The sequence below is a fragment of the uncultured Chitinophaga sp. genome, from assembly GCF_937898475.1.
In the GTDB taxonomy this organism is placed as follows: domain Bacteria; phylum Bacteroidota; class Bacteroidia; order Chitinophagales; family Chitinophagaceae; genus Chitinophaga.
In genome coordinates, this window is sequence record NZ_CALEJS010000016.1 from 113,105 (window position 1) to 170,775 (window position 57,671).

Sequence of the window (57,671 nt, forward strand, 5' to 3'; positions counted from 1 at the left end):
AAACAAATGATCCGCGGGTAAGCAGGTGAGATACGGGCGCATGAAATATAAAGCCGCCCCTGGTAAGCGATACCTCTTCATCCGCCAGCAGGGAACCAAGGGAGGCCATGCAAAGGTTATGCGGGTTTTCTTCCAGCTCTTTCTCGATCACCTCATAGCCTTCATTGGGATAGAAGATCTCTTTCAGGCGCTGGTAGTTCAATCCTGTTACACCGGCGTTCGCTTCAAATACAAAGCGGCCCTGCGCAATATCGCGACTGGTCCAGGTACGTTCTTCCTCATCCAGTGTATAGGTGTCTGTTAGCTTAACGATGGGGGTGGTAGTACCGGATACGATCACCATATCATTCACGGCAGGACGCGTACTCCTGATGGCCAGCTGTGTATCGCCGCCGCCAACAATGATCTTTGTATCTGCAGGAATGCCCAGCTGCTGTGCTACCGGGGGAAGAATATCGCCCAGCACTGTGGCGGATGCCGCGAGTGCAGGGAGAATGGCCGTATCTACGCCAAATACTTTACAGAGGGCGGGCGACCATTGCTGTTGGGACACGTTATACAATAAAGTCTCTGAAGCCTGGGAATGCTCATAGCGTGCAAGGCCGCTGAGCTTATACTCTACCCAGTTGCTGATGCTGAGAAAAGTGCTCAGCTGCTCCCAGATCTCCGGCCTGCGTTCGCGGATGCCCACCAGCTTCAGTGCTGAGAATAATGATGTGGGATAGCGGCCCGTGCTTTGGTACATGCTGCTCTTATCCGTGATGATCGCTTCCCATTCCCGTCCGCGGTGATCAATATTCGGCAAACCGATCAGCGATCCGCCTTTGGCATCGATCAGCACAATACCTTCGCGCTGGCTGGTGGCGGTAATAGCCTTTACAGTGTCAGCGGGCACCTGTGACAGCACCGACTTTGCCAGGCCCAATACCTGCTGCCATAGCTGATCCGGATCAAAGTACAGCGCATCAGGATAGCGCGGGTCTTTTACGTAGCTGATGTCTTCACGGGCAACAGCAAGTACCTTACCATCTGCTGATACGGCGGCTACCCGTACGTTGCCGGTGCCAATATCTACAATAATATAGGTGGCGGATACGCTCATTGAATAGGTGCTTTAAGAATTTCTTTATTGGCCAGTTCGGCAATCTGCTTATTGCCTTTGGCGTACCATTGTAACAATGCCCTGTTCATGATCTCCACGTGATGGTCTTCTACTTCGAAGGTGGCGCCCGCAATGTGCGGCGTGGCAATAACGTGGGGGAGATCAATGATGCGGTAGTCCAGCGCATCCGGCGGTTCATTGTCGAACACATCCAGCACGGCCCCGCGGATAGCGCGACTCTCCAGCACTTCCAGCAGGTCTTCCCGCTTTACAACGGAAGCCCGGGCAGTATTAACAAAAATGGCATCTTTTTTCATCTTTTTCAATAAAGCTCCGTTGATCATGCCTTTGGTCTCTGCGGTTACGGGCAGGTGGATGGAAACTATGTCTGCGCCGGAGAACACTTCTTCCAGGCTGCATTGCTGATAGCCCTTATCATAGTCTGCCACATATGGATCGTAAAACAGGATATTGCAGGGGTAAGGTTTGAGCAGGCGGGCTATCAGCTGACCGATAGCGCCAAAGCCTACCATACCGATAGTTTTACCTGCCAGCTCATTGCCTTTGAAATGCAGGTAAGAATCATGGGCGCCTTCCTGCCACTGGCGGCCTTTGAGCCAGCCGATACCGGGAATGGTGTTGCGCAGCAGCATGATCACATTAGAAATGAACATCTCGGCTACCGCCTGCGCATTACGGGCAGGCGTAAAAAATACCGGGATGCCCAGTTCCGTGGCTACAGGCACCGCCACATTGGAAGGAGTGCCGCGACATACACCGATGAATTGCAATCCCGGTACGGCGCGTATAACGTTGGCCGTTACATGGTCGTGCTCAGTGATCAGGGCATCTGCATGGGAAGACTGCAGCAGCTGCAGTATTTCCTGTTCGTTGTACGCCCTGCCATTAGGTTTCCAGGACCGATAAATAATTGTTCCGAATTGCTGCTCTAACGCTTTCAGACCGCTCTCATGATACGGCGCTGTGATCAATACTCGCATGTGATAGATTTATGTTTGTCTTTGCATTATCAGGCAGGGTAATGAAGCGCGTAAGAAACGCGCTGATGGCGTAAAGGATGGCCAAAATCCAGATCACACCGGCTTCTCCCACCATACCAATAAAGAGGCCTACAATAGCAGGGCCCACAAATACAGGCAGCCCTGCACCCAGGTTCAGGATGGCCATCGCAGCGCCTTTATCTTTCTTCACCAGCGAAGGCACCAGCGCAGACAAGGGTACATAGCCCGCCAGGAAAGCACCCCAGAGTACCCCGGCCGTCATCGTCATCCAGAAACTGTTTTCCCAGATCTGTGGCGCGTAATAAAAGAGCAGCGTAGTAACTGCACATCCCATACCGCCAAACCACATCACGGTGTTGCGCCATCCCAGCCGGTCGCCTACAAAACCGAAGATGAGGTTGAAGGCGATATTGGCCGTAAAGATGGTGCCCCAGATCTGCAGCCACTGCGAAGTATCAAAACCATGACGGGCCATATACATGGGCAGGAATACCGGGAAGGCAAATTGCGCAGTGGTGTTGATGATCCGCACAATACCACCCAGTAATACCTTGGGTTCTTCTTTTACGATGGTGAGCCCTTTAATGAGCTCTTCCACCTTTGATTGTGCGGGCGCTGTTCCTTTAACAGATCCCTTGTTCAATACCAGTGCAAAGAATGCGCCCAGCAGGGCCCAGAAGAGCGATGTCCACAGCGTATTGAGATGACCAAAACGCTGTATGGCCCAGCTGGAATAGTAAGCGCCCAATACATTCAGTCCGCCCGTGAACACAAACCAGAACCACCCTACGGCACGGCCCAGCTGATGTTTGGGACTGCTGTAGGCAATCCATACCAGGAAGGAATACGCAAACAGCGGATAACCGAAACCGCGCAATGCATACGTAAGCAACATTACCGGGAAATTCAGCTCAGGCATACCAAAGCCCACAAAGCCGATGGTACCTGCTATGTATAGCAGCAGACCGCCCAGCATCGTGCGTTTTACGCCGTAGCCTTCTGCCAGCACGCCTGAAAACCAGGCGGAGATAGCGATGGTGATCCCATAGGCAGTGAACAGCGTAGCTGACTGCTGTACGCTCATACCGTGATCTACCAGGTAGGGACTCAGCCAGCCCTGTTCAATGCCATCGCCCATCATGAAGATCATGATACCGATGTATCCCCACAGCAGCTGCTGCGGGATGCCCGCTTTATCAAAGATGGCGGGCGTAAACGTGGAGGTGTTGGTACTTGACATGAATGTATCAGTTGTTTGTTATCATGTATCTTAATTAGCCCAGCCCGGATTCTGTTCCAGGTTGCTATTCAGGATGATCTCGTTATAAGGAATGGGGTAGAAATACTTATAGTCTTCATACTTACGCTGCAGGTTGCTGAACAGTATTAGATTACCGCTGGTACCGCCGCTCAGTTTATACTGCACATTATCGATCAGGAAGTAGTATACACCCGGCACTTTGGTAGCGGGAATACTTTCCACAAAAGACACATCCATCTTACCGTCTTCATTCAGGTCTATCAGCGTATTGAGCGCAGGTACATACATGCCGTCGTACTGGTTTTCCAGCAGCTTGCCCGCACGCCAGCGTTTAAGGTCATCATAGCGGAAGCCTTCGAGCGACAGCTCTACGCCCCTTTCGCGGCGGATCTCCAGCAGTACCGGGTTGGTAATATCAGGATAATAGTTCTGCTGCAGATAGGTATCTGCCGTTACAGGGTAAGGCGTGTTGGTAATGCCCGCGCGTTTGCGCAGTAATGCAATGGTAGCGTCCCAGTCTGCAGGGGTGAAAGTACCTCTTTCTGCTTTTGCTTCTGCAAAGTTCAGCAGCACTTCTGCATAGCGGATGATGGGCAGTGAGTTAAAGTTCTCTGCAACGCCGTCGGTAGCTTTGGAGTCTACGGTAAGCTTGATAGGCATATAACCACTGTAGGTGTAGGTAAAGTCTGGCGGGGCGATGGCGCCATCCCTTGTATAGTTGCCCATACGGATGGATTGCTTCAGGCGCAGATCGCGGTCTTTTACTTCTTCATTGAAAGGTATATTGTTATAGCCCGCTTGTGCGGTGAACGGTGTACCATCTGTTTTCAGGTAGGTGTTGATGAACTTCTTGATGAAGCTGAAACGGCCGCCATAGGTGGCGCTGGTCCAGTACCAGTTGGCATCGTTGAATACGCGGAGGCTTTTACTGTTTACGGCAGCCAGCAGCACTTCTGTGGTGTTGGGCACTTCCAGCGTGAAGAGATCACGGTAGTTCTTATCAGCCGCGCCGGTTGTCAGCAATTTATACTGGTTGCTTTTTATCAGGTCGTCTGCCGCCTTGATGGATTCATCCAGCCATTTATCGGCAGTAGCGCCCAGGCCCAGTTGCGTTTGGTATTTGCGGAAAGTGCCTTCAAACAGGCAAACACGGGATTTGAAAGCGAGGGCTACCCAGCGGGTTACGGTGGAAGCGTCTTTGTCTTTAACGCTGCGGAGATTGGCGCAGGCAAAGTCAAGATCTGCCAGTACGCTGTCCATCACCAGGGTGCGCGGATCGCGGGGCTTGAATAATTCCGGATCGTTTACATCGAGGGCTTTGTTGTACCAGGGCACATCGCCAAAGCGCTTTATTTTGTCGAAGTAGAACCAGGCGCGAAAAAAACGCGCCAAGCCAAGGTAGTGGTTCATAGCTTCTGCTGTTATCTTTGCCTGGGTGGCATGCTCCAGGAAATAGTTCACTTTTCGCAGGGCGCCCCAGCTCCAGCCCGTGGCCTGGGTGGCGCCGAAGCTGCCGTAGATGTAGGTAGAAGGCGTTCTGCCCACCAGGTAATCGCTAAGATCATCTCCCCGCACGATATCGTTACCATCGGGTAGGTCCAGGTAGAAGGAATTGGCGTACAGTTGCAGGTCCTTCTCGGTGTTGAAGGCATTCTCTGGCGATAGCTTATCCACCGGCTTCAGGTCCAGGTTATGATCACAGGCCGTGAGCATAACTGTTGCGATGAGTATATATAAAAGACGTTGCATGTTCATTTTATTTAAATGTGACATTGATCCCAAACGTATATGTTTTCAGCATGGGGTAGCTCATACCATTTCCTGCGCCGGAAGCCAGTTCAGGGTCGGCGCCTTCAATCACTTCAGGGTCCATTGTTTTAATATGCTTATACATAGGGCTCCATACCCAGAGGTTCTGCCCGCTGAGGTAGATACGCATGTTAGACATACCAGCCCTTGAGATCAGGCGTGCAGGCAGGTTGTAACCCAGGCTCAGGTTTTTGAGCCGGATATAGGCCACATTCTGCAGGTATTTGGTTTGCGGCACGGTGAGCTCTGCGCGGGAGTTGAGCGCCGTATAGCCACGCAGGCGGGGGAAGTAGGCATCCGGGTTCTGTTCAGACCACATATTGCTGATCACGTCTTCCGGCTGCCAGCTGTAAGGGCGGTTATAGGGTCCCCAGATCAGGGAGTTATCTGTACCGGGCCAGAAGTCACGTTTGCCCACACCCTGCAGGAAGAGAGACAGAAACAAACCTTTCCACTCCATGTTGGAATTGAAGCCGTAGGTATAGCGCGGTGAGGTGTTACCGATCACCCGGCGGTCGCCGGGGTTAGACAAAGAGCCTGCGCCTTCATCGATCTTACCATCGCCATTGAGGTCTGCGAATTTAATATCGCCGGGCAGCGGTTTGTTAAGGGCCGATACGCGGACAAAGCTCTGATCGATGCCGCGGGTATCTATTTCATGCTGGTCTTTATAATATCCTTCCGTTACAAAGCCCCAGATGTCGCCCACCTTCATACCGGCGTAATAGGTATTGATGAGGCCCAGCGGGTTGTTATACCGGGTGATGGTGCTTTGGTTGTCTGACAGCACAAAGCGGAGATCGTAGCTGAAAGCGTTGCGACCCTGCGGTTTGTTGCGCCACCCGATAGAGAGCTCCCAGCCTTTTGTATCAAGGTCTGCATAGTTGCCTTTAGGTTCTGACGCACCAAATACGCCGGGTAGTGGCAACCCTTCGGTGAACATGTCTTTGGTTTTGCGGGTGTACCAGTCGAATGTAGTAGTGAGGCGATCATCCAGGAACACCATGTCTGCACCCAGGTTCAGGGTAGTAGCCTTTTCCCAGGTGAGACCGGCGGGAATTACGTTGGGATGTTGTGTATAGTCAGGACGAATACCGTTAATGATGCGGGCTGCCTGGCTCACGCCCATCGACTCCAGGAACTGGTAAGGATTGACATTACCATTACCCAGCGTACCGTAGGATGCGCGCAGCTTCAGATCAGAGAATACCTTGTAGGGCAGTGTCCAGAACTTTTCTTTAGACACCCGCCAGCCTGCGGAGGCGGAGGGGAAGAAACCCCATTGCTGGTGCTGGGGGAACTTGGAAGTACCGTCATAACGGCCATTCACCTCCAGCAGGTAGCGTTCATCAAATACATAGTTGAGGCGGAAGAAGCCGCCGATGGTCCGCCACTCATTACCGCCGCCACGTAAGGTAAAGTTAAGGCCGTTGGTGAGCGAGAAATCAGGCAGTTCATTGTTGATGATGCCATCGCGCTGTATATACCTGCTGGTGAGTTTAGAGTTCTCGTAGTTATAACCCACCATCCCTTTAAAGTAATGTTTGCCGATGGTTTGCTCGTAGTCTGCATAGAGGTTGGCGGCCAGGTAATTGGTCTTATCATCATCCTCATTCAGCTTACTTTCGCCGCGTTCCAGCATAGCCCCCGGCTTTTTACTGTAGGGAACGGGTGTGTATATACGTTTTTCCACATCATTAAGGCGCCAGAAGGTAAAGTCGCCATTCAGGTGGATCCTGTTCTTAAACAGGCCTGCGGTAAAGCGGGATGTATTGCGGATCTGCATCCTGCTCAGTTCTGACTGGTTATTACCGCTGATGAAGCTACCGAATACGATGGATGCATTCTCTGTGAGTGTGCCATCAGGATTGCGCAGCATGGCGATGGGAAAAGCTTCGTCTGATATCCTTCTCCACACAGGCGTGTTGCCGGGATGGTTAAGGATAGGATAGAAATAATTGGATTGTGTAAAGCTCAGGTCATTTTCGATCTTTAACCAGGGGAAGGCCTGTACAGAGCCACGTGCCCGCAGGTTATACGTTTTAAAGTTATCAGGATTGTAACGGAAGATACCTTGCTGCGACATATACCTGCCGGAGAGATAGTAGCCTACATTTTTACTGCTGCCGGACACGCTGAGGTTATGCTCCATGGAAGGGTTGTTGTCTGCATAGAGTTCTTTCAGCCAGTCGGTATTGCCGTAGTATACATAATCGCCGGTAGCGGGATTGATGTCTGTTTTAGGTAAGCTGGGATCATCATTGCGGCGTTTCAGCTCATCCAGGTAATCGAGCGAGAAGGGGAACACGGAGTTCACTTTCTGCGCGTGTGAGGTGTAGTCGTTCCAGGAGGCGAAAGCGTCGTCAAAGGTTTTAGCCCACTGGTAACCGTTGGTGACCATCTTTGGTTTGATGGTGCGCTCATTCAGGGAGAAGTTGCCCGAGTAGTTGACCACTGTTTTATCCTTTGCAGGACTTTTGGTAGTGATCAGGATCACGCCAAAGGTACCGCGGGCGCCGTAGATAGCGGCAGCAGCGGCATCTTTCAGTACGGTAACACTGGCAATATCGTTCGGGTTCACCAGGTTGGGATCACCGGGAACGCCATCTATTAATATGAGGGCACTGCCGCCTGCACCGATAGACGTTGTACCGCGTACGTTATACTCAGCTCCCCTGGTGGGCTTACCATCTGTCATACGGATATTCAGGTTGGGTATAACACCCTGGAGGCCGCGGGTAACATTGGTAAGTGGGCGGTTCTCAAACACCTCGCCGCCTACCTGGTCTACCGCGCCTGTAAGGTTTACTTTTTTCTGGGTACCGTAGCCTACTACTACGATATCGTCCAGGTTACGGGCGCTGGATTTCAGCTGCATGTTAATGGTACTGCGTTCGCCTACGGGCGTTTCTGCTTCGGCGAAGCCTACAAAAGAAAATACAAGGATGGCATCGTTACCGGATACGGTAAGCTGGTATTGTCCATTTGTGCCGGTGACGGTACCGCTGGAAGTGCCTTTCACCCTGATGTTCACGCCAATGAGTTGTTCCCCCTTATCATTGGTTACCAATCCCCGCACGGTGCGCTGCGTTTGTCCGAACAATGCGGACGGCAGTATAAGCAGCAGTAGTCCCAGCACGTGCCTGAGGCACATGTTAGTGCAGCTATGATTGTTCATGTTTTACTGGTTTGTTGTGTGTGTTTTTCTGATCGTATTTAAGGTATGATAGAACTTCAGTCAGGGCCTGTGTACATCAGGGCCTCCGGCTGTTATTCATATCAGTCGTGGAATCCATACAGTACTAATTGAACTACTTTAAAGCGTCAGTGCAAACGTAGAATTTTAAGTTTATTAAAGTTAATTAAATTAAAGTTAAGTAATTGTTTTAATAAAAGTAAAGTTTTTTAAATAATTTTTCTTTCACATTGACAACCTGGCTGCACTCCGCTTTTAAAGGTTTTTCACCGCTACGACAAGCTGGCTGGTGGGGACTTGCGTAGAATACTTCCCTTTTCTGCCTATAAAAGTTTTATATTTGATGAAAGTTTTTTTAACAAAAATAAGACCCGGGTTTGCTTTATGAATATTACAGACAGGCATCAGCTTATTTTACAGAAGCTGCAGGAGAACGGAAGAGTAGATATACAGGAGTTGAGTGACTCTTTGCAGGTATCGGGCGTAACCATCCGGAAAGACCTGAAGCTGCTGGAGGAAAAGAAACTGCTGTTCCGTACCAAAGGGGGCGGCTCTACTCAAAACCCATATACGATTGAAAAGCCGATCAATGAAAAGGAGTCCGTTAAAACGGAGGAAAAGAAGAAGATAGCGAAAGCGGCAATGAACCTGATCGGCATGAATGACTCTATTATCATCGGCTCGGGCACTACCACCTTTGAGCTGGCGCGCGCCTTATATCCTTCCAAACATATTACAGTGATCACCCCTGCCCTGAAAGTGGCGCTGGAACTCTGCAACCGCCCGCATGTGGATGTATTGCAGATAGGCGGGCTCATTCACCAGAACTCTTCTTCTGCGGCGGGTTCTTTTGCAGAAAGACTGCTGGATGATATTTCCTGCGGGGTATTATTTATCGGGGTGGATGGAATTGATCCTGAATTCGGGTTATCTATTTCCAACCTGGCGGAGGCCAGTCTGATCATGAAAATGATCACCCTTGCACAAACGGTGGTGGTAATGGCCGACAGTTCCAAGTTTGACCGCAGGGGCATTGGCCGTATCTGCAGCCTGGAACAGGTGGATTATATCATTACAGACAACCTGGTATCGCTAGACACTGTAAAAATGGTAACCGACCGTGGTGTAAAGGTGATCATTTCTGAATAGCTATTAAAAGTACCATCTTACTCCTGCAGAGACATCGAGCCTGGTAAGGTTCTCCCGCTGGTTGTTATCCAGCTCTACATCCCTTTCGCCATTAGCATCTCTATACTTCACATTACTGATTGAACCGCCGATGAGGCCCAGGTTGGCACCGATGCCAAAATGCGGGGTGATCATATAATCCAGGCCTACGTCAAATCCCGCGCCTGCTGTTCCACCGGTAATCTGCGCCTCGTCTACCAACACTGCATTATCCACATAACGCAGGTAACCAATAGAAGCGCCGGCCAGCAGTACAAGTTTGTTATCAGCGAAGGGGAACCTGGCGTAAAACTCCGGGGCAAAGTAGTGAATGTTGATCTTGTCTCTCATTAAGCCGGTCTTCGTTTCCCCGTCAATGGTAGTAACGGTTACATTGGCTATCTCATTCCTAGTATTAAAATAGGCATACTTCAGTCCGGCGCCATAGTTCTTCGTAAAGAAGAAAGCGCCGTCTGCACCTGCATGAAAGCCTGACCTCAGGCCATTGATATAATCCTTCAGGAAAGCATCTCCCACGTCTGCCGTTTTTGCGATACGGTAGCTCCATCCACCCTGGAGGGAGACCCGGAACCGGGGAAGATCATCATTTTTGTGCTGGGCATACACAGAGGTAACACTGCTGAGCAGGATAAAGGCGGCGATACAAATTTGTTTCATGTTATTATTGGTTTTATAGGGACATACGCTTGTGCTGTACTTATCTTGCGCGCAGCCACGGGGCCGGGTTTCAACAATTTACCTGCTACGGCCGCCAAAGATAGATAATTAAGTTTTACCCGCAACCCGACGTTTATCCAGGCTGGCTGCTTTACTATGTTATAACATAGTACGCAGCAATTCGGCAAACTATATTTATTTTAGATGCCGGATCTCTTTAAATTCCACAATTACAAAACCAGAATATTTATGCAATACAGAACATTTGGCAGAACCGGCTGGAAAGTAAGTGAAGTAGGCTATGGTATGTGGGGAATGGCCGGCTGGACAGGCTCGGAAGAAAAGGAAGTGAACGATGCGCTGGACAGGTCCATCGAATTAGGCTGCAACTTTTTTGACACCGCCTGGGGATACGGCAAAGGCCTTAGTGAGCAGATACTGAATAACACTATTAAACGGCACCCCGGTAAACGCTTATACGTAGCTACCAAAATACCGCCCAGGAACTTTACCTGGCCTTCTAAACCGCATTTCAAGCTGGAAGAGGTATTCCCGGCCGCACATATCGTGGAATACACGGAAAAGAGCCTGAAAAACCTGGGACTTGAAACAATTGACCTACAGCAGTTCCATGTGTGGGAAGACAGCTGGGCCCAGCTGGATGAATGGAAGGAAGCCATTACCAAATTAACGAAAGAAGGCAAGGTACAGTCCTGGGGTATCAGCGTGAACCGCTGGGAACCGGATAACTGCCTGGAAACCTTAAAGACCGGCCTGATAGACGGCGTACAGGTGATCTACAACATCTTTGACCAGAATCCGGAAGACCGCCTGCTGCCGCTGTGCCGTGAAAAGAACATCGGGGTGATAGCCCGGGTACCTTTTGATGAAGGCACACTAACGGGTACGTTAACAAAGGAAACCACCTTCCCTAAAGATGACTGGAGAGCTACTTACTTTGTTCCGGAAAACCTCAACGCCAGCGTGGATCATGCAGATGCGCTGAAACCGCTGATCCCTGCAGGAATGACCATGGCAGAAATGGCCATACGTTTCATCCTCAGCAATCCTGACATTACCACTACCATACCCGGCATGAGGCGGATAAAAAATGTGGAGTCAAATATGCACTGCAGCGATGGTAAAGGCCTGTCTGCTGCGCTGCTGAAAGAACTGAAAGGACATCGCTGGGACAGAACACCTACTAAATGGTCGCAATAAGAAAACAGCATTAAACAGAAAAGCCGCAAATGATCTTCGCGGCTTTTTTATTTCCTACCTGCTATTGTTTCAGCATTTCGCGTGTTAACACCTGCACTACCAGTGTATCGTGACGGTTAATGCCACCATCAGCGTCCAGTTCGGAGATCACTGCGCTGTTTAACTGCATGATGCCCTGTGTAGAACTGTAAGTGGAAGAATTAACCATTCCAAGGGGACCAGCCACCATTTCGTCTACCGATACATAGGCCACCACGTAGGGAATGAAATATTTTCCATCCGTTACCATTATGGGAGTTAGTTCACGGTACTTACAGGGTGTGCTGTAAAAATCAGGGCACACCGTTCTGGGACTATGCTGCGGTATAAGACTGATCAGGCGTTTGGCTTTGCCGTCACCAACGGGCTGGCTTACTGCAGAATCCATTTCAGCGATCAGCAGCCCGGAGGCAGACCTTTCTATGATCTCTGCATCCCGGAAACCCAGTTGGATCTTATTGCCTTCCTTGAAAAGCATGGAGAAGGCACTGAAATTATCGCCCTGTATGGGAGACACAAAGCTAAACATGTCTTCGATGTTCCTGCGTTTCAGGTATTCGCTGATCCTGTGCTGATCCCTGATGGTGTCCGTTCCCGTATACATCACCGGTCGCAATGCCCTGAGCGTGGTCGCGGGGGAATAGTGCCCAGTGCCGTCGTCGCCACTAGGTTGTTGACCGTCATGATCCTTTTTACAGGACAGGGTAAACAAACAAAAAAAGGCGGCCACAAACAAAGCGGGCATGGCGGGTGTTGTTCTCATATATTTTTTATAGGTTTATTGGATAAAGGAAGCGCGAAGATATATTTTCTTCGCGCTCTTTATTATCGTATACTTATCGTATTTGCGGTGAGGGGGGTTAGTAGGTGTATTGCCGTTCAAAGCGCCTTTCACGTTTCTTCCTGGGTTTAGCGGCGCCTTTGGTCTCTACCTTGTAGATCACTTCATCTGTACAGTTGCCAGCAGCATCGTATACATATTCTGTTTCGTAAACATCCCTGGCTCCATTGGATGGTTTACCGGTCCATTTTACCACATCGCCATGATCATTATAAACAACGCCTTCTTCCGGATAAGAGCGGGCATTCTTCAGGCTTATCTTCATGGTATCTGTTGAAAGCCGGTTGCCATCATTATCAAAAGCAGCTATCACAACACTGTTGCGGTCATATAAATAAGTGGCCGTCTCTTTTCCGATTACATTCTTTTGTCCGTCTGTTAAAGATAGTGCAACAGGATGCCCTTTTTCATTATTCGTGATCTTAGAGATCAGCATGGTGGCTCCATTAGCGTCCATGTCTGTTACACCGGTCAGAAAATGGCTGGCATCATAGCTGTAGATAGTTGTTTCCCTGCCATACCCCGTTTTGCCCCATCTTTCAAAGGTCCTTTCCAGGCAGCGGCGGTGAACAGTATCATTTTTGTGTGTTAACCTGGCGGTACGGTTGCCATTTTCATCAAAACGTTCTTCTGTCAGCAACATGCCTGCATCATCAAAAATCCTGATGGATTTTTCTGTTCGCTGATCTGTTGCACTGTAGAAGGTTTTTGTTTCAACAATCTTTTTAGGCCGTTTTGCATGGTATCCGGTTTCTTCGTTTAATTGCAGGGCACTGTAAATGTTCTGCCCATGGGCTGCACCTGCTGCGCATACGAGCAGGAATAATGGAATAGTTTTATTCATAGGTAATTAGAAAATGGGCCGCAAGGTACGGAAAAAACCCACTATCTCCTTATTACCGGAAATTGTGATATTCTTAAGTTACTGCATCCGTAGGGTATCAGTACAATTTCCTCTTCCTCTTTTGCCGCTTCCAGCTGGTAAGTGTAGCTGAAAGGGATAGGTCCGGCCATCTCGTTATACAGCCCCCAGGAAGGGATACGTTTAGCTTTTGTTCTGATAATCAACGGTGCATTTTCCGGGGTCCATGGATAAGCGGCTACCGCATCTTTCTTTTCCACCTGGAAATTTTCTGTCAGTTTACTTTCCGGCATTTCCATCAGGCCGTAATTCCAGGGTGTGGTGGGATATATTTCCTGGTAACTATCGCCATAGTCAACGGGATCCTTATCATTCTTCACCAGTTTTGAGTGCTCTCCTATCTTCAGGGCATAGGTAAGCGGTCCGCGCTCCACCGATACGGAGTTTTCATACCAGCTGTTACGGAAGATGTGCATGGGCAAAGTGAGCTCCACTACATCGCCGGACTGCCACTCACGGCTGATTTTAATGATGGCGCCGCCCGCTGCCTCCTGCGTTACTTTACCGTTCACTTTTACAGTACCCTTTTTACACCAGGCGGGAATGCGGAGATGAAACGGGAAAGCAGCCTTTTTATCTGCGCTGAGTGTGAAGCGGATGCTTTCTTCAAAGGGATAATTGGTCTCTTCTTTTAAAGAAACGGCAACGCCGTTGGCAACCGTTGCTTTTACTTCGCTGGGAGCATACACCAGGGCTGCCAGTCCTTTATCTGCCGTGGTATACCAGAGGTTCTGCGTGAATTTAGGCCAACCCTGGTGCATGTTGGAAGTACAGCAGGGATAGCCGGTAAGCAGGCCGTAACATACATCTGTACCGTGATGATTCACATCGAAATTGCGCATATGCCTGGTCAGCATTACCTGGTTGGCCTGCTGAAAATACTGCCGGGCGGTAAAATCATCATTGGCCTGTGTGGGGAGCGCGTTAAAAGCGATCTTCTCCAGCTGATCTGCATAGGCAACATCGCCGGTGATCTCCAGTATACTTTCCAGGCTGTACATCATTTCAACAGCAGAGCAGAATTCTGAACCCTGGGTAGGATTGTTACCGTGCAAGGCTTCATCGCCGCCATAAAGGCCGTGGGCCATGCCGTTGAATTTCCGCAGGTCTGCGAAACCTTTTTTAAGCGCATCCAGGTACTTCTTTTCAGGGTGATGCTGATAATAGACAGCCGGCTCTTTCATGCCCTGTGCCAGGTTGACGCAGTGAATACTGCCTGGTGATGCAAGCAGGTCTGTATTTAAGAAAGCGTTGGTAAAATCAAAGGATTGCTGGTGCAACAGATCACCCAGCTGTAACAGGAAAGGTTCACGGGTAATGTTGTACAGCCAGTACACCACCAGCAGGTTATCGCCTGCACGGTAGCGCGCCCAGAATGTCCAGTGATCCAGGGGTTTGGCAGGCAGCGTTTTCAGCTGGTAACGGAAATAGTTGCTCATGAGGGTGATGACCCGTTTGTCACTGGTAGCGGAATAATATTGCTGCAGCACTTTCAGCATCACCATCTTGGGCCACCAGTCGCGGCTGTTATCGCGCTGCAGGCCCGGTTCAGGACCATAATCCTCAGAAGGGCCAAAATAACCGTCGGGTTGCTGGCTGTTGATGGACCACTCTACCCAGGGCTTTACCTTGGCAATCAGGGCTTCATCCTGCAGGATATAGGCCAGTGGCAGCAAGCCGTCTATCCAGTAAGGGCCACGCTCCCATTGATCTCCATCGCCGCCTAACCAGCCATTACGGTGGTTCATAACCAGGGGGTATAGTTCATCGAGGTGGCCGGTGGCGCCGTTCTTCTGGCGGATGAGCATTTCGCGCAACCAGCCCTGTGGCTGAATGGCGCCTAAGGCAAGCTGGCTATAAGGGTTCTGATGCTGCGATGGAAGCGCAGCTGTTTTATTTCTTTGAGCGGTAAGATGAATGGCAAAGCAGAGCAGGAGCGCCGTGAGCACAGATAGTTTCTTCATGGAATTTTAACATAATGATGAGACAAGATAGTGAATGATATTATTTTGACGCAATTAGTTAATGGAGCGGCAAAAAACATTAAAGGGAGGAATGTGGAGGGTATAAGAAGGGTATGACGATTTTTAGGTGTAATTTTTATAGGGTTAACGTCTGATTAACCTATGCATTATTAACCTAAAATCAATGTTTTATGACCATCAAGACCTTAAGAGGCCTCCCTCATCCCTTAAAAAAACTGCAGCACGACTACCAATTACTTCAGAAAGTTGGGTTCAGCAGCTCTATTATCCGGCTGATTGACGACCGGCGCAATCCCCTGCATCATTACTGTCAGCCTTTCCAGCCCCACCCCGCCAGTAAAGCCATTATTCAGGCGGCCCGGCAGTTTTGCATTGAGCACGGCATCTGGCTGGATAATGCCCAGCATTATATTACCTGCCAGCTGTTCCTCTACCCCACCGCCAGCTATGAACGAATGCTGGTAATGACCAAAAACAATGCGATTGACTACTACCTGAACGACACCTATGGCCGCGATCTCTTCAAATCGCTCAGCGAAGAACAACAGGCGGTTGCCACCGCTGTTATTGAACGCATGTCTCACCTGGACGAACATATGCAGCTGACAGCTGATGCGCTGCCGGTTGAAAGGGCTAACGCCCGCATGCTGGCTGAGATACGCGACAGTGCTCCTAAGGCATGGTTCGCGGAATTTCTCCGGTTGTATAACTATCATCTTGCAGTTACGCATCGTAACTGCAACACTGCGGCATTGGGTTATGTTCCGGATGTGGCGCAATATGTAGATATGCGTTATCATACCAGCGGTATGCCGCACATTGTATTGCTGCTGGAGTATGCAGAAAATAATTTCCTTGACTGGGGCTGGCTGCAGGACACATGCCTGGCGCCCGCGTTGCAGCGGCTCCACTGGCTGATCGCTGCATTTGGTTGCCTGTCTAACGATCTTTTCTCTTTTGAAAAAGAAGTGATCGATAACGGGGCAGATGCCAACCTGCTGGCGGCCATTGCACTTAACGAGCCTTCCTGGCAGCTTACAGAAGTGATCTATCATGCGGCAACAATGGTGAAGGATATTCTCAGGGAATACTTTGACCTGCTGAGCAGCATCCGGGAACAGGTGAAGGCTCTTTGCGCAGCATTTCCCGCAGAGAGTGCAGGAATGACCCGGCATCTTGACTGTGTTGAAAGATGTGTGCAGGCCAGCTGGATGTGGCAGGTTCATACCCAGCGTTACAAACGGGTTAATTCCATATGGGAGGAAACACAAACGCCTGAACCGGCGATACTGAAGGCGGTGTAGTGACGTATAGTTATTCCCGTAGTAGTTCACTGCTGTGTCTTACGTGCCTGCTTAACACGGTGAGCAGCTGTATTTCGTTGATCGGCTTGACGATGACGTCTGCCGCACCGGCGGCTTTCACCTCCAGCTGTGGTTCCAGGCCCTCACCGGTGGTGAATACTACGGGGATATTTTTAAAACGGGTATCAGCTTTCAGCCGTATCAATGTTTCCATCCCATTCATAACAGGCATCTGTTGATCCAGGATGATAACATCAGGCTGATGATCTGTGGCAACATACTCCTCCAGCTTGTCCAGCAGCTCCTGGCCATTGGCGGTGATGGTGGCCCGGCATTCATTCCTGGAGAGGAACTTTGCCAACAGCAGTGCATTCATGGTATTATCTTCTGCGATGAGTATATGGACATTGGGTAGGTTATACAGGTCGACCTCCTGCTGCACAACGTCTTCCATCCGGCCATGCCACAGCGGCAGCCGGACGGTGAAGACAGTGGTATCGTTGCTGCTGTTCACATCAATGGCGCCGCCCATAGCAGTTACCTTGTTCCGTACAATGAACAGTCCTAGTCCGCGGCCTTCTTTACCGGCGTTGCCATTATCGCGCACAAACGGATCAAAGATATGCGGCAGTTTTTCGGGGCTGATGCAGCCCTTGTTCTTTACCACTATCGTCCATTCATCTTGTCCGCCGTGTACATCTATGTACACCGTACTACCTTTATGGGAATATTTGATAGCATTGGTGAGCAGGTTGGCGCCTATCTGCTGCAGCTGCTGCCAGTCTGCCAGGATCACATCCGGCATAGCGGCCATCTGAAGGTTCAGTTTGATGCCTTTGATCTTTGCTATAAAGCGGTTGCCGTCTACCAGGCGCTCAAAGAACTCCTGTGGTTTACCGGCTGCCTGTTCCAGGGTAAACATGTTACCGGCTTCTATCTGGGCAAGGTCCAGTACATTGTTGATGATGCCGCGGGCATTCTCGCAGGCGTATAGTTGCTGATCTATCAGGGGTTCTATGATCCTGAGCGTTCCGTTCAGCTTGATATCGCGTTTGATCATCTGTGCACACATGTATACTGTGTTCAGCGGGGTACGCAGTTCGTGGGTAACTTCGGCAACAAAAACGCGTTTGAAATTATTGGTCTTGATCAGCTCATACTTCAGATCATTAGAGCGGATGTAGGGCTGGCTCACAACCGCAATGAGGACAAGCACACCGGCTATGGCCATGGACTGAATAGTAAAGCCTGCCTGGCGGTCTACAGCTATATGCGCCACGATGTTGAAATAGTATCCCACCTGTACAAAGGCCAGGGTAAGACCGGCAGCAAAGAAGCAGAGCCGTCTCAATCGCTTGTCTGCAAATATCAGGCAGATAATGGAGATCAGGAAAGTGATCATGAACTGCAGCTGTATGATGCCGCCAAACAACAGACAATAGTAGGAAATAGCCACGCATTGCAGAAAATACAAAGTAAGGCTTGCCGCTACGCGCTGCCTGTAATGGTTGATCAGCAGCACGGAAGCGTTGATGGTAAGTTCTACTATGATGGCAATAAGTATAGACAGCTTTCCTGTGAGGGCGTACACTACAGGTGCTATAACCAGCATGGCAGCACCGATAGCCAGTGAAAGCGTATTCGTCATGATTATGTTGGACACTAGCACTTCGTCCTCTGTGCCTTCGATCCCGATCCTTCGTAGTTGCCGGATAACCGATGCCAGCCTGATTTTCAGAAATGTAATTACTTTGATAAAACCATTACCAGCTGCATTGAGGGAAATAAGCACCTGCCGCAAACTCATATGCATGTTAAGCGATCTGTTTTGGGTTTAGGTGTAAAAATCCGCATGACTCACAGGTTATCTTACGGGATTTCTTAATATTTCACTTTCTAATTTAAGTTTATTTTCGAATATAGCCGCGACAAAAGCTTGTTCATTTTAGCTGCTCCCGGAGGTGTATTAAACTACATTTTCCAACTGTGCCGGATGAACGGTTTCCTCCTGTTGTGCCGGAGGCAGTTCATGTCTTTTCCTCCAGAAAATAAACGCCAGTACAACCGTTACAATGGGTAAGGCGATCCCGAATTCATCAATATACTTTGTCGTTTCTCCCGTGTCTACCGTTATGGGCGTAAACACCATCTGGATGAACAGGTTATGACTGGCATGCAGCAAGGTGGCCGTCCACAGGCTGCCTGATTTCATGCGCATCCAGGTAAAAACGAAACAGATGGCAAACACCATTACGGTAAAGCAGATCAGCGAATATAGTTTGGAACCACCCGTATTATAATTGGATCCCAGCAGCAAAGGGTAATGATACAGTGACCAGATCAGGCCCATCCAAAGTGATGTGGCGGTGTAGGAACTGAGCTTCATTAGCTGCGGCGTCAGAAAACCGCGCCAGCCTATCTCCTCACCTAAAGCCGAGGACATAGCGCGCACCATACCGAAAATACCGGATAGGATCACAAATAAAATAATCACTGCGCCATCGGGGAGGTTCCATCCGAATCCTTTGGCGATCTTCCCTACAAACTCCTTATCGTAAAAGCCGCCCTTACCACTGATCCATACCCCCAGGTATGCCACCAACGCGTATAAGAAAGGAATCAGGTAAGACCAGAGCTGGTATTTGTGCCGGCCCCATTTCCAGCCAAGCGAAGCAAGTGGTATTCCTCTTAAAAGGCAGGTAAGCAGTGCCGCCAGCGCAGGGCACCACATGATCACAACGGTATAACTTACCGGCGGGAAACCGGCGCTGATGTTACCGGTGCGTATACACAGGTAGTATACCGGCAGACATAAAATAGTGGTAATTACCAGATAGGTGGCAATGTTTTTCCGGATAGCAGGGTTGTTTTCCATATGGGTAATCAGGGCTTTCTCACAATCTACTCATATTCCCTGTAAGCTCCAAACCTGGCAAGGCGGTCATCACCCAGCTGTTGGGGAACAGGCGTACAGGGTTCTTTCAGCTGCCCGCATAACTGCATCCATAAGGCCGTCCGGGCAGAGGTCTGATTTACTTTCTGAAAAGGGGTTGACAATAACAATGCTTTTGCCTGCTGCAGTGCACCTTTGTCGATCAGCAGCTGCACTCTTCTTTCCATCAGCCATTCATCCGGCAGGGCCGCTACCTGGTTAAGCCAGGCTTCCCGCTCCGGTATTGTCTGAGTGCCAACACTGCGCAATAATATATCTCTTTCCACAACTACCTGCGGGTGCAGCTGCAGCCATTTTTCGTGAATGGCATTAAAAGCATCGCGGGCGCCCTGCATGTCGTTCTGCTGCAGCAGCAACCTGGCCAACAGTACTTTGGCAACGCCTGTTTTGCTGGCAGTAAGTGAGCGGACAGCATCTTCATTTCTACCCCTGCCAGCAAGCCAGGCGCCATAATAGAACTGCCACAGCGCATGTTCTTCACCGTTAGAGGTGCCAATGGCCATACGGAAAGGACCATCCAGGTCTTCCATACCGGAAGGCGGCCAGATGCATTCATCTATACGGGGCGGCAAAGGAAGGGAGGTCTTGTTCTCAAAAGATCTTCGCAGGGATCTCCATATATCTGTTTCCTGTCTGCCTGCCCAATCAAACAGCGGGATGGTACTCACAGGCCGCAGATCGCTATGCGGTAGCTGCAGTGTGTGAATGTCCAGCTCTTTGTCTGATGGTATCCAATACTCCACATGTGAGATTGTGGCTTTGGATGCCAGTTCCTGTTTAACCGGCTGATCGCCGCCAGGGCCGCCCTGCAGTTCTATATAAGGCTGATGACGGGAAGCGCTTAAAGCAGACCATATGCTGTCCTCTACTGTTCCATAACTCCAGAGCTTAATACCAGCCACCTTGTTATCTGCAATATGGTACAGCCCCACACCCAGCGAAGGGGTATAAGCGCCAAAGGCGTTCACATCTTTTGTTTTCCAGCAATACCCCGTCATTTCCCTGATATTACTTTCAGTACGGGGGCCCTGGCTGCCCCAATCAATGGTATCTGTCCCCGAGGCATGCACCAGTACTTTACCGTTAGGAAAATTATAGCGGGTATCCGGCGCGGATGGTAATGCGGCATTTGTCCAGCACATCCAGGGGTAAGTATCTTTACCGGGATTATAGCATTTTACCCGTTCCGTGAGGAATGGGTCATCAGGTCCCAGTGAATATTCAACCGACCATTGCATACCGAAGCGTAACTCTCTTTCACCGCAGGTAACATAGGTACGATCCGGTAAGCGGTCTATCCGGTAAGAGAGCTGTTCATTTTGCGAAGGAGCATGGGAAACTGGAAAGCTTACTTCAATACCTCCCGCCACAGAATAACAACGCGGGAGTATGCGTGTATGGCGGATGACCTCCGGCTTATACAATACTTCTTTCCCGGAAGGCTTATGCACCAGTGAGAGCACCTTCCCGCCCAGATCCGGGCAGATAGTGGCTTTCACCAGCTCATTCTCCAGCACTACCAGCTGGTATTTCTTTACCACGGGGCGGCTGGATGTTTCCACGTAGCTGATATACGGATACACGCCGTTGGGGTCTGATACCGCGGGCACAGGGCCTGCTGGTGTTAAGATATCGGTGAGCAGGTAATCTTCATACTCACTGCAAATTACTTTACCCGGCTTTTCGTGGCTCATGCAAGGTGAGATCATGCTGCCTGAGAGCAGCAGCAGAAGTGCAACACGCTTATTCATATCGCAGGTTTTAGGGGATCAATGCATCGCTCGACGCAGCTACCAGCTGTTTTTCTGTTTCAACATCAGCGGTGATCTTTTGCTCATCAAAGTTGTGCGTTTGTGTAAATGATTGTTAGTGCTGTTCTAAAGTGTCCCAAAGTACTACCGGCTTACGCAGCTGCCTGTGTTTTTAATTTACGAACTTTCTCGTAGCTGGCGATACCTTCCATCACTTTTCCGAATCGAATGCAGGTTTCCGGTGCCAGGGCATACCTGCAGGGATGTCGGCTAAGCATGCACTATGGCGGATATGAGGCAGGACGGCTGTGAACCAGGTTATCCAGGTATTTTTTACAAAAGGAGGGGCTACAAAGTTATCAGGTTGGGCGGCGTTCGGAATAAATCCGGTATCTTTAGTATACATTATGTCAACTGATATGGAAGGTCAGAACAACCCCAAACACTATGATGTCATCATTGTAGGAGCAGGACCAGCTGGCAGTGCCTGTGCGCTGGCTTTACGAAATGCGGGTTTGCGGGTAGCTGTGCTGGACAAACATTCTTTTCCCCGGGACAAGGTTTGCGGGGACGCCATACCAGGACGTGCGATCAAATCTCTTTATGCCATTGATCCCGGGCTCAGAACAGCTCTCTCTCTCTTCACTGAAAAGCTTCCTACCAAAAGAACAGCCTGCTATTTCAAGGATAAAGTACTGGATTTTTCCTGGAACCTGGAAGCATATACCTCCACCAGGATGAGCTTTGATCATTTTCTTTTTACCGCGGTAAAGCAGCAAACTGATTTTGATGTAATGGAAAATACCGAGGTCAATGACATCAGCAACACCCCACAGGGGTTTGCAATAGGCATCCGGAACAGCAGCACGCGCTTTACATGTACCATGCTGATAGGCGCGGATGGCGCCAATGGCCTCAGTGCTAAAAAACTGACCGGTACACTGATGAACCGTAAGCATCACGTAGCGGCTGTAAGGGCCTATTACTCCGGCATAGCGGAGCTGGAAGAAGATCGCACCGAAATATACTTTGACAAAAAGTACCTGCCCGGATATTTCTGGATATTTCCCATAAAAGGCGGCCTGGCTAATGTGGGCATGGGCCTGCTGTCTGACGATGTAGTGCAAAAGAGCATGAACGTAAAGAAAGGATTCTATGATTTCATTGAACGTACAGACATCCTGCGCAGGAAATTTAAAGATGCGCAGCCTGCGGGGCCATTGCAGGGTTGCGGGCTGCCACTGGCCTCCAGGTGGGTAACGATGAGCGGTGATCACTTCCTGCTTACAGGTGATGCCGCCTGCCTGATAGATCCTCTCAGCGGGGATGGCATTGGCAATGCGGTACTAAGCGGCCAACTGGCGGCAGAACAGGTGATCCGCAGTTTCAATACAGGGAATTTCAGCGCGGCCTATCTGAAAACATATGAGCACCAGCTATACAAAGCGGTGGGGGCAGAAATGAAGAAAAAAGCCGGCATTCTGAAATCACTTGCCAGGTTGCCTTTCCTTTTTACCTTTGCGTTCTCTTTAGGAAAGAACAAGGTTGTAAAACAGTTTATGAAATAATGTCTGATCTTTAAGGTTTGACGTTTGAGATTCGATGGAGGTTAGATGTTGATTGCAGCCTACGTAAAGACTGGCTACCAGGCAGCACCTTCAACCTTTAACTATCCTCAAACATCAAACGTCAAACTTTCAAACGTCACAACTCTCTTGGTGCATGATCGAAACGAATGTTTGTATTATCGGCGCAGGACCTGCGGGCGCTACTGCCGCACTGCAACTGGCTTACATGGGTATTCCCTGCGTTATTGTGGATAAAGCAGTATTTCCCCGCGATAAGGTATGCGGCGATGGCCTCAGCGGTAAAGTGCTGACGGTATTATCGCGTATTGACAAAGGTATTGGAGAACGGCTGCAGCAGGCATTGTTTAAGGCAGACAGCTGGGGAGTGCGTTTTATAGCGCCTAACAGCATGTCCCTGGATATTCCCTACCAGCTGCATTATCGCAAACAGGCCGGTGAGCCGCACGGTTTTGTATGCAAGCGTATTGACTTTGATCATTTCCTGGTAGAAGAGCTGCGGCGTTGTCCCTCCATCCAGATCTATGAGGGTACTGATATCAGCCGTCACCAGCTGCAGGAAGACGGTTACCTGCTATCCAATGAGCAGGGCGATTTCCAGGTAAAGGCAAAGCTGGTGATCGCCGCCAATGGCGCCTACTCCGGCTTTACAAAGGAAGTAGCCGGCTTCAGTATGGAACCCGCACATTATGTAGCCGGTATCCGGGCGTACTATCAGAACGTTAAAGACCTGCACGCAGATCATTTTGTTGAACTGCACTTCCTGCGTAATATGCTGCCGGGCTATTTCTGGATCTTTCCACTGCCCAATGGCCAGGCCAATGTGGGTGTTGGTATGTTAAGCGAGACCGCGAGAAAGAAAAAGGTGAACCTGAAAAAGCTGATGCTGGAAGCCATACAGACAGATCCCCGCCTGCGGGAACGTTTTAAAGATGCTACGCTGCTGGGGAACATATCAGGATATGGCCTGCCGTTGGGCAGCAAGCGCCGCCCGCTTTACGGGGAACGCTATATGCTGACGGGAGATGCGGCTTACCTCATTGATCCCTTTACCGGTGAAGGAATCGGCAATGCGTTATACTCAGGGCGTACAGCAGCCCAACATGCTGCAGAAGCGATTGCGGCCAATGATTATTCTGCAGCCGCATTAAAAAAATATGATGAACATATATACCGTATGCTGGGCCCGGAGCTGCAAATGAGCACTCGCCTACAGCGACTGGTCAGGTTTCCCTGGCTGTTCAACTGGCTTGTGAAAAAAGCGTCCCGCAGCAAAGAGCTGCAGGAATTGCTGTCCTGTATGTTCAATGAAATGGATTTGCGGAAAAGGCTGGCTAACCCCCTGTTCTATGTCAAACTACTGTTTAACCGTTAGCTATGCGTAAGCAGCTTCCTTATTGTACTTATGGCGGTAGTCTACCGGCGACATGCCGGTGATCTTCCTGAAAATAGAACGGAAAGCCTTGGTATCGTTATAACCTACATCGTACATTACCTCGGTAACGTTCTTACTGCTGGTTTCAAGGTACTTCTTGGCAGCTTCTATCTTCACCCTTTGTATATATTCGAGAGGGGTATTATTGGTGGCTTTCTTGAAGCGCCGTACAAAATGCCGCCTGCCGATAGCAAACTTCACCGCCAGGTCTTCTACAGATATCCTGGCAGATACGTTCTTCTCAATATATTCCTGCGCTTCTTTTATCGGCTCATCTTCATGCTTCTTCTGCCCATTGAACATGATGAAAGGCGACTGGCTTTTACGGTCTATCTCTATGGCAAAGAATTTAGCGGCATGAATAGCCATTTCGCGGTTGGCGTACTTCTCTACCAGGTGTAAGAGAAGATTCCAGTAAGAGGCGGCGCCTCCGCTGGAGTAGATGCCCTGCTCTTCTGAGATGATCCTGCCATCTACCAGCTCCACATCCGGGAACATGGACCTGAACTGTTCTGCAAACAGCCAGTGGGTAGAACATTCCTTTCCGTTCAGCAGACCTGTAGACGCCAACAGGAAAGCGCCCAAACAAAGGCTTGCCACTTCAGCGCCCTTGTTATAATGACCGAGTATCCAGGGAATGAATGGCTTGTTTATTTCCAGGGCGCGTTGCAGGTCGCCACTGAGTGCGGGTATCAATATCAGGTCAGTATGTTTCACCTCATCTATCAGTGCGTCTGTATGTACGGAGAAAATACCGTTGCTCAGGCGTACTTCTCTTGACAGCCCTACCAGCTGCACTTCAAACATGGGATCTTCGCCTTCTGCTTCCAGGAACTGGTTAACTGCGGTGAACATATACCGGGGGTCTACGATGCTAGCCGGTACGGCCTCTTCTGGTATTATGATAGACAAGTGTTTCATACGTGTACAAAATCAGGTTGCAGGTTTTGAATCCAAATTTAAGCGCTTTGGGCTATAACGTCAAATCACCATGCAGCAGATCAGCCCCTACAAGATCAAAATGTCATAATCTCCCCCCTTAAAAGTCCGGATCGGGGCTGATGTAGCTGCATGGTCACCGGTAACTTTGTACCGACATTCTCCCGCTTACACGGAGTATTTGCTAACGCCGGATAAATCAACCTGTTATGCAAAAAACAACTGCTACCCAAATAACTACTGTAGACGATTACCTGCAAAATGTACCGGACGACATGCGTAAAGCGCTGGAACTGCTGCGAAAACAGATCCGTTCGGTGGCCCCCGAAGCGGAAGAAGTACTCAGCTACGGTATACCCGCCTATAAGCTGAAAGGCATGCTGGTAGGATTTGGCGCCGCCAAACACCACTGCGCCTTTTATGTTATGAGCCCCGGCCTGATGAAATTGCTGAAAGAAGAGCTGGCGGCCTATGATACCGCTACGGCCACTATCCGCTTCCTCCCCGGAAAACCTTTGCCACCGGCGCTGGTCAAAAAGATTGTTGCGGCCCGTATGGAGGAAAACAGCCGTCACCGGGAAGAGATGGATAAAAAGAAAAAAGCAAAAACAAATAAATAAAAAGCTGAGGCGCAAACAGCAGGATATGAGAAAAGTCAGAGTATCAATGAATGTTACATTAGACGGCTATATGGCGGGGCCTGATTGCGAGCTGGACTGGCATTTTAACTACTGGAATGAAGAGATGGCCGATCATGCCTGTCAGCAGCTCAGTAAGGCAGATACCATCCTGCTGGGACGGGTTACCTATGTGGCCATGGCCAAATACTGGCCTTGCCAGGCCTGCAACCTGTCCTATCCACGTGAGCATCTTGCCTTTGCAGAAATGATGAACAGCCACCTCAAGATTGTTTTTTCAAAGACATTGTCGCGCGCCAGCTGGAATAATTCGCGGCTGGTGAATAAGCACTTCAAAGCTGAGATATCACGGCTTAAAAGGCAGGAAGGAAAGGACATCATTATTTACGGAAGCGGCCAGCTGGTGAACAGCCTGATGCAGTCTGGCCTGATAGATGAATATGAGCTGTGGGTACACCCTGTATTGCTGGGAGATGGCAAAGCTTTGTTCACCGGTATTGAAGATATACGTACCCTGAAGCTGATAAAGACAACACCCTTTAACTCCGGCGTAGTGATCCTGTATTACGGAGCCGCATAATTACAGTAATTTGGTCCAGGCACTTTCTTTGCAATCATCTTATTGTAGAACCGGACCTCATGGAGCAAACCATCACGCCTGCAACGACAGCCAGCCCCGGTAAATGGGCAGTATTATTTACGGTGGCCTTCGGCACTTTTATGGCTACACTGGATGGCAGTATTGTCAATATCGCGCTGCCCACGCTGCGGAAAGAACTGAACGCGGGCGACAACACAGAGTGGGTAGTGCTGAGCTACCTGCTGGTAACCACCAGTACACTGCTGATCATGGGCCGCCTGTCTGATATGCTGGGCAGGAAAGGTATTTACATTGCAGGGTTCTCCACTTTTGTACTGGGCTCTTTTCTCTGCGGCCTGGCCTGGGATATCTGGTCGCTTGTGGGCTTCAGGGTAGTGCAGGGCCTGGGAGCCTCCATGATGTTTGCTATCGGGCCTGCCATTATAGGCGATGCTTTTCAGCCCCATGAAAGAGGCAAAGCTTTGGGATGGCTGGGCACCATTGTGGCGGCAGGCAGCAGTACGGGCCCGGTTGCGGGCGGATTACTGCTGCAGTACTTCGGGTGGCCCAGTATATTCTATGTAAATGTGCCTATCGGGCTGATAGCCATCTGGCGGGCCACCATGGTATTGCCCGCTTCTCCGCGCATGGCCAGGCAAAGTTTTGATCTTATCGGAGCTGCCTTATTTTCTATTGGGGTGACCACCCTGCTGATCGGTATCGATTTTGGTGCGGATCCTGATTTTGGCTGGAACAACCGGACAGTGATCCTGCTGCTTGTTACCGGGGTGTTGTTATTACTGTGCTTCCTTTTCTGGGAAAAGAGATTTCCCGCTCCTATGTTAAAGCTCAGTCTATTCAGCATTAAAGCTTATAGCTCTGCCATTAGTGCATCCTGGCTGGGATTTATAGCCAATGGCGCGCATATCTATGTGATACCATTCTTCCTGCAGCTGCTGCTGAATTTTAGTCCGCAGGAAGCAGGCCTCATCATGCTGGCGGGACCGCTTACTTTAAGCGTAGCAGCACCGGTGGGCGGCTATCTTTCAGACAAGATCAGTACCCGCTTATTAGCCAGTACAGGATTACTGATCACCGCCAGCGGGTATTTCCTGTTTTCTTTTATCGCATCAGACTGGAGCTGGCATAATGTGATCTGGAGAAGTGCGTTGCTCAGCCTGGGGTTTGGACTTTTTCAATCGCCCAACAGCAGCAGTGCGCTGAATGCAGCGCCGGTAATGATGCGGGGCACTGCCAGCAGCCTGATCGCCTTTGTACGTAACCTGGGGATGGTATTGGGTATTGCACTGGGCGCAGCGGTATGGTACACTACCCGTAATAGATTTGCGGTGCAACATCTTACAGATCCGCTATCAGTGGAGGCGCAGATCAGCGGTATGCGGATGGCCTACCGCGTCACCAGCTGCCTGGTAATAGTGGCCGCCATTATATCAGCGACGCGCGGGAAGATCGTTCAAAGCACAAATGCGAGTAAATAATAGGCTACTACATTTCCTGCTCCATGTGCGATCCATCCGGGGATAATACTCCCTTTACCTACTCTTTCGTTGATATAGCAGATAATATATCCCGCCACTGCAGGTACGATGAAGGAATAGCTCAGTGAGAATGCACTCAGCCTGGAGAGCATGAACATCATGATCAGGTGAAGCAGTCCAAACAAGAGCGCCTGCAGCAGATTGCCCCATTGAAAGCCCAGGCGGCTGATCAGTCTTTTGGCAACAAATCCACGCATAAAGATCTCTTCTGCCAGCGATGTTCTGAACAGCGTAATGATCAGTAATAAAATAATGCTTACAGGCTGTAGCCCCATTTGTTTCAGCTTACCAGCCACCGCATACTGGCTTGTTAATGCTTCCTTGATATCACGGTTCAGCAGCACCAGTCCGATAGTACAGGCCAACACTGCCACCATGGCAAAGCAGGAAAGGACAACTGCCCTTGAGCTGGTTGCTTTCAGGCCGATATAACTAAAAAAACCGCTGGTTGTTTTATACTTTACTACGTAGAACAGAAAGGGGATGAGTACTACCACCAGCACCTGGAAAACGGTGGCGAGTATTTCGTTGAACATTTGGCATATAATATTTTGCGGTTAACCACCTTGCTCAGAACCGGGTCAAAAATTACTTAATTCTGTTGAGGTCACAAAATTTTCAGTTTGTCGCAGGCACCCCCTTATTATGTCACTTTCACACATCTTCATTGCTAAGTAACTGGTTTAAGTTTGCATCATCATCTTAAAATAAAACACATATGCCTACTAAGATTTTTGTGAACCTTCCCGTAAAAGATCTTAAAAGATCAATGGAGTTCTTTTCCAGGCTTGGTTACAGCTTTAATGAGCAGTTCACTGATGAAAAAGCCGCCAGCATGGTGATCAGTGATGATATTTACGTGATGCTGCTGACAGAGCCGTTCTTTACCTCTTTCACCGGCAGGGAGATCAATGATACTTCCAAAAGCGCGCAGGTGATCATCTGCCTGTCTTCAGACAGCCGCGCAGCAGTAGATGAACTGGTGAGCAAAGCAGTGGCAGCAGGCGCCGTCACCCCGAGGGCTGCGCAGGATCATGGCTTCATGTACAGTCATGGGTTTGAAGACCTGGACGGACATATCTGGGAAACAGTGTATATGGACCCCAGTTACATACAAGGTTAATGTCTTCCAATTGACTTTTCTTCCGCCAGGAGAAAATCTGATGAACAAGGGCTGTTGGGGTAGTATTGTGTGATCGCTACCCGGACAGCCCTTTCCCGGTGGTAAACGCACTGAAAAACGTCCATATAAGCTACTGAAAATCACACAATATAGACATGAAATGGACTTGATCGGGACTTCATGCCGGGATGAGGTGCATAGCCCCGGACAGCCCCTGATCGTACCCAGGTCTTCCTTAAAGAGATTATAATTAGTATCTTTCCATTGCCCTAAATCAGGAATGGAATGAAACCAGTAAAAAAAACGTCTCCCTCCGTGATTGTCATATTCGGAGGCACCGGGGACTTGTCTAAACGGAAATTGATACCGGCTTTTTACAATCTCTTTATTGAAGGATGGATGCCGGAAACATTTGATATCATAGGGCTGGGACTGGAGCAATATAATGATGAAGCTTATCACCAGCATTTACTGGACGCGCTGACTGCTTTCTCCCGCAGCGGAACACCGGAAACAGATAAATGGGACGCCTTCAAATCAAGGGTACATTACATGGTATCTGATATCAACAACCCGGAGTTTTACCAGCTGCTGGCTACTAAGCTGGATGCGATGGATAAGGAAAGAGGCGCCCGTGCAGACCGCCTGTTCTATCTTTCTGTAGCGCCGCACTTTATTGCACCTGTGGCCATTAACCTGGGGCATACCAAGCTTGCGGCCAATGTACAGGCAGACAGGATCATCGTGGAAAAGCCCTTTGGTCATAACCGGGCTACCGCTACAGAGCTGAATGAGCTGCTGACACAAACCTTCCAGGAAACCCAGATCTATCGTATAGATCATTACCTGGGTAAGGAAACCGTGCAGAACATCCTGGCCTTCCGCTTTGCCAATGCACTGTTTGAACCTTTGTGGAACCGCAGCTATATTGACTATGTACAGATCACTGTTGCAGAAGAGGTAGGCGTAGAACAAAGAGGCAGCTACTATGAAGGCGCAGGCGCATTACGGGATATGATCCAGAATCACCTGCTGCAGCTGCTCTGTATGATCGCTATGGAACCGCCGGTATCCTTTGAAGCAGAAGAGATCCGTAACAGGAAGGTAGATGTGCTGCGTGCTGTGCGTCCACTAAAACATGATGAAATATATAAATATGCAGTAAGAGGGCAATACGGACCAGGATGGATGCAGGGCAAAAAAGTACCCGGCTACAGGGAAGAACCGGGCGTAAAGCCGGATTCCAATACGGAGACCTATGCGGCTATCAAATTCTACCTGGACAACTGGCGCTGGCAGGATGTACCGTTCTACCTGCGCACCGGTAAAAGGATGCAGGAGAAAACATCTTCCATCACCATCCAGTTCAGACCCGTACCGCATGCCACCTTCCCGGATAATTATTCGGACAACCCGCCCAACCGCCTGATCATAAACATACAACCGCGCATGGATATACGCCTGCGCTTTACCGCCAAGAAACAGGGTCTGGAAATGTCGCTGAACCCGGTAGAAATGGTGTTTAACTATGAAAAGAACGCCTCCGGCAAAACACCTGAAGCGTATGAAACACTGCTGCTGGATGCGCTGGAAGGCGATGCAACCCTGTTCATGCGTTCAGACCAGGTGCTGGCTGCCTGGGACGTGATCACACCAATACTGGAAAATTGGGAATCAAACGACTCGCTGGATTTTCCCAACTATCACGCAGGTACCTGGGGACCAGAAAACGCAGAAGCATTAATTGCACGGCTGGGCCATACCTGGACGGGTGTTACACAAGCCAAGGACGACTGCTGATACAACCGTTCATCCTATTTCCTTGATTTACCCCAGCAATTTTTAATTTAGAGGATTAAACTATAGTGAATATGCTCAAGAGAATCCTAGTAGTAGCGGCGGGTGCAGCTTTTTTGACCAGCGCTGCATTTGCGCAAAACAAACCGGAAGACACGGAAGTATGGACGCCTGTGCCAAAAGTAGTAACGCCAGGCAAAAGCACGGCAGATGCGCCTGCAGACGCGGTGCTGCTGTTTAATGGCAAGAACCTGGACGAGTGGGAATCTGTGAACAACCCCGGAGAGCCGGCCAAATGGAAAGTAGCCAACAATGTTTTTACCGTTGATAAAGGCACCGGCAACATACAGACCAAAAAGAAATTCACCGATTACCAGCTGCATATAGAGTACCTTATCCCGGCTAATATTACGGGCACCGGGCAGGGCCGCGGCAACAGCGGTATCTTCCTGGCATCTATTGGCAAAGGTGATGACGGCTATGAGCTGCAGGTATTGGATAATTACAACAATGCCACTTATGTAAACGGACAGGCAGGCAGTATCTATAAGCAAACACCTCCCCTGGTGAACGCCTGCAAAAAGCCGGGAGAATGGCAGTCATACGATGTGATCTGGACTGCACCCCGTTTCAATGATGATGGCTCCGTTAAATCTCCTGCCAGGGTAACCGTATTTCACAACGGTGTACTGGTGCAGAACAATACTGAGTTAAAAGGCCCTACCCGCTATATTGGCCAGGCCTCTTATGACAAGGCCCATGGCGCCAGCCCTATCAAGCTACAGGCGCATGGCGACAAGAGTGAGCCGCTCAGCTTCCGTAACATCTGGGTACGCGAATTATAATTGAAGATATTGCATTAGTAAAGCCGGGCTACTGTATCAGTGGCCCGGCTTTTTTTTAGATATCTGGTATTTTGTAATACCAGCTTACCGCTGGTAACTGACCATTAACAACTGATAACTTTTGTTTGTATTTTGTCTGAACGAACCAAAATCCAGACAACTGTGCGCTTTTTTCCACGTCTGCTCTGTTGTTGTCTCCTGAGCCTGCCGCTGGCAGCGCAAAAAAAGAACGAGGCATACCAGTTGCACATACGCAGGGCCGGCTCTCCTGTTAAAATAGATGGCATTATTGATTCCAGCTGGCAGGCTGCGGATACCGCTACTGATTTCTATATGATCCTGCCAATGGATACCAGCTATGCCAAAGTGCGTACGGATGTACAGATGACCTATGACGATAAGCACCTGTACCTGCTGGTGGTAAATTACAATGGGGCGCCGGGCCCGTACATGGTGGAATCCCTGCGGCGCGACTTTGCCTTCCTGAAAAATGATAACTTCCTGCTCTTCATGGATCCCTTTGACGACCAGACCAACGGCTTCTCTTTCGGGGCCAATGCAGCGGGCGCACAATGGGACGGCTTAATGTACGACGGCGGAAAAGTAGACCTGAGCTGGGATAACAAGTGGACATCCGTAGTAAAGAACTACCCGGATAAATGGGTGTTTGAAGCGGCCATTCCGTTTAAGACCATCCGCTATAAGAAAGGCATCACCAGGTGGGGCATCAACTTTGGCCGTAATGACCTGAAGACAACCGAGAAGAGCAGCTGGGCGCCGGTGCCCAGGCAGTTTCCTTCCGCCTCATTAGCTTATACAGGCGTATTGGTGTGGGATGCGCCCCCACCTGATCCGGGGCCTAATATTTCTATCATCCCCTACCTGCTGGGGGGCCTCAATAAAGACTACACCGATGGCAAGGCCACGCATTACCGCAAAACAGCAGGCGTAGACGCTAAGATAGCAGTCACTTCTTCACTTAACCTTGACCTGACGGTGAACCCCGATTTCTCGCAGGTGGATGTAGACAAACAGGTGACCAACCTGGACCGCTTTGAACTGTTCTACCCGGAAAGGCGGCAGTTCTTCCTGGAGAATGGCGACCAGTTCACCAATTTTGGATATTCCACTATCCGTCCTTTCTTTTCCAGGCGTATTGGCCTGGGCGCCAATATTGATTTTGGTGCACGCCTCAGTGGTAAGCTGAACCGCAACTGGCGCATGGGATTGATGAACATGCAGACTGCCCGGCAGGAAGCGCTGGGACTGCCAGCTCAGAACTTTACCGTAGCTGCCCTTCAACGGCGCGTGTTTGCGCGTTCCAATGTGGGCTTCATCTTCATTAATAAAGAATCGCTGAACTACAACCCCGAAACCGTACAGGACAAACCCATCTATTCCCGTTACAACCGTAACCTGGGCCTGGAGTATAACCTGGCCTCCGCAAATAATTTCTGGACAGGTAAAGCTTTACTGCTGAAGTCTGCGAGTCCTGGTAAAACCGGGCACGACTGGGTACATGCCGCTAACCTGCAATACACCAGCCGTACCTGGAACATTGGCTGGCAGCATGAATATGTAGGTCGTAACTACAATGCAGAAGTAGGTTATGTGCCGCGGCAGGGTTATATCAAGATGGTGCCGCAGATCACGCGCCTGTTCTTTCCTAAGAGTGGCGCTGTATTAAGTCATGGTCCGCAGTTCACTTCCACCAACTTTTTTGATGAGGACATGCGGCGAACGGATAATGAGCTGATGTTGTCCTATGCCCTTGTTTTCCGCAACCGGAGCACGCTTACGGGCTGGGCGTCCAACAACTACATTAAACTGCTGGCGCCCTTTGACCCTACCAACACCGGGAAGGATAGTCTGGCTACAGGCACGCAGCATAACTGGAATACGGCAGGTGTAGATTACGTGTCTAAACCGCAAAGTCTTTTTACCTGGTCTTTCTCCGGCCGTTATGGCGGCTACTATGCAGACGGCAAACGCCTCACCATGGGCAGCGAGCTGGGGTACCGCTTTCAGCCTTATGTAAGCATTGCGCTCAGCACTACGTATAATGATATACGTTTGCCCCGGCCCTGGGGACATAATGCCTTCTGGCTCGTAGGTCCGCGGCTGGATGTTACCATGACCAATACCTTGTTCTTTACCGGCTTTATGCAGTATAATGAGCAGCTGAAGAATATGAACCTGAATACGCGGTTCCAATGGCGTTACCGCCCTGCATCGGATATTTTTATTGTGTATACGGATAATTATCTGCCGGAGCCGTTTTATGTGAAGAACAGGGCTTTAGTGGTGAAGCTGGTGTATTGGTTGAATTTGTGAGTTTACGAAGTAAAGCCGGCATGCCCAATGCACGCCGGCTTTACGTCACCTGCTACAATGCTGCCAGTAACTGTCCACCCGGTAATTCTGAGGAGGCATAATACATAGTAAGATTACTGCCGTCGTTATTCTTTTCCAGCTGCTGTAATTCTTTCACCGCTATTGTCATGGCCGTTTTACCGCCGCTGGAATCTGCAAACTTCCATTCTTTCAGCACTTGTCCTTTTGCATTTTTCACTGAGATGGTTCTTCCTGTACCCGCGCCTTTTCCCCGGCAATGTGTGTAATAGATCACCAGCTGATCAGAGGGCTTGGCCTTTTCCAGCTGCAGGCTTTTCAGGCTGATGTCTTTTATGGCATATTCCTTCAGGAGCAACTTATCGTTCAGGTAAACTTCGAACTTATCTACCCCGGCAGGTCTGAAGGAAAAGATGGCCAGGCTCAATATCACCAGGCCCATCATACCCTGTAATGTTCTTTTAAAGGATGCATGTAACATATTTCAGGTTTTAGGATGAATAAATAATTTTCTTTCTCATCCCAAAGCAAAGAAATCTTCGCGCAGGCTAATGGGGGTGCTTGACAAAAGGAAGGGAATACTTGATGTACTGTCTGAAAAAATTTTGCAGGTGAGCAACAGCTGCTGACATAAGGTTGTCACCAGGCAGTTCTTTCTTTGTATTACAAAACAAAACCTACTATCATGTCAAAGTTCATCCAATCACTGTTAAAAGAAATGGAAAACGAAGCGCAAACTACCCGTAAAATGCTGGAGCGCGTACCTGAAGACAAGTTTGACTGGAAGCCACATCCCAAGAGCGGCACACTGAAATGGCTGGCTACCCATGTGGCAGAATTGCCGGGTTGGGTAGAAATGACCTTAACTACAGATGAGCTGGATTTTGCTGCCAATCCTTATCAACAGGAGCCTATCAGGAGCAGGCAGGATCTGCTGGATTATTTTGACCGCTCGCTGGCAAAAGGCAAAGCACAATTGGCAAAAGCAACGGAAGAGGACTTAGACAAACCCTGGACGCTCAGGAACGGCGAACAGATATTCAGTACCAGTCCCAAAGCGGAGGTGATCCGCATGTCTTACTGCCAGACCGTACACCACCGCGCCCAGCTGGGCGTTTACCTTCGCCTGCTGGATGTGCCCATTCCCGGGAGCTATGGCCCCAGCGCTGACGAAATGAAGTTTAACTAAGCGGCTTCCCATCTGCCATTTACCTTCTGCATATATGCCTTCATCCGTTTACAGGATTCCGGCGGGGGTCACTTTTACCGGTCGCGGTAAAAGTGACCCCAATGCCGGTGTTTGTTTACCGGGCATAAATGCCCGGCGGGATTCACCACACGTTCATACGGTTAAAAGCCAAAGCATACCCATACCGGTATTATTTTAAAACCCGCTTCTGCTTACTGGTAGCCTTCGTTTTGCGGGTACCGTGCCAGGTCTTTAAAGGTCTGGGGAATAGGCCATCTTACATGGTAAGGCTGTATGTTCACCGCGTCTGTATTATGCGCTTTGATACGTTGTATCAGCACGCCCATACGTTTAAGATCAAACCAGCGGTGGCCTTCCAGTGCCAGTTCACGTGCGTTCTCATCCAGCAGTATATCCTGGTTCAGTGTTGTCAGATGCGGTACCCCTGCGCGGTCGCGCAGAACATTGATCCGCTCCAGGGCAGTACCCGTATTACCCAGGCGCATGTATGCTTCTGCTGCGATCAGGTATGTTTCGCCGAGGCGGTAGTACATGATGTTGGTCCAGGAGGCAGCATCGCCAATGTTTCTCCCGGTACCATTGCCCTGATCCCAGAACTTTCTACAGGTAGCAGCAATACGTGTAGCCGTAATGGTAGGGTCCTGTCCCAGCTTTACGGTATCGCCTATCTGTACGCCCGCAGGCAGCGGATCGTCGGGGGTGTTCACATCATAGAACCAGTAGCGCTTGTACCATGACTGCAGGCGTTTATCGTTTTCCTCGTACAGGGAGAACAGGTAGCTGTTGGCATAGATCCTGCCATAGGGGCGGCCTCCCTGTGCAAAAGAGCGGGATACACCATTGATACGGTCGTACAGCGGAACAAATACCTGTCCGAGGTTATGCCCTGCGCCATTCGGCTCACCGTTCCTGAACTGCCATACCATTATGCCTTCTGCATTGTTCTCATTCGTATCCATGAAAAGGTCTTCTGCTTTCTCTAACTGGTAAGGACCGTTGTTGATAATATCATCTGCCAGGGCAGCTGCTGCGGTCCAGTTTTGTAATACCAGCTGCACTTTAGCGAGGGCGTGTTGTGCAGCGCCTTTGGTGATACGGCCTGCCTGGGGATAGGTTCGTTCCAGGTGATCAATAGCGAAAGTAAGATCGCCTACTATCAGCGCATACACATCTGCAGGGCTGGCGGGGGTAGCTGTTTCCTGGATCTCGTCTGTATAGGCGCTCACCAGCGGTATGTGCTCATATTTCTGTACCAGGTAAAAATACACAAAGGCGCGGAACCAGCGTGCTTCCGCTATGAGGCGGTTCTTTCTTGCTTCGTCTGTAAAACCTACTTTATCTGCCCGGTCTATGATCAGGTTGGCGCGTTTAATGGTGCGGTAATATTGATCCCACATGATGTTCACTACGCCGTTGTTGGCGTCCAGCTCTGAGTTATACAGCTGAACACCGCGTGCGGCGGCGCCATCGTCGCCAAAATTGCTGCCGGTTACGGTGAGGTCGTCACCAATGGAGCGGTGGTAGGCCACTGCAAGCGTAGCACCGTTCTGGTATTCATTCCTGACATAATTGTAGAGGCCTACTACGGCGCCTTCCAATCCATCGGGACTGTCAAACGCCACGTCGGTAATAAGTTCTGTATTGGGCGTGGTATTCAGGAAATCTTTCTGGCAGCCTGTAACGGTGAACGTCAGCGCTGCCGTAATAAGGTATATATACTTTTGCATGATCGTAGCATTTATTATTATCAAATGATCAGAAGGATGCCTTGATACCGAAGTTCCATGTCTTCACGGTGGGGAAACGGTAAGCGTCTACCTCAGGCGAGTAGGCGTCCTTGTAATCGGTCCAGTACTTGAGGTTGTTGCCCCTGATGTAGAGCGACAAGCCCTTTACCGGAATTGGTCTGAACAAACCGGCAGGCAGGTTGTAGGCAAGCGATACGTTCCTCAGTGCCACGAAAGAAGCGTCGCGGACAGAGGAAGCGTTCTTGTAGCGGTAATCACCATTGTTCCTGTCGGGTTGTGGGAATTCGTTGGATGGGTTGGTGGGCGTCCAGTAATTTACCTTCACCTGGTTATCCCTGCCCTGCAGGCTGCCATAGTAGCCGTTGTATTTGAGGATGCCCTGAACGGTTTCCAGCAGAACGGTCAGTTCGAGGCCTTTATAGCTGAAAGTATTGCGCCAGCCGCCATACCAGTCTGGTGTAGTGCGGCCGATAATAGTACGGTCATAGGTAGAGTTGATCACGCCATCCGGTTTACCATCAGGCCCGCTGAGATCCTTTACCCGCACATCGCCGGGTTTGGAGGCGGGAGACATGGCGGCTGCCGCATCTTCCTGGCCCAGCTGCCAGATACCGTCAAATACATAATCGTAGATCACGTTAATGGGTTTGCCGATGAACCACCCGTTGGCAATATCATCCACCGGTTTACCATTGGCGTCTGCAGCACCGGTGAGGGCCACGATCTTGTTCCTGTCCATAGACCAGTTAACACCGCTGGTCCACCGGAAGGGACCTTTGTTGATCACTTTACCTTCAATATCAAATTCAAAGCCCCAGCTTTTTGTTTTGCCAATATTAGCCAGCATACTGCTTTCCCCATTGGTGATGAGCACCAGCCTGTTGAGCAGCAGATCGCTGGTGTTGGTCTGGTAATATTCAAGGCTGCCGGTGATACGGTCGTTCAGCCAGCCAAAATCCAGGCCTGTATTCAGGGTTTTGCTGGTTTCCCATTTCAGGTTGGGATTACCCAGGGAACCGATCGTATATCCGTTTACGAAGGTGTTGCCAAAAGCATAGGATACCAGGGTCGCTCTTGGTAAAGCGGCATAGTTCTGAATGGTGGGCATACGGCCCTGGCGCAGGGCCAGCGTCCGGGAACTCTGGTTAGGGTCTGCAATATTATCGTTACCACTTAAGCCATAGCTTACACGCAGTTTCAGCATGTCTAAGGCTGTTTGCGGGAAGAAGCTCTCCTGGTGTACATTCCAGGCTGCCGCTGCAGAGGGGAACACCCCATATTTGTTGCCGGCACCGAAGCGGGAAGATCCATCTCTCCTGGCCGTGAGGGTGATGTTGTATTTCTCTTCAAAGCTATAGGCCAGGCGTCCTACCAGGGATTCAATCCTCCATTCCTGGCTGCTGTTACCCAACTCACGGTTGTCTGTACCCTGTGGCGCGGCATAGTAGCCCAGTGCGTCTGTCGGGAAATTCCTGGACTGGATAAATACATAATTGCTTTTAAAGGATTGTGCTTCGTATACGGCCGTTACATTGAAATGGTGTTTATCTGCAAACGTTTTTTCATAGGCAAGCATGTTATCCAGCAATAAGGTACGGCCCTCTCCCTGTTCCTGGCGGGCGAAGTTGGGGGCGCCGTCGTTATACTTCCGGGAGGTAAAGCCGCCGTAACGCTCTGTTCTGTTCTCCAGGGCACCGCTGATACGGTATCTAAGTCCTTTCAGCAGTTGTATCTCTATGTAGGGATTGATCAAAACGCGGCCTGTCCAGCGTTCGCGTTTTGACTCGCGGTAGCGGAACAGGGGATTGAACTGGAACAGGTCGCTGGAAGCATACAATACCAGGTTGCCGTTCTCATCATGCGTACGGCCTAACGGAGAGTTGCCTACCCAGTCCTGGAAATCGGGCACATTATCCTGGTCCAGGGCCTGTCCTGTTTCATCTGCATAGGTTTGGGTGGCCTGGAGGTTGGCGCCAATCTTTACCCAGTCTTTCGGCGTATAGTCTACGTTGGTACGCATGGAATAGCGATTATAGGAAGAGGCTTGTGCAATGCCCGTTTCCCTGTACGCATTGCCGCTGAAGAAGATGTGGAATTGTTTACCGCCGCCATTCACGCTCAGGTTATAGTTCTGCACCTTACCTGTACGGAGCAGTACATCCTGCCAATCTACAGATTTGCCGGCTTTGTAATTGGCCAGTTCAATGGCATCCAGCACGTTCTCAGGCGCGCTGGGCAGGGGTGTACCATCTATCCCGCGGGCGGCTTCCTGCCGCAGCTGCAGGAACTCTTCTGCGTTGAATACGTTCAGGTGGCTGGTCAGATCTTTAATACCGTAAGATGCTTCGAAGCTCACGCTGGTTTGTCCCTCCTTTCCTCTTTTGGTAGTGACGAGCACTACACCGTTAGCGCCCCGGGCGCCATAAATAGCAGCTGCGGCAGCATCTTTCAATACTTCTATGGACTCAATATCGGAGGGGTTGAACTCGGAGAGGTTACCGCCTATGGGCAGACCATCCACTACTACAAGCGGCTGATTGCTGGCGGTGAGAGAGCGGTTGCCGCGGATGGTGAACTGTACATCAGAGCCCGGCTGACCATCTGCGCGGGTAACCCGCAGGCCGGGCAGCTGTCCGCGCAGCGCTTCTATCGGGTTAGACATAGGGGCCTTTTCTATTTCAGCGGCCTTGAGAGAAACGATGGCGCCTGTAACGTTGGCCCTGCGCTGGGTGCCGTAGCCCACTACGATCACTTCATCCAGCCCTTTGCTGCCGCTGCTGAGGGATACCTGTATGTTATCCCTTTTATTCACAGGCACTTCTCTGGGCGTAAAGCCGATGGAGGAGATCACCAGTACTGCGTTGGGCGGAACATTGAGCTGAAAAGCGCCCTGTTCATTGGTAACGGTGCCACTATTGGTGCCTTTCAGTATTACGGTGGCCCCCGGTATGGGTTGGCCCTTATCGTCCAGTATCCGGCCGCTGATGGGACTGGTCTGTGAATAAGCCGTTAAGGATAAAAAGAAAAATGCCGTGCACAGCACAGCTGTGATATACGGCTTCCAAAGCCGCACAGGTAAAGGATGCAACCATCTTGCAAGGGAGGTAGAATTTTTCATAACATGTTAATTTTTAAGTGGAATATCTGTACCCGCGTGTCCTAATCTTTAACTAAAGTAGGAATATTATTCAAAAATGTAACCGATTACATTATATTTTTACAAAAATATTCTATTACCTTTATTCAGCTTAATGTAACCGATTGTAAGAATTACAGTATGAATAAAGAGAAAGAAGTCACTATCTACGATCTGGCGGAGAAACTGAATATCTCTGTGGCTACTGTAAGCCGTGCATTAAAAGATGACCCGGTGGTGAGCAAAAAGACGAAGAAAAAGATTTTTGACCTGGCGGAAGAGATGGGGTACAGGTCTAACCTCTTTGCCAGGAACCTGCGGAACCAACGCACGCATACCATTGGGGTGATCATCCCCCGCCTCAACAGTTATTTCATGTCTACCGTTATTGCAGGAATTGAGCAGGTGGCCAATAGCCAGGGTTATAATCTCATCATCAGCCAGTCGTCAGAGTCTGCAGAGAAAGAAGTGATGAGCGCCCGCACCATGTTCAATAACCGGGTGGATGGTTTGCTGGTGTCACTGGCGTATGACACACAGAACATTGATCATTTCAGCGCTTTTTTCCGGAAAGAAGTACCGGTATTGTTCTTTGACCGCGGCCTGGAGCATGAACAGGTGACCAATGTATGCATTGATAACCGTAGAGCTGCCTATGAGGCTACGCTCCATCTCATAGACCAGGGCTGCAGTCACATCCTGCATATTACGGCGCCCTCCATGCGAAATGTATATACAGACCGCCTGGCGGGTTATAAAGCCGCTCTGCTGGAAAGGGGGCTTCCCTATAGTGAGGACCTGGTGATCCGGAATAATCTCAGCCAGGAAGCGGGTTATGCGGCGGCAGAACAGATACTGCAAATGGGCCGGCGCCCGGATGGGGTGTTTGTGGCGAACGACAACTGCGCCGTAGGCTGTATGCTGGGGCTTAAAAAGAAAGGCATTGTCATCCCCGGGGATATCGCTTTTGCAAGTTTTAACAACGACCCGGTGTCTACCGTGATTGAGCCGAACCTCACCACTATCAACTATCCCGGTTATGAAATGGGAGAAGTGGCCGCCCGTCACTTAATTAACCACCTGAACGGCGCCGCTCCCATTACCGCTACCAATACCATCCTGCTGCGGTCTGAACTGATCATCCGCGGCTCTTCCCTACGAAACAGCTGATAATAAACCACACGTTATGCGAAAACTTTGCTTACTGCTTTTATTGCTGGGATGCATGGCATCCTTACACGCAGAAGATGGCTACCGGCTATGGCTCAGGTACGAACGTATCAGCGATGCCGCCCTCTTACAGGCTTACCGTAACAGTATTGCAGGCATATATGTAGCGGGCAACTCCCCCGCCCTGCAGGTAGCCCTACAGGAATTGCAGCAGGCCCTTCCCGCGCTGCTGGACAAAAAAATACCGGTGTTGCAACAGGCGCAGGGTGCCTCCCTGGTAGCAGGTACCTTGCAGGAGCTTGGGACTATCGCCAAAGATATTCCCGCTTCAGCCCTGCAGCAGGCAGGAACGGAGGGCTTTTGCATATTTACGGTCAGCGCCCCGGCTAAAAGAACCGTAATCACAGCCAATACACCTGTGGGTGTGCTGTATGGTGTATTCCATTTTCTGAGGCTGCTGCAAACCCATGAACCCATCCGGCAACTGTCCGTCATCAGCGCCCCCCGCCTCCGCTACCGGTTGCTGGATCACTGGGATAATCTTAACCGCACCGTTGAAAGAGGCTACGCCGGTTTTTCCATATGGGATTGGCACAAACTGCCGGGGTATATAGACCAGCGTTATAAAGATTATGCCCGGGCCAATGCCGCCATCGGTATCAACGGCACGGTACTGAATAATGTAAACGCCAATGCCCTTTCCCTTTCCAAGGCATACCTGGAAAAGACTGCAGCACTGGCGAATGTGTTCCGTCCCTATGGTATCAGGGTGTACCTCTCCGCCAGGTTCAGTGCCCCGATGGAAGCAGGCGGACTGAAAACCGCCGACCCGCTGGATCCGGGCGTACAGCAATGGTGGAAGGATAAACTGAAAGAAATTTACAGCTACATACCCGACTTTGGCGGTTTCCTGGTAAAGGCCAATTCAGAAGGTCAGCCGGGGCCGCAGAATTATGGCAGGACGCATGCAGACGGGGCCAATATGCTGGCGGATGCCCTGGCCCCCTATAAAGGCATCGTGATGTGGAGGGCTTTTGTATATGATGCGAAAGCCGACCAGGACCGATTTAAGCAGGCGTACGAAGAATTTAAGCCGCTGGATGGACAATTCCGCGAAAATGTAGCGGTACAGGTAAAGAACGGCCCTATTGATTTTCAGCCCAGGGAGCCTTTCCACCCCCTTTTCGGAGCCATGCCGCAAACACCCTTAATGATGGAATTTCAGCTCACCCAGGAGTACCTGGGTTTTGCTACCCACCTGGTATATCTGCCCGGCTTTTTCAGGGAAGTACTGGACGCAGACACCTATGAAAAAGGCAGGGGATCTACCGTGGCCAAAGTCATAGACGGCACCCTGGAAGGACATGCGTTTTCCGGGATGGCGGGTGTGGCCAACATCGGGAATGACCGCAACTGGACCGGCCATCCTTTTGGGCAGGCCAACTGGTATGCACTGGGAAGAATGGCCTGGGATCCCCGCCTGCGCTCCGAAAAAATAGCCGATGAATGGCTGCGTCAAACCTTCAGCAATGACCCTCACTTTGTGAACCCGGTAAAGAAAATGATGCTGGCTTCCCACGAAACCCTCGTAAATTACATGACGCCCCTGGGCCTTCATCATATTATGGGCTACAGCCATCATTATGGCCCGGCGCCCTGGTATGATAAAGCCCCACGGGCAGACTGGAACCCGGTATACTTTCACCGGGCAGACCGCAACGGCATCGGGTTTGACCGTACGCCCAGCGGCAGCAATGCCCTGGGCCAATATACCCCCGAAGCAAGGCGGCAGTGGGAAAACCTGCGCGATTGCCCGGATGAGTTCCTGTTATGGTTCCACCATGTACCCTGGACCCATACCCTGCATTCCGGCCGCACTTTGTGGAATGAAATGTGTTACCGGTATCAGTCAGGGGTACAAGGCGTACAGCAGATGCTTAACACCTGGGACAGTGTAGTCAGGTATGTGGATGAAGAAAGGGCTGAACAGGTGAAGATGCTGCTGAACATACAACTGCAGGAGGCAAGCTGGTGGCGGGACGCCTGCCTTTCCTACTTTCAGACCTTTTCAGGAATGCCATTACCGCCGGGGATCCCGGCACCCGCCCATACGCTGGAGTACTATCAATCACTTACCTTTCCCTACGCCCCTCATTAGGTATAACTATCCCTTACATCAGGGAGGGAGTATATGGAAGGTATAGATCAACTATTCATTAACTACCAAACTCATGGAACAAGGAAAAATCAAACTGGCGATCGTTACGGGTGGAGGTTCGGGCATAGGATTAGCCATTACGGAGAAATTTGTGCAGGCAGGTATCCGGACGGTCATCATCGGCAGGGATATACAGAAGCTGAACAACACCAGTGAAAAGCTGGGAGATCTGTGTATCCCGGTACAGGGAGATCTTTCTGACCTGAATGCCATACCTGCCCTGGTAAGCAATATTATCAGCCAACATGGGCCCGTTAGTATATTAGTGAACAACGCAGGCATCAACCAGAAAAAAATATTTACCGAAGTAACAGATGAGGATTTTCAGCGGATACTGCTGACCAACCTGACAGCGGTATTTTCCCTATCGCGGGAAGTGGTAAAACATATGCTGGAGCATGGCGGCGGGTCTGTTATCAATATCAGCTCCATGGCGGCTCAATATGGCATTCCTAAAGTGATTGCCTATACGGCGTCCAAATCTGCCATTGAAGGCATGACCAAAGCCATGGCAGTGGAGCTCTCGCCACAGGGCATCCGGGTGAATTGTATTGCACCGGGCTTTATCGCTACGGATATGTCATCCAAAGCGCTGGACAATGATCCGGAAAGAAAGCACAAAGCACTTGACCGCACCCCCATGGGTGTATTGGGATTACCGGCTGATATAGGCGATGCCGCGCTTTTCCTGGCAGGTGACGGGGCACGGTATATTACGGGCGTGGTGCTACCAGTGGATGGAGGCAATTCCATCGGGTTTTGATAATTTCGGAAATAGAAAATGCCCGGCATATGAAGTTTGTCAAACTGCTGATCTGCAGCTTCCCGTTAACCGCTACGCTGTCTTTTGTGGCGATGGCGCAGGATTTCAGGGGAGGCGTTTTCCAGCTGGAGAACAAGGCCACCCGTCTTTTACTGCGTCCCAAAGACGCCAACAATGCAGATGGTACGCAAATAGTAGTTTACCCGAAATACGACTGGCGATGTTTAACCTGGGACGTTACGCCCGCCGGTTATGCCAACATCTTCACCTTCAAAAACTATTTTACCGGTAAAACCATTCAACCTACCGCCGGCCTTACGGAAAACACGCCTGTATTGCAGGCCGCTCTTCGTCCCGGCGCCACCTTACAGCAATGGGATGTGGTAAAGGTGGAAGGAGAATATTACAAAATAAGCGCGCATGGTTCCAACCTGGTCATGACGGTTGAGGGCAGCGGCACCAATGCAAAGGTGGTGCTCAAAAAATGGGACCAGTCCGCAGCCCAGCTCTGGAAACTGCTACCTGAACCGGAGAATTTCAGCGGTTGAGCGCTTCCGGGGTAACCAGGACCGAATAAATATCAGCCCTTCCATAAATGGAAGCACGTTCCTGCAGCCGGATAATATGAGGATAGCCGGCCCGGTGAAATAATCTTAACAGGGAATGATAGCTGAGCGGATAAGGCACCCAGGGATTTGCCTTGTCGGTATCATATTCTATGATAAGGAAACCAGCTCCCGCTTTCAGACAACTGCCCGCCTTTTTAATAAAAGCGTACTGATCTTTTACATAATGCAGTGAATTGGCCATCAGGATGCCATCAAGATTTTGCAAAGGCAGATCGTTGGCCACAAAGTCCAGCTGCAGGTTTTGTATGGCCGCCCCATGCGCTCCCGCTATCTTAACCGGCTCTTTATCAATGGCATATACCGTACTGCCAGTTGGTAACAACGCTGCCAGGGCCCTGGAAAAGAGGCCGGAACCACAACCCAGGTCTGCCCAGGAACTGGCCCCAGGTCCTGCAATACCCTCATACCTGATCAATTCAATGGCTTCATTTAACTCCATCCGCTAAAAATTGAATATCTTGCGGCGGAAATTACAATATTGGTTTGATAAAGATTGGAAACATATCGCTGCCGGAATTTCCGCTGCTGCTGGCTCCCATGGAAGATGTGAGCGACCCGCCCTTCCGTGCTGTATGTAAAGAGAACGGGGCCGACCTCATGTATACGGAATTTATTTCCAGTGAAGGCCTGATCAGGGACGCTATCAAAAGCCGTAAAAAGCTGGATATTTTCGACTATGAACGCCCTATCGGCATCCAGATATTCGGAGGGGATGAGGAGAGCATGGCCCTGGCGGCCAAGATCGTGGATGTTACCAACCCCGATCTGCTGGACATTAACTTTGGCTGCCCGGTAAAGAAAGTGGCCCTTAAAGGCGCAGGCGCCGGTGTGCTGAAAGATATTGACCTGATGGTGCGTTTAACGGAGGCCTGTGTAAAGGCTACCAGCCTGCCGGTAACCGTAAAAACAAGACTGGGATGGGACGACCAGACCAGGAATATTGAAGAAGTGGCAGAACGCCTGCAGGATGTGGGCATTGCCGCCCTCTCCATCCATGGCCGTACCCGCTGCCAGATGTACAAAGGCGAGGCAGACTGGAGCCTCATTGCCAAAGTAAAGAACAACCCGCGCATAAAGATTCCTATTTTCGGGAACGGAGATATTGACAGTCCGCAGAAAGCCCTGGCCTATAAGAACCGCTACGGTGTAGACGGCATCATGATAGGCCGCGCTGCTATCGGCTACCCCTGGATCTTCCGTGAAATAAAGCATTACGTACAAACCGGTGAGCTGCTCCCCGCACCTACCGTAGAAGAACGCGTAACCGTTTGCAAAAAACACCTTCGCGCATCTGTTGAATGGAAAGGCCCTGTTGTAGGCATCAACGAAATGCGTGGCTGCTACGGTAATTACCTGAAAGGCCTGCCCAATATCAAAGAATTCCGCAACCGGCTGGTAACACTGAAAACCGCAGAAGAAGTAGAAGCCGTGCTGGATGAAATATTAGTTAAGTATGCAGGGTTCGAGGTGCAGCGGGCGCCGATAGAATTGGTTAATTACCATGAAAAGTGCCCGGTGTGAAAAGTTTACAGTTTGAGTGTTCGAAAGTTTAAGGGATTTAGGTCACTCCTGACTTCAAACTTTCAAACACTCAAACCTTCAAACATTATTAATACGACGTCTCATCTGCCCCTATATCCACTCTTCCATTCCTTTTCCTGTCCTGCCCGTCAATATCATACTCCTGGTAACCCGCTATAAATGCAGGATCCCCTGCATTCACACAAGCAGAACCACTGGCAAGATGCAGATTTAGTGCTGAGAGGTTACTATTCACCAAACCTGGTACGCCATAAGTGGAATGGGCGTCCAGTCCTGTTGCGCTTACAAAGTCAGCCATTGAACCGTACGTACTGTTGTTAATGCCGCCCCAGTCAAAAGTAACCGTGGAAGCGTTACCGGATGTAGAATAGTAACGGTTATAATCCATGCTCAGGTTAGTGGAGGTAAAGCCCCAGAGCGCAATCACCACGATGTTGCTGTTGGATTGAACAATATTGTTTTTGATCACGGCAGCATCGGTGTTCTGCAGGCTGATCTCACCACCCCATCCGCCTTGCGTGTAGTTTTTGAAGAAGGTATTGTTGGTGACAGATGAATTGATCACTTTACTATTAGGCTGATTGGCGCCGAAAATTATACCGGCATCCCTGTTGTTATAAATGAAATTGTCGCGTATGTTGATACCATCCGCTGTGTAATTATTATTCTCACAGCCTACGGTAATACCTGCACGATTTTCGTAACAGATATTCCCTTCCACGTTGATCCATTTACCTCCGTCTACATAGATACCGCCATTGGTTGCCACCGGTGATATACAGTGATGAACGATGTTATACTTTACATTGCCGTTACGTGCAAAGTTTACATTGTCCGGAGCGCCTGTCCAGGAATAATGCCCGGTCATATCAATGCCGATGTTCCTTACATGATGCACAATATTACCTTCTATCAGGAAGTTTTCCACGTTACCGGCCATTGTGAGGCCTTCACTGTAACCGGTGTTGCAGTTGAATATTTCGTTATCGCCAATAAAGATCTGGCTGTAGGGAGTGGCGGAAGTACCTACCACTACCAGCGGATTAGCATTGTCTGAGGAGGAGGGAACAGCAGTAGAATCTGTGGTCCACCCGATGTTATAGATATTACAGTTCACAACATGTACATCTGTTCCGGAGCCTGTAACATAAACGCCGGAGGCAAAATCCCGGATGTTGTTGGCAATGTCTATTCCATCAATACGGATATGACTTTTGCTGCTAACGGCGATCATAGCATTCTGCGTATTGTTGGTGGCATTCACCCCATCCAGGATCACATCTCCGTTATTGTTGCTGGTCAGCGTGATGGGCGCTTCTGCGGAGGCGCCTGAATGTGGCCACCACAGTCGTTCCTTATAAGTACCTGCAGACACGTGAATGGTTGCACCCGCGCCCTCTGTAGTCTTGTTCAGCGCGGCTTGTATAGTCTTTAAGGCGGCGGCGGCACTTGTACCTGCATTGGCATCGTTACCGGTAGCGCCATTAACATAATAGTGAACGATTGTCAGTTCCGTGGATGCCTTGGGGCCCTTTAAAGCAGATTGCTCGGCTACTTCCTTTTTACAGGAGGCCACTACTAAAAGAAGTAAGCACCCTGCGATGATTGTTTTCATAGTTTTTCAATTTTACTGTTAATCAATGAGGATAAGGGGTATGTATACTCCATACATTGTTCGGATCGATGGCCATCTGGAATAAAGACGCAGGAACAAATGCAAAGGACCGCGGAACCGGTGATTTTTTTAGAAAAAGTTCCGTTCATCAAAATAATCAGTAAAAAATAGTCCACTACTCTTGTAGACTAAATAAATATTTTCTAATATTGTACCCGCATACATACTATCCGTTTCATGCTGCGGCTAAGCCCACCACTACCCTTCGGCATGAACGGCATGCGTATACTTTATCGGGGGTTATCAATACACACTTAAAATATATGGGTTACATGAAGAACATCAACAAATGGAATGGTTGCTGGCGGCCATGCCGTGCAGGGCCATGTTGTCCTATGAAGTATAAAAGATAAAAAACCGGAATTGTTGCAGCAATCCCGGTTGGTCAAAACAAGGCTCAGCTAAAGATGGCGCCGGTGCAAACGCACCGGTTGCCTGCCTTATTATTTTATTACCAATACAAATATAATGAAGATTGCCATCTTGTGGGGGATTGCATTGCTCCCACTTACCACCTATGCGCAGGATCAGAACAGTAACATCACATTATCGGGAGTAGTAATAGACGCACAAACCAAAGCGCCCTTAGCCGGCGCCACTATTCACCTCAAGAACACTACGCATGATGGTCTTACCAATGACAAGGGGGAGTTTAATTTCTTAACAGGTCAACGGTTACCCGTTACCTTCCAGGTATCCTATATTGGTTATAAACAGGCGGAGATCACCGTAAACCAGCGCACCGGTATTGTATTGGCCCTTACTGCCGCCAATACGCAGCTGAATGACGTAGTGGTAGTAGGTTACGGTACCCAACAGCGTAAAAGCCTGATCAGTTCCATCTCAAAAGTAAATGCCGGAGATATCAAAGATATTCCGCAGGCGGGTGTAGATGCACAGCTGCAAGGCAAAGCTGCCGGCGTGCAGATCAACTCCAATACCGGCACACCGGGCGATGGGGTTTTCATACGCGTACGCGGGGCCACTTCCATTAACGCCAGCAATGATCCGCTGTATGTAGTTGATGGTGTCTTCATCAACAATACCAGCCTGCAAACTGTGAGCACCGGCGGCCGTGCCACCTCTCCCATTGCAGACATTAACCCTGCCGACATCGAAAGCATTGAAGTGCTCAAAGACGCAAGCGCCACCGCCATCTATGGTTCCCGTGGCGCCAACGGCGTGGTGATCATCACCACCAAACGCGGCAAATACGGTATGAAGCCCACTGTCAGCTTCAACACCTCCCATGGCTGGGCATGGGCGCCACAGCTGTGGGACCTTACCACCGGTCCCGAACATGCAACCCTGGTGAATGAGTTCTACAGGAACTCTCTTGCAGACGCCACTGCTGCGGGAGACCAGGCAGGTATCACAAGATATGCCAGGGAGCCTTTCCGCCCGGTAGCAGATGGCGGAAGAGGGCTGCCGGAAGAACAGCAAACCTACGACCGCCTGCGCAAGTTATTCCGCACCGGTATGTTGCATAATTACAATCTTGCTTTACAAGGCGGTACAGCTACCAATAAATATTACATCGGCGCAGGCTTTTCCCGGCAGGAAGCAGATATCCGCCATATTAACTTTGATCGTGCCAGTCTGAAGATCAACCTGGATCAGAAGATAGGAGACAAGGTACAGGTGGGCACCAGTAACAGTATTTACCGTACCAAACGTAACCAGGCCCGGGCAGGTGATGGTCCCCAGGGTGGTTTGTTGCAGTCAGCCCTGCACACCCCCACTTACCTGCCGGAAGTAAATGCTGATGGTACACCCGCCCGCTGGGCAGGGTTTGATAACCTGGATGTGCTGATCAATAACTACGACGTGAACACCACCAGCCTCCGTTATGTAGGCAATATCTATGCTGAAGCGGAGATCATCCCCAACCTGAAATTCCGTACCAGCTGGAGCCTGGATTATAATCACTACGACGAATCAGAATACTGGAACAATCTTACCCAGCTGGGCGCCAATCCAACCAATGGCCTGGCCACTTCTGCACTTACACAGAACACTACGTGGATCAATGAACAAACATTGTCTTACCGTACAACAGTGGCCACCGATCATACCTTCGGCGTCTTGATCGGTAATACCCTGCAGGGCAATAAACAAACCACTACCGCTGCACAGGGCACCGGTTTTCCCAGCAACGCATTTAAACTGATATCAGCTGCGGCTACCCGCACTTCTTCGCAAACATCTACCAAAGCCAACCTGGCTTCCTTCTTCGGAAGAGTGGATTATAACTACGCCAATAAATACTTTGTGGAATTCTCTATCCGTGCAGACGGATCTTCACGTTTTGGCAGCAATCACCAGTTTGGCTACTTCCCTGCTATAGGCGGCGGATGGAGATTGAAAGAAGAAAACTTCCTGAAGCAGTCAGACCTGATCAGCGACCTGAAATTACGCGCCAGTTATGGCATAACCGGCAACCAGAATGGCATCACCAACTTTGCCTCCAAAGGATTATGGTCCGGCGGTACCGGCTATCCTGACAATACCGCTGGCAGCGACCAACCCGGCACCTATCCCCAGCAGCTGGCTAACCCCGATCTGAGATGGGAGAAGACCAGCCAGGTGAACGTTGGCGCTGACCTGGGTTTGTTCAACGACCGTATTGGCATTGAGGTGAACCTCTACCAGAAAAATACGACAGACGCGCTGCTCCAGTTACCGGTGAATGCTATCTCCGGTTTTAACAACTACTACGCCAATGCCGGAGAGATCCGCAACAGGGGCTATGAGGTTGCCATTAATACTTACAATATCCGCAATAAACATTTTACCTGGCAAACCAGTTTCAACATTTCCGGCAATGACAACAAGATCATATCACTGCCCGTACCTGTTACCTATTACAACAGGGATTGGGTAAGACTGCAGCAGGGATACTCCATGTATTCCTTCTGGTTATACAAACAATTATATGTAGACCCCCAAACCGGTGCTGCCGTATTTGAAGATGTGAACAAAGACGGACAGATCACCGTGGCCGACCGCCAGATCCTGGGCAGCGCTATCCCCAAATTCTTTGGCGGCATCAACAACAACTTTACTTACCGCGGATTTGACCTGGGCCTTGCTTTCAGCTTCCAGTACGGTAATGACGTGTATAACCTGAACCGTTTCTTTGGTGAAGGCGGTGGTACCCGTGATGCCAACCGCGTACTGTTTGCCAGCCAGCTGAACCGCTGGCAAAAACCAGGCGACATTACAGATGTTCCCAGGCTGACTGCCTACGGTAACAACTATACGCTGGAACAGAACAGCCGCTTCCTGGAAGATGGTTCTTTCCTGAAACTCAGCGCCCTTACCTTCGGATACACGCTCCCTAAGGACCTTATCAAAAGGGCCGGCTTCCAGACCGTACGTCTTTACTTCATCGGCAGCAACCTGCTTATCCTGAAGAAATACTCCGGACCTGATCCCGAGGCAAACGTAACCGCCGCACAGAATGTGCAGGGCCTTGACCTGGGAACACCGCCGCAACCCAGGACCGTGCAGTTTGGCATTAATGTAACGCTTTAATATATCCACCTAAATAAATAACATGCGCACACGTACCTACATATTCTCATTACTCGCAGGCGCCTCGCTGCTCTCCTGCAACAAATTCCTGGATGTGGCACCGGAGGACGCCGTTTCTGACGAAAACTCCCCCGTGATCATTGACAAGGCCTCTGCAGAAACAGCTGTCAGGGGGCTGTACAGGGCCGTATCAGCCGATGGTTACTACGGCACTACTTTCCAGGCTATTGGCTATCTCTCCGGCGATAACATTCAATGGACCGGCTCTCAGTCCATTATTCAACAGTTCATCAGTCATAATGTAAGAGCCGATAACGCCAGCATTGCCAATGCCTGGTCTGCCATTTACGTTGCCATCAACAGGGCCAATCATATCATTGCCAAAGTGCCCAATGTTACAGATCCGCTACTGACCGGCGCATTGAAGAACCAGTTCACCGGCGAAGGGTACTTTGTCAGGGCGCTGGCCTATTTTGACCTGGCACGTACCTGGGGTGGTGTGCAGATCACATTAACGCCTACCGTTACTGCAGGTGATAAATATAACATTCGCCGCAGCACCCTGGCACAAACCTATGCGCAGGTGTTAAGCGACCTGGTAGCGGCAGATTCCCTGCTGCCCGCTACCACCAACCGCTACCGCGCTACCCGTAAAACCGTGTGGGCACTGAGGGCCCGGTATCACCTGTACCAGGAACAATGGGCAGCAGCAGAAGATTATGCTGGCAGAGTAATTGCCGATTCTGCCAATTATAAACTGGTGCAGCCCTACAGTGCATTCTTTGCCAATGGCGCCGTAGCCACTTCAGAATCCGTGTTTGAGCTTCCCTACAGCACTACCTATCCCAATACGCATCGTAACAGCTGGCAGCCCCCTGCCAATAATGGTACCCGTCAGTGGGCGCCTAATGATGCCTTCATCGCGCTGGTGAACGATCCCGCTGTTGGCGGCAACCGCAGTGCGCTGGTGGCCAGAACATCTGCGGGATTATGGTATGGCAACCTGTATTACAGGCCCAACCCCGCTACAGATCCATCTTATGTGATCCGTATTGCAGAAGAATACCTGATCCGGGCAGAGGCCCGCGCACACTTAGGTAACCTGTCAGGCGCGCTCAGCGACCTGAATGCAGTACGTAGCAGGGCAGGCCTGGCCCCCAGTGAAGCCACTACGGCAGACGACATACTGCTGGCCATAGAAAATGAAAGAAGACTAGAGTTTGCCTTTGAGCCGCATCGCTGGTTTGACCTGCTGAGAACAAAACGCGCTGCCACTGTGCTGGGGCTTACTAATTCCGACAGGTATGTGATGCCGATCCCCGCTGCAGAAATATTGAACGATGCTTCACTTGAACAGAATCATGGATACTAAACCTCATCATAAAATCATGTATCATGGCAAGGACCACCTATCCGCTACGTTTGATCTTTATTTTCTTCTTCATCCAGGTCGTACCGCTGGACTGGAAGTTTTACCGCGAACTGTTCTCCCTTAACTGGTTCCACTACAGCGGCATCTTTCAAGTGGCGCACTATCTGCCCCGTTTCGGAGCGGTACCCCGCTTTGCAGACCAGGGCATCTTTCTCCTCATAGCAGCCGTAGGCGCTTTTATCTGGAGCTACCTGGAAAAGAAGCGTGAGCAACCGCTCAGCAACGATGCATTGTACTACTGGCTGCGTGTATTGCTGCGCTACCGCCTGGCCATTGCACTGCTGGCCTACGGGATCATCAAATTTTTCCCGCTGCAGTCGCCCTACCCTTCTATCAGTAACCTGAATACGCCTTACGGTGATTTCAACGAATGGAAATTGTTCTCACTGAGCCTGGGTATTGTTCCCGGCTATGAAACCTTCCTGGGACTGGTAGAAATGCTGGCCGCTATATTATTGCTGAACCGCAGAACGGTCTCCATCGGCGCCTTCATTGTACTGCTGTTCACCGGTAATGTATTTATGTCCAACCTGGCCTACGGCGGCGGTGAAGCGGTATACAGCTTCTTCCTGGTACTGATCGCATTCGTGCTGTTTGCGCATGATCTGCCACGATTGGTGAACCTCCTGGCCTTTGGCCGTCCTACGGCGCCTGATACTTACAAACCTGTATTTGCACAACCCTGGTTAAAGATCAGCAGGCTGGCGCTCAAATCTTTTGTGTGGCTGTTCTTTGTGGTGCTCTATGGCGCCCAGGCATATGCCGCCGCACATCATGATCCTTACCATTATCCCGGCACAGCAGGCCTGTCAAAAGCCAGCGGCATTTACAATGTACGCGAGTTCAGGATCAACAACCAGGTATTGCCCTACAGTGATACAGACAGTATCCGCTGGCAGGATGTGGTGTTTGAAAAATGGAACACCCTCAGCGTGCGCTCCAACCGCCCGGTTGTACTGGATTCCACCAATACAGATCATATCTATACAGAGGACCAGGACAGGACCTTTGAGCTGGAAGGCGTGGCTGCCAGGCATTACTACAGCTACCAGGCAGATACCACACGGCAGCTGCTGACCCTGCAGAACCGCAACAAACATCATCGTGAAGAACAATGGCTGCTGCATTACGAACGGCCCAATGATTCTACCATCATACTGTCTGGCGCCAATCAGCGTAATGATTCCGTGTATGTAGTGCTGGACAGGATCAATAAAAAATACCTGCTGGAAGAAGTTGCTGAAAAAGGCAGGAGAAGACCCATAAAACTATAGCGCCACCGTCAAAAAAAAATTGTTATGCCTACTATCACCTCCACCGCAGCCGCTATTCCTGAAGTGCTGCACGCACAGCAGGAAGACCAGGTAGTTACCACAGGCGCATTGCCTGTGTGGAAAGGATATCAGAAGATCGCTTTCCGTATTGCCTTCATCTTCTTTGTGGCTATTTCCATTCCCAATAATGCGGAATGGTACAAACATGTGCTCAATATTGACTGGACACGCCTGCATTATCGTGATCTTTATGACATTGCCCGCTTTGGTTCGGGCATCAACTTTTTTGGCAATACCATTTTCGGCAGTCCGCTGTACGGCTACGCCAACTGGATCATTACCCTGCTGGTGGCCATTGCGGGCGGTCTGTTGTGGACTTTTATAGACAGCCGCCGTCAGCAGCCCGCGCAGGAGTATAATAACCTGTACTACTGGTTAAGGGTGATTGTACGTTACCGCGCCGGGATCGGTATCATCGGTTTCGGCTTTACCAAACTGCTGCCCGTGCAGATGCCTTTTCCTTCACTGGGATTGCTGAACACCAATTTCGGCGATTTTTCCGCACAGAAAATCTACTGGCTGATCATCGGCATTGTGCCCTGGTACCAGGTGTTCGCAGGCATTGTAGAAGTAGCAGCAGGTACTTTGCTGTTCTTCCGTAAAACCACCACCTTAGGGGCCGCATTGCTGGTAGGCGCACTGGGCGATATTGTATATGTGAACTTTGCCTATGATGGTGGCGTACATGTGTACAGTTCTTACTTTGTTTTACTGGGCGCTTTCCTCCTGGTACAGGATACGCCTAAACTTTACAGCCTGCTGATACAGCAGCGTGTAACGGTTCCCGTGTATTACTTCCCGGTGTTTAAAAAATGGCTGCAACACACCCGCGCCGGGCTAAAAGCAGGCGTGATTATATTATTTCTCGGGGTATTCTATTACCTCCAGCTGGTCAATTACTGGTATGACCCTTACAAACAGCCCTCTACAGCAGGTGTTCGTACGTTGAGAGGCAATTACCGGGTAACGGAATTCCGCATCAATAACCAGGTGCTGCCATATAACCCGCTGGATAGTGTACGCTGGCAACACGTGACCTTTGAAAAATGGACCACCCTTACCTATCGGGTGAACCGCCCCACCTTCATTGATGTTAGCAATGGCGGCGGAGACCCCATGCGCGACATCAACCGTACTTTCGAACTTACAGGCACCGGTGGCGGACAACGGGTGTTTCATTATTATGCAGATACTATTGACCAGGTGCTTTACCTGCAGGATAAATTCAAACCTGTTCCCGACCGCCGTAACCGGGTAGCCGGCGTTGGCGGCGATCAGAACTACCGCCTCAACAATGGCCTGGCAGATGCCAAAGCTGGCGCTCAGCAAGACCGTACGGAGCAGCCCTTTATTCCCGCCAGCGCCTGGGCGCATATCGGGGACGAGAACCATATGATAGACAAACGTGCCTGGACCACCCGCCGCGACCGCGAGTTTGCTACGCCGCCTAAAAATGAAAAGCGGAAAAAGATGATCCTGCACTATGAAACAACAGATGGTTCACATGTGGTGCTGAACGGTATTGATGAGAACAAAGATTCCGTTCATATTGTGCTGGACCGTATAGACCGTCCCTACAGGATCACCCGCAGCACTTTGGACGCAGGAAAATACTGACTGTAATGAGATTGATCACCCTGACCTTTACGTGTGCAGTATTTATTGCCTGTAATCATCGCACAAAAGAAAACGGCACTTCCCCGTGGCCGGCTAGCTTCCATATAGGGCGGCCGGCCACGCCTGCTGAAATTGCGGCATGGGATATAGACATCCGGCCGGATGGCGCAGGCTTACCGCCAGGCGCAGGTACAGCCGCCAGCGGCAAACCTGTTTATATGGCCAAATGCGCCGCCTGCCATGGTACCGGTACTGAGCCGCTGAATGCAAAGCTGCCCGGACCCGCGCTCATGAACGACAGCGCAGGATCCGACTTCCGCAGGCTGAAGACCCTCGGTAACTACTGGCCCTATGCCACCACCATATTTGATTATGTAAGAAGGACCATGCCCTATAATGCACCCGGCACCTTAACCGCCGATGAAGTATACAGCCTGACCGCCTACCTGTTATTTGCCAACAAGATCATTGATGAAGAAACGGTGATGGATGCACGCAGCTTACCCAAAGTAAACATGCCTGCAAAACACCTGTTCATACCAGACAACAGTACCGGCGGACCGGAGATACGTTAAACAGATAACAGCATGAACAAAAAAAAGATCAGCCGGCGCACATTACTGGGAGGGGCTGCCACTGCAGCCGTTGTACTGTTCAAATCTTCCTACGGGAAAATGATACAGGCCGCTATCCCGGAGTCAGCACTGCTGACAGACGATCCGACAAAGATACAGGGCCCCCCGCCCGGAAAGGTGGGCACCCGCTCTCCCTTTGAGCACCCGGTAAAGAAGCCATCAGACATCTCTTCCCGCACACCGCTGCAGGACCTCTACGGTACCATCACCCCGTCTGATCTGCACTATGAAAGGCATCACGGCGGCGTACCGGCTATCGATCCGCATCAATACGAACTGCTGATACACGGCATGGTAGATAAACCCATGGTGTTCACACTGGCAGATCTGAAACGCTTTCCTTCCGTATCACGGATCTGTTTCCTGGAGTGCTCCGGTAATTTCAGGGGCAGTAAGGAAACGCTGATGCCGCAGGAAGTTTGCGGGCTCACCAGCCAGAGCGAATGGACGGGCGTGATGCTCTCCACCCTCTTTCGCGAAGTGGGTGTTCAGCCTAAAGCCAGCTGGTTCCTGGCAGAAGGTTCAGACGCTGCGGTGATGACCCGCAGTATCCCGGTTAAAAAAGCATGGGATGATGCCATGGTCGTATATGCGCAGAACGGAGAAGCCATCCGCCCGGAGCAGGGCTATCCCGCGCGCCTGCTGCTGCCTGGGTGGGAAGGCAATACCAGTGTAAAATGGCTGCGCCGCATTGAACTCTCCGATCAGCCGTATATGACACGGGAAGAAACCTCCAAATACACCTATCCCGTCAAAGACAGGATACGGCAGTTTAGTTTCGGGATGGACGCCCGTTCCATTATCACCTACCCGGCTTTTCCACAGCAGGTGGAGAAAGGCTGGATAGAGATCAGGGGCATTGCCTGGAGCGGATGGGGTAAAATTGCCAAAGTGGAGATCAGCACCGACAACGGTAAAAG

43 protein-coding genes (2 of these 43 running past the window's edge) are annotated in these 57,671 nt (G+C 50.3%); 24 read left to right on the forward strand and 19 right to left on the reverse strand.

The annotated features are described in order from the left end of the window. The 5 genes in view from Q0577_RS10375 to Q0577_RS10395 are tightly spaced (at most 30 nt apart) and all read right to left on the reverse strand, a layout consistent with a single transcriptional unit that may run on beyond the window. A protein-coding gene (locus Q0577_RS10375) for an FGGY family carbohydrate kinase (RefSeq protein ID WP_298735717.1) crosses the window boundary here: on the reverse strand, positions 1–1,102 show its 5' portion. The gene continues 344 nt to the left of window position 1, outside the view; the window shows 1,102 of its 1,446 coding nt (coding positions 1–1,102); its start codon is at positions 1,100–1,102; its stop codon lies off the left edge, out of view. Further along, on the reverse strand, positions 1,099–2,103 hold the full coding sequence (locus Q0577_RS10380) for a 2-hydroxyacid dehydrogenase (protein ID WP_298735718.1): 1,005 nt from the start codon (positions 2,101–2,103) through the stop codon (positions 1,099–1,101). The genes Q0577_RS10375 and Q0577_RS10380 overlap by 4 nt, the downstream gene beginning before the upstream one ends. Then, a complete protein-coding gene (locus tag Q0577_RS10385; RefSeq protein WP_298735721.1) occupies positions 2,072–3,364 on the reverse strand; it encodes an MFS transporter in 1,293 nt (430 codons plus the stop codon). Before Q0577_RS10385 ends, Q0577_RS10380 begins: the two co-directional genes overlap by 32 nt. A gap of 30 nt (positions 3,365–3,394) precedes the next feature. After that, positions 3,395–5,134: a RagB/SusD family nutrient uptake outer membrane protein gene (locus Q0577_RS10390; protein WP_298735723.1), complete on the reverse strand. Its 1,740-nt coding sequence runs from the start codon at positions 5,132–5,134 to the stop codon at positions 3,395–3,397. A gap of 7 nt (positions 5,135–5,141) precedes the next feature. Continuing rightward, the gene (locus Q0577_RS10395; protein ID WP_298735725.1) at positions 5,142–8,372 is read right to left on the reverse strand and encodes a TonB-dependent receptor; all 3,231 of its coding nucleotides are present in this window, start codon (positions 8,370–8,372) and stop codon (positions 5,142–5,144) included. A gap of 402 nt (positions 8,373–8,774) precedes the next feature. Here Q0577_RS10395 and Q0577_RS10400 point away from each other — a divergent pair, with 402 nt between their 5' ends. Beyond that, positions 8,775–9,539: a DeoR/GlpR family DNA-binding transcription regulator gene (locus Q0577_RS10400; protein ID WP_298735727.1), complete on the forward strand. Its 765-nt coding sequence runs from the start codon at positions 8,775–8,777 to the stop codon at positions 9,537–9,539. Positions 9,540–9,542: 3 nt separating this feature from the next. Here Q0577_RS10400 and Q0577_RS10405 read toward each other — a convergent pair whose 3' ends face one another. Further along, positions 9,543–10,235, reverse strand: a complete 693-nt coding sequence (locus Q0577_RS10405) for an outer membrane beta-barrel protein (RefSeq protein ID WP_298735729.1) — start codon at positions 10,233–10,235, stop codon at positions 9,543–9,545. Positions 10,236–10,484: 249 nt separating this feature from the next. On the opposite strand from Q0577_RS10405, the gene Q0577_RS10410 reads away from it, so the two are divergent. Beyond that, positions 10,485–11,456: an aldo/keto reductase gene (locus Q0577_RS10410; protein WP_298735731.1), complete on the forward strand. Its 972-nt coding sequence runs from the start codon at positions 10,485–10,487 to the stop codon at positions 11,454–11,456. A 61-nt stretch (positions 11,457–11,517) separates the two neighbouring features. Here the strand turns inward: Q0577_RS10410 and Q0577_RS10415 are convergent, their stop codons facing one another. The 3 genes from Q0577_RS10415 to Q0577_RS10425 all read right to left on the reverse strand — a co-directional run bounded on the left by Q0577_RS10415 (position 11,518) and on the right by Q0577_RS10425 (position 15,222). Next, a complete protein-coding gene (locus Q0577_RS10415; RefSeq protein ID WP_298735733.1) occupies positions 11,518–12,258 on the reverse strand; it encodes a hypothetical protein in 741 nt (246 codons plus the stop codon). A 97-nt stretch (positions 12,259–12,355) separates the two neighbouring features. Then, entirely contained in the window at positions 12,356–13,180 is an 825-nt protein-coding gene (locus tag Q0577_RS10420) for a hypothetical protein (protein WP_298735736.1), read from the reverse strand. A gap of 41 nt (positions 13,181–13,221) precedes the next feature. Further along, positions 13,222–15,222, reverse strand: a complete 2,001-nt coding sequence (locus Q0577_RS10425; protein WP_298735738.1) for a beta-L-arabinofuranosidase domain-containing protein — start codon at positions 15,220–15,222, stop codon at positions 13,222–13,224. Between the two features lie 191 nt (positions 15,223–15,413). On the opposite strand from Q0577_RS10425, the gene Q0577_RS10430 reads away from it, so the two are divergent. Next, positions 15,414–16,547 (forward strand): terpene synthase family protein, encoded by a 1,134-nt coding sequence (locus Q0577_RS10430; RefSeq protein WP_298735741.1) that lies wholly within the window; start codon positions 15,414–15,416, stop codon positions 16,545–16,547. A gap of 10 nt (positions 16,548–16,557) precedes the next feature. Here Q0577_RS10430 and Q0577_RS10435 read toward each other — a convergent pair whose 3' ends face one another. From Q0577_RS10435 to Q0577_RS10445, 3 genes are all read right to left on the reverse strand, one after another. Next, positions 16,558–18,360: a hybrid sensor histidine kinase/response regulator gene (locus tag Q0577_RS10435; protein WP_298735744.1), complete on the reverse strand. Its 1,803-nt coding sequence runs from the start codon at positions 18,358–18,360 to the stop codon at positions 16,558–16,560. A 153-nt stretch (positions 18,361–18,513) separates the two neighbouring features. After that, entirely contained in the window at positions 18,514–19,422 is a 909-nt protein-coding gene (locus Q0577_RS10440) for a CPBP family intramembrane glutamic endopeptidase (RefSeq protein WP_298735746.1), read from the reverse strand. Between the two features lie 26 nt (positions 19,423–19,448). Next, the gene (locus Q0577_RS10445) at positions 19,449–21,251 is read right to left on the reverse strand and encodes a DUF5107 domain-containing protein (RefSeq protein ID WP_298735748.1); all 1,803 of its coding nucleotides are present in this window, start codon (positions 21,249–21,251) and stop codon (positions 19,449–19,451) included. A gap of 407 nt (positions 21,252–21,658) precedes the next feature. Here Q0577_RS10445 and Q0577_RS10450 point away from each other — a divergent pair, with 407 nt between their 5' ends. Together Q0577_RS10450 and Q0577_RS10455 are read left to right on the forward strand one after the other, a co-directional pair. Further along, on the forward strand, positions 21,659–22,819 hold the full coding sequence (locus Q0577_RS10450) for a geranylgeranyl reductase family protein (RefSeq protein ID WP_298735751.1): 1,161 nt from the start codon (positions 21,659–21,661) through the stop codon (positions 22,817–22,819). Between the two features lie 154 nt (positions 22,820–22,973). Next, complete coding sequence (locus Q0577_RS10455; RefSeq protein ID WP_298735753.1) at positions 22,974–24,212, forward strand: NAD(P)/FAD-dependent oxidoreductase; 1,239 nt, start codon at positions 22,974–22,976, stop codon at positions 24,210–24,212. On the opposite strand, the gene Q0577_RS10460 is transcribed toward Q0577_RS10455, so the two are convergent. After that, positions 24,213–25,193 (reverse strand): helix-turn-helix domain-containing protein, encoded by a 981-nt coding sequence (locus Q0577_RS10460; RefSeq protein ID WP_298735756.1) that lies wholly within the window; start codon positions 25,191–25,193, stop codon positions 24,213–24,215. 227 nt (positions 25,194–25,420) lie between these two features. On the opposite strand from Q0577_RS10460, the gene Q0577_RS10465 reads away from it, so the two are divergent. From Q0577_RS10465 to Q0577_RS10475, 3 genes are read left to right on the forward strand one after another with little or no spacing between them, the layout of a single operon-like run. Continuing rightward, positions 25,421–25,831, forward strand: a complete 411-nt coding sequence (locus Q0577_RS10465) for an iron chaperone (RefSeq protein WP_298735759.1) — start codon at positions 25,421–25,423, stop codon at positions 25,829–25,831. A gap of 25 nt (positions 25,832–25,856) precedes the next feature. Next, complete coding sequence (locus Q0577_RS10470; RefSeq protein WP_298735761.1) at positions 25,857–26,429, forward strand: dihydrofolate reductase family protein; 573 nt, start codon at positions 25,857–25,859, stop codon at positions 26,427–26,429. Positions 26,430–26,488: 59 nt separating this feature from the next. Then, positions 26,489–27,928, forward strand: a complete 1,440-nt coding sequence (locus Q0577_RS10475; RefSeq protein ID WP_298735764.1) for an MFS transporter — start codon at positions 26,489–26,491, stop codon at positions 27,926–27,928. On the opposite strand, the gene Q0577_RS10480 is transcribed toward Q0577_RS10475, so the two are convergent. Further along, a complete protein-coding gene (locus Q0577_RS10480) occupies positions 27,904–28,524 on the reverse strand; it encodes a CPBP family glutamic-type intramembrane protease (protein WP_298735767.1) in 621 nt (206 codons plus the stop codon). The genes Q0577_RS10475 and Q0577_RS10480 overlap by 25 nt on opposite strands. A 182-nt stretch (positions 28,525–28,706) precedes the next feature. Here Q0577_RS10480 and Q0577_RS10485 point away from each other — a divergent pair, with 182 nt between their 5' ends. The 4 genes from Q0577_RS10485 to Q0577_RS10500 all read left to right on the forward strand — a co-directional run bounded on the left by Q0577_RS10485 (position 28,707) and on the right by Q0577_RS10500 (position 34,087). Beyond that, positions 28,707–29,111, forward strand: coding sequence for a VOC family protein (locus tag Q0577_RS10485; protein ID WP_298735770.1), 405 nt, complete (start codon positions 28,707–28,709; stop codon positions 29,109–29,111). Positions 29,112–29,396: 285 nt separating this feature from the next. Beyond that, complete coding sequence (gene zwf / locus Q0577_RS10490) at positions 29,397–30,911, forward strand: glucose-6-phosphate dehydrogenase (RefSeq protein ID WP_298735772.1); 1,515 nt, start codon at positions 29,397–29,399, stop codon at positions 30,909–30,911. A 71-nt stretch (positions 30,912–30,982) separates the two neighbouring features. Beyond that, positions 30,983–31,753 carry a DUF1080 domain-containing protein gene (locus tag Q0577_RS10495; RefSeq protein ID WP_298735773.1) on the forward strand — a complete coding sequence of 257 codons (771 nt, stop codon included), beginning with the start codon at positions 30,983–30,985 and terminating at the stop codon, positions 31,751–31,753. A gap of 162 nt (positions 31,754–31,915) precedes the next feature. Next, positions 31,916–34,087 carry a DUF5916 domain-containing protein gene (locus Q0577_RS10500; RefSeq protein ID WP_298735775.1) on the forward strand — a complete coding sequence of 724 codons (2,172 nt, stop codon included), beginning with the start codon at positions 31,916–31,918 and terminating at the stop codon, positions 34,085–34,087. Between the two features lie 52 nt (positions 34,088–34,139). Here the strand turns inward: Q0577_RS10500 and Q0577_RS10505 are convergent, their stop codons facing one another. Then, the gene (locus Q0577_RS10505; RefSeq protein ID WP_298735776.1) at positions 34,140–34,586 is read right to left on the reverse strand and encodes a hypothetical protein; all 447 of its coding nucleotides are present in this window, start codon (positions 34,584–34,586) and stop codon (positions 34,140–34,142) included. A gap of 204 nt (positions 34,587–34,790) precedes the next feature. Here Q0577_RS10505 and Q0577_RS10510 point away from each other — a divergent pair, with 204 nt between their 5' ends. Then, the gene (locus Q0577_RS10510; RefSeq protein ID WP_298735778.1) at positions 34,791–35,294 is read left to right on the forward strand and encodes a DinB family protein; all 504 of its coding nucleotides are present in this window, start codon (positions 34,791–34,793) and stop codon (positions 35,292–35,294) included. A gap of 212 nt (positions 35,295–35,506) precedes the next feature. Here the strand turns inward: Q0577_RS10510 and Q0577_RS10515 are convergent, their stop codons facing one another. Together Q0577_RS10515 and Q0577_RS10520 are read right to left on the reverse strand one after the other, a co-directional pair. Next, complete coding sequence (locus tag Q0577_RS10515; RefSeq protein WP_298735780.1) at positions 35,507–37,042, reverse strand: RagB/SusD family nutrient uptake outer membrane protein; 1,536 nt, start codon at positions 37,040–37,042, stop codon at positions 35,507–35,509. Between the two features lie 28 nt (positions 37,043–37,070). Next, on the reverse strand, positions 37,071–40,181 hold the full coding sequence (locus Q0577_RS10520; protein ID WP_298735782.1) for a TonB-dependent receptor: 3,111 nt from the start codon (positions 40,179–40,181) through the stop codon (positions 37,071–37,073). Positions 40,182–40,340: 159 nt separating this feature from the next. Here Q0577_RS10520 and Q0577_RS10525 point away from each other — a divergent pair, with 159 nt between their 5' ends. The 4 genes from Q0577_RS10525 to Q0577_RS10540 all read left to right on the forward strand — a co-directional run bounded on the left by Q0577_RS10525 (position 40,341) and on the right by Q0577_RS10540 (position 44,898). Continuing rightward, on the forward strand, positions 40,341–41,369 hold the full coding sequence (locus Q0577_RS10525; RefSeq protein WP_298735784.1) for a LacI family DNA-binding transcriptional regulator: 1,029 nt from the start codon (positions 40,341–40,343) through the stop codon (positions 41,367–41,369). 16 nt (positions 41,370–41,385) lie between these two features. Continuing rightward, positions 41,386–43,527 carry an alpha-glucuronidase family glycosyl hydrolase gene (locus Q0577_RS10530; protein WP_298735786.1) on the forward strand — a complete coding sequence of 714 codons (2,142 nt, stop codon included), beginning with the start codon at positions 41,386–41,388 and terminating at the stop codon, positions 43,525–43,527. A 73-nt stretch (positions 43,528–43,600) separates the two neighbouring features. Further along, positions 43,601–44,350 (forward strand): SDR family oxidoreductase, encoded by a 750-nt coding sequence (locus Q0577_RS10535; protein ID WP_298735787.1) that lies wholly within the window; start codon positions 43,601–43,603, stop codon positions 44,348–44,350. Positions 44,351–44,379: 29 nt separating this feature from the next. Continuing rightward, positions 44,380–44,898, forward strand: a complete 519-nt coding sequence (locus Q0577_RS10540) for an RICIN domain-containing protein (protein ID WP_298735789.1) — start codon at positions 44,380–44,382, stop codon at positions 44,896–44,898. On the opposite strand, the gene Q0577_RS10545 is transcribed toward Q0577_RS10540, so the two are convergent. After that, on the reverse strand, positions 44,888–45,418 hold the full coding sequence (locus tag Q0577_RS10545) for a class I SAM-dependent methyltransferase (RefSeq protein ID WP_298735791.1): 531 nt from the start codon (positions 45,416–45,418) through the stop codon (positions 44,888–44,890). The genes Q0577_RS10540 and Q0577_RS10545 overlap by 11 nt on opposite strands. Before the next feature lie 44 nt (positions 45,419–45,462). Between Q0577_RS10545 and dusB the strand changes: the two genes are divergently transcribed. After that, positions 45,463–46,500, forward strand: a complete 1,038-nt coding sequence (gene dusB / locus Q0577_RS10550) for a tRNA dihydrouridine synthase DusB (protein ID WP_298735792.1) — start codon at positions 45,463–45,465, stop codon at positions 46,498–46,500. Positions 46,501–46,588: 88 nt separating this feature from the next. Here the strand turns inward: dusB and Q0577_RS10555 are convergent, their stop codons facing one another. Next, the gene (locus tag Q0577_RS10555) at positions 46,589–48,136 is read right to left on the reverse strand and encodes a hypothetical protein (protein WP_298735795.1); all 1,548 of its coding nucleotides are present in this window, start codon (positions 48,134–48,136) and stop codon (positions 46,589–46,591) included. Between the two features lie 528 nt (positions 48,137–48,664). Here Q0577_RS10555 and Q0577_RS10560 point away from each other — a divergent pair. The 6 genes in view from Q0577_RS10560 to soxC are tightly spaced (at most 24 nt apart) and all read left to right on the forward strand, a layout consistent with a single transcriptional unit that may run on beyond the window. After that, entirely contained in the window at positions 48,665–51,733 is a 3,069-nt protein-coding gene (locus tag Q0577_RS10560) for a TonB-dependent receptor (protein WP_298735797.1), read from the forward strand. A 22-nt stretch (positions 51,734–51,755) separates the two neighbouring features. Next, positions 51,756–53,105 (forward strand): RagB/SusD family nutrient uptake outer membrane protein, encoded by a 1,350-nt coding sequence (locus Q0577_RS10565; protein ID WP_298735799.1) that lies wholly within the window; start codon positions 51,756–51,758, stop codon positions 53,103–53,105. 23 nt (positions 53,106–53,128) lie between these two features. Beyond that, complete coding sequence (locus tag Q0577_RS10570) at positions 53,129–54,439, forward strand: DoxX family protein (RefSeq protein WP_298735802.1); 1,311 nt, start codon at positions 53,129–53,131, stop codon at positions 54,437–54,439. Positions 54,440–54,463: 24 nt separating this feature from the next. Next, complete coding sequence (locus tag Q0577_RS10575) at positions 54,464–56,116, forward strand: hypothetical protein (protein WP_298735804.1); 1,653 nt, start codon at positions 54,464–54,466, stop codon at positions 56,114–56,116. A 5-nt stretch (positions 56,117–56,121) separates the two neighbouring features. Beyond that, the gene (locus Q0577_RS10580) at positions 56,122–56,691 is read left to right on the forward strand and encodes a cytochrome c (protein WP_298735806.1); all 570 of its coding nucleotides are present in this window, start codon (positions 56,122–56,124) and stop codon (positions 56,689–56,691) included. A gap of 12 nt (positions 56,692–56,703) precedes the next feature. Beyond that, positions 56,704–57,671 carry the 5' portion of a sulfite dehydrogenase gene (soxC, locus tag Q0577_RS10585; RefSeq protein ID WP_298735807.1) on the forward strand. Its footprint extends 256 nt past the window's final position, so the window shows 968 of its 1,224 coding nt (coding positions 1–968); it begins with the start codon at positions 56,704–56,706; the stop codon falls past the right edge of the window.

Coding starts and splice junctions, on each gene's coding strand:
- Q0577_RS10440 (WP_298735746.1), bottom strand. CDS start 19,422: ATGGAAAACAACCCTGCTATCCGGAAAAACATTGCCACCTATCTGGTA.
- Q0577_RS10405 (WP_298735729.1), bottom strand. CDS start 10,235: ATGAAACAAATTTGTATCGCCGCCTTTATCCTGCTCAGCAGTGTTACC.
- Q0577_RS10455 (WP_298735753.1), top strand. CDS start 22,974: ATGATCGAAACGAATGTTTGTATTATCGGCGCAGGACCTGCGGGCGCT.
- Q0577_RS10515 (WP_298735780.1), bottom strand. CDS start 37,042: ATGCAAAAGTATATATACCTTATTACGGCAGCGCTGACGTTCACCGTT.
- Q0577_RS10530 (WP_298735786.1), top strand. CDS start 41,386: ATGCGAAAACTTTGCTTACTGCTTTTATTGCTGGGATGCATGGCATCC.
- Q0577_RS10465 (WP_298735759.1), top strand. CDS start 25,421: ATGCAAAAAACAACTGCTACCCAAATAACTACTGTAGACGATTACCTG.
- Q0577_RS10380 (WP_298735718.1), bottom strand. CDS start 2,103: ATGCGAGTATTGATCACAGCGCCGTATCATGAGAGCGGTCTGAAAGCG.
- Q0577_RS10545 (WP_298735791.1), bottom strand. CDS start 45,418: ATGGAGTTAAATGAAGCCATTGAATTGATCAGGTATGAGGGTATTGCA.
- Q0577_RS10435 (WP_298735744.1), bottom strand. CDS start 18,360: ATGCATATGAGTTTGCGGCAGGTGCTTATTTCCCTCAATGCAGCTGGT.
- Q0577_RS10450 (WP_298735751.1), top strand. CDS start 21,659: ATGTCAACTGATATGGAAGGTCAGAACAACCCCAAACACTATGATGTC.
- Q0577_RS10395 (WP_298735725.1), bottom strand. CDS start 8,372: ATGAACAATCATAGCTGCACTAACATGTGCCTCAGGCACGTGCTGGGA.
- Q0577_RS10555 (WP_298735795.1), bottom strand. CDS start 48,136: ATGAAAACAATCATCGCAGGGTGCTTACTTCTTTTAGTAGTGGCCTCC.
- Q0577_RS10410 (WP_298735731.1), top strand. CDS start 10,485: ATGCAATACAGAACATTTGGCAGAACCGGCTGGAAAGTAAGTGAAGTA.
- Q0577_RS10415 (WP_298735733.1), bottom strand. CDS start 12,258: ATGAGAACAACACCCGCCATGCCCGCTTTGTTTGTGGCCGCCTTTTTT.
- Q0577_RS10475 (WP_298735764.1), top strand. CDS start 26,489: ATGGAGCAAACCATCACGCCTGCAACGACAGCCAGCCCCGGTAAATGG.
- Q0577_RS10580 (WP_298735806.1), top strand. CDS start 56,122: ATGAGATTGATCACCCTGACCTTTACGTGTGCAGTATTTATTGCCTGT.
- Q0577_RS10390 (WP_298735723.1), bottom strand. CDS start 5,134: ATGCAACGTCTTTTATATATACTCATCGCAACAGTTATGCTCACGGCC.
- Q0577_RS10425 (WP_298735738.1), bottom strand. CDS start 15,222: ATGAAGAAACTATCTGTGCTCACGGCGCTCCTGCTCTGCTTTGCCATT.
- Q0577_RS10505 (WP_298735776.1), bottom strand. CDS start 34,586: ATGTTACATGCATCCTTTAAAAGAACATTACAGGGTATGATGGGCCTG.
- Q0577_RS10525 (WP_298735784.1), top strand. CDS start 40,341: ATGAATAAAGAGAAAGAAGTCACTATCTACGATCTGGCGGAGAAACTG.
- Q0577_RS10430 (WP_298735741.1), top strand. CDS start 15,414: ATGACCATCAAGACCTTAAGAGGCCTCCCTCATCCCTTAAAAAAACTG.
- Q0577_RS10480 (WP_298735767.1), bottom strand. CDS start 28,524: ATGTTCAACGAAATACTCGCCACCGTTTTCCAGGTGCTGGTGGTAGTA.
- Q0577_RS10510 (WP_298735778.1), top strand. CDS start 34,791: ATGTCAAAGTTCATCCAATCACTGTTAAAAGAAATGGAAAACGAAGCG.
- Q0577_RS10560 (WP_298735797.1), top strand. CDS start 48,665: ATGAAGATTGCCATCTTGTGGGGGATTGCATTGCTCCCACTTACCACC.
- Q0577_RS10485 (WP_298735770.1), top strand. CDS start 28,707: ATGCCTACTAAGATTTTTGTGAACCTTCCCGTAAAAGATCTTAAAAGA.
- Q0577_RS10540 (WP_298735789.1), top strand. CDS start 44,380: ATGAAGTTTGTCAAACTGCTGATCTGCAGCTTCCCGTTAACCGCTACG.
- Q0577_RS10575 (WP_298735804.1), top strand. CDS start 54,464: ATGCCTACTATCACCTCCACCGCAGCCGCTATTCCTGAAGTGCTGCAC.
- Q0577_RS10385 (WP_298735721.1), bottom strand. CDS start 3,364: ATGTCAAGTACCAACACCTCCACGTTTACGCCCGCCATCTTTGATAAA.
- Q0577_RS10565 (WP_298735799.1), top strand. CDS start 51,756: ATGCGCACACGTACCTACATATTCTCATTACTCGCAGGCGCCTCGCTG.
- Q0577_RS10570 (WP_298735802.1), top strand. CDS start 53,129: ATGGCAAGGACCACCTATCCGCTACGTTTGATCTTTATTTTCTTCTTC.
- Q0577_RS10445 (WP_298735748.1), bottom strand. CDS start 21,251: ATGAATAAGCGTGTTGCACTTCTGCTGCTGCTCTCAGGCAGCATGATC.
- Q0577_RS10470 (WP_298735761.1), top strand. CDS start 25,857: ATGAGAAAAGTCAGAGTATCAATGAATGTTACATTAGACGGCTATATG.
- Q0577_RS10460 (WP_298735756.1), bottom strand. CDS start 25,193: ATGAAACACTTGTCTATCATAATACCAGAAGAGGCCGTACCGGCTAGC.
- Q0577_RS10420 (WP_298735736.1), bottom strand. CDS start 13,180: ATGAATAAAACTATTCCATTATTCCTGCTCGTATGCGCAGCAGGTGCA.
- zwf (WP_298735772.1), top strand. CDS start 29,397: ATGAAACCAGTAAAAAAAACGTCTCCCTCCGTGATTGTCATATTCGGA.
- Q0577_RS10400 (WP_298735727.1), top strand. CDS start 8,775: ATGAATATTACAGACAGGCATCAGCTTATTTTACAGAAGCTGCAGGAG.
- Q0577_RS10520 (WP_298735782.1), bottom strand. CDS start 40,181: ATGAAAAATTCTACCTCCCTTGCAAGATGGTTGCATCCTTTACCTGTG.
- Q0577_RS10495 (WP_298735773.1), top strand. CDS start 30,983: ATGCTCAAGAGAATCCTAGTAGTAGCGGCGGGTGCAGCTTTTTTGACC.
- Q0577_RS10535 (WP_298735787.1), top strand. CDS start 43,601: ATGGAACAAGGAAAAATCAAACTGGCGATCGTTACGGGTGGAGGTTCG.